General features: G+C 68.9%; 48 protein-coding genes and 2 pseudogenes (1 of these 50 cut by a window edge). 26 read left to right on the top strand and 24 right to left on the bottom strand.

The annotated features are described in order from the left end of the window. On the top strand, window positions 1–171 hold the end of the coding sequence (asnS, locus tag AC16DP_RS42185; protein ID WP_329732201.1) for an asparagine--tRNA ligase. The gene continues 1,230 nt to the left of window position 1, outside the view; 171 of the gene's 1,401 nt are visible here — the last part of the coding sequence; its start codon lies off the left edge, out of view; the stop codon is at window positions 169–171. A gap of 124 nt (window positions 172–295) precedes the next feature. On the opposite strand, the gene AC16DP_RS42180 is transcribed toward asnS, so the two are convergent. The 4 genes from AC16DP_RS42180 to AC16DP_RS42165 all read right to left on the bottom strand — a co-directional run bounded on the left by AC16DP_RS42180 (window position 296) and on the right by AC16DP_RS42165 (window position 6,843). After that, entirely contained in the window at window positions 296–2,065 is a 1,770-nt protein-coding gene (locus AC16DP_RS42180) for a multicopper oxidase domain-containing protein (RefSeq protein ID WP_329732202.1), read from the bottom strand. 2 nt (window positions 2,066–2,067) lie between these two features. Next, a complete protein-coding gene (locus AC16DP_RS42175) occupies window positions 2,068–2,970 on the bottom strand; it encodes a c-type cytochrome (RefSeq protein WP_329732203.1) in 903 nt (300 codons plus the stop codon). A gap of 15 nt (window positions 2,971–2,985) precedes the next feature. Further along, window positions 2,986–4,002 carry an SCO family protein gene (locus AC16DP_RS42170; RefSeq protein WP_329732204.1) on the bottom strand — a complete coding sequence of 339 codons (1,017 nt, stop codon included), beginning with the start codon at window positions 4,000–4,002 and terminating at the stop codon, window positions 2,986–2,988. 108 nt (window positions 4,003–4,110) lie between these two features. Further along, entirely contained in the window at window positions 4,111–6,843 is a 2,733-nt protein-coding gene (locus AC16DP_RS42165) for an ATP-binding protein (RefSeq protein WP_329732205.1), read from the bottom strand. 207 nt (window positions 6,844–7,050) lie between these two features. Here AC16DP_RS42165 and AC16DP_RS42160 point away from each other — a divergent pair, with 207 nt between their 5' ends. Next, on the top strand, window positions 7,051–7,671 hold the full coding sequence (locus tag AC16DP_RS42160) for a hypothetical protein (protein ID WP_329732206.1): 621 nt from the start codon (window positions 7,051–7,053) through the stop codon (window positions 7,669–7,671). Here the strand turns inward: AC16DP_RS42160 and AC16DP_RS42155 are convergent. From AC16DP_RS42155 to AC16DP_RS42130, 6 genes are all read right to left on the bottom strand, one after another. Beyond that, a complete protein-coding gene (locus AC16DP_RS42155) occupies window positions 7,665–8,564 on the bottom strand; it encodes a 1,4-dihydroxy-2-naphthoyl-CoA synthase (protein ID WP_329732207.1) in 900 nt (299 codons plus the stop codon). The two genes, AC16DP_RS42160 and AC16DP_RS42155, sit on opposite strands and share 7 nt — an antisense overlap. Before the next feature lie 72 nt (window positions 8,565–8,636). Beyond that, window positions 8,637–9,356, bottom strand: a complete 720-nt coding sequence (locus AC16DP_RS42150) for a methyltransferase family protein (RefSeq protein WP_329732322.1) — start codon at window positions 9,354–9,356, stop codon at window positions 8,637–8,639. A gap of 130 nt (window positions 9,357–9,486) precedes the next feature. After that, entirely contained in the window at window positions 9,487–10,212 is a 726-nt protein-coding gene (locus AC16DP_RS42145) for a hypothetical protein (RefSeq protein WP_329732208.1), read from the bottom strand. 7 nt (window positions 10,213–10,219) lie between these two features. Further along, entirely contained in the window at window positions 10,220–11,224 is a 1,005-nt protein-coding gene (locus AC16DP_RS42140; RefSeq protein WP_329732209.1) for a sulfotransferase family protein, read from the bottom strand. Next, window positions 11,221–11,427 (bottom strand): Nif11-like leader peptide family natural product precursor, encoded by a 207-nt coding sequence (locus AC16DP_RS42135; protein WP_329732210.1) that lies wholly within the window; start codon window positions 11,425–11,427, stop codon window positions 11,221–11,223. The genes AC16DP_RS42140 and AC16DP_RS42135 overlap by 4 nt, the downstream gene beginning before the upstream one ends. Beyond that, window positions 11,417–12,028 (bottom strand): aspartyl/asparaginyl beta-hydroxylase domain-containing protein, encoded by a 612-nt coding sequence (locus tag AC16DP_RS42130; protein ID WP_329732211.1) that lies wholly within the window; start codon window positions 12,026–12,028, stop codon window positions 11,417–11,419. The genes AC16DP_RS42135 and AC16DP_RS42130 overlap by 11 nt, the downstream gene beginning before the upstream one ends. A gap of 145 nt (window positions 12,029–12,173) precedes the next feature. Between AC16DP_RS42130 and AC16DP_RS42125 the strand changes: the two genes are divergently transcribed. Further along, complete coding sequence (locus AC16DP_RS42125) at window positions 12,174–12,638, top strand: nuclear transport factor 2 family protein (protein ID WP_329732212.1); 465 nt, start codon at window positions 12,174–12,176, stop codon at window positions 12,636–12,638. Between the two features lie 78 nt (window positions 12,639–12,716). On the opposite strand, the gene AC16DP_RS42120 is transcribed toward AC16DP_RS42125, so the two are convergent. The 7 genes from AC16DP_RS42120 to AC16DP_RS42090 all read right to left on the bottom strand — a co-directional run bounded on the left by AC16DP_RS42120 (window position 12,717) and on the right by AC16DP_RS42090 (window position 23,839). Beyond that, complete coding sequence (locus AC16DP_RS42120; protein ID WP_329732213.1) at window positions 12,717–13,688, bottom strand: HEAT repeat domain-containing protein; 972 nt, start codon at window positions 13,686–13,688, stop codon at window positions 12,717–12,719. A 20-nt stretch (window positions 13,689–13,708) separates the two neighbouring features. Next, complete coding sequence (locus AC16DP_RS42115; RefSeq protein WP_329732214.1) at window positions 13,709–15,187, bottom strand: hypothetical protein; 1,479 nt, start codon at window positions 15,185–15,187, stop codon at window positions 13,709–13,711. 88 nt (window positions 15,188–15,275) lie between these two features. Beyond that, window positions 15,276–15,884 carry a hypothetical protein gene (locus AC16DP_RS42110; protein ID WP_329732215.1) on the bottom strand — a complete coding sequence of 203 codons (609 nt, stop codon included), beginning with the start codon at window positions 15,882–15,884 and terminating at the stop codon, window positions 15,276–15,278. 15 nt (window positions 15,885–15,899) lie between these two features. Beyond that, window positions 15,900–21,314: a type I polyketide synthase gene (locus AC16DP_RS42105; protein WP_329732216.1), complete on the bottom strand. Its 5,415-nt coding sequence runs from the start codon at window positions 21,312–21,314 to the stop codon at window positions 15,900–15,902. Between the two features lie 47 nt (window positions 21,315–21,361). Next, complete coding sequence (locus AC16DP_RS42100) at window positions 21,362–21,727, bottom strand: acyl carrier protein (RefSeq protein ID WP_329732217.1); 366 nt, start codon at window positions 21,725–21,727, stop codon at window positions 21,362–21,364. Further along, window positions 21,721–22,473 carry an SDR family NAD(P)-dependent oxidoreductase gene (locus tag AC16DP_RS42095; protein ID WP_329732218.1) on the bottom strand — a complete coding sequence of 251 codons (753 nt, stop codon included), beginning with the start codon at window positions 22,471–22,473 and terminating at the stop codon, window positions 21,721–21,723. The genes AC16DP_RS42100 and AC16DP_RS42095 overlap by 7 nt, the downstream gene beginning before the upstream one ends. Before the next feature lie 22 nt (window positions 22,474–22,495). Further along, window positions 22,496–23,839 carry a class I adenylate-forming enzyme family protein gene (locus AC16DP_RS42090; protein ID WP_329732219.1) on the bottom strand — a complete coding sequence of 448 codons (1,344 nt, stop codon included), beginning with the start codon at window positions 23,837–23,839 and terminating at the stop codon, window positions 22,496–22,498. A gap of 332 nt (window positions 23,840–24,171) precedes the next feature. Between AC16DP_RS42090 and AC16DP_RS42085 the strand changes: the two genes are divergently transcribed. Genes AC16DP_RS42085 through AC16DP_RS42055 form a run of 7 tightly spaced genes read left to right on the top strand, consistent with a single transcriptional unit; the run spans window position 24,172 to window position 30,181 of the window. Continuing rightward, the gene (locus AC16DP_RS42085) at window positions 24,172–24,930 is read left to right on the top strand and encodes an AfsA-related hotdog domain-containing protein (RefSeq protein WP_329732220.1); all 759 of its coding nucleotides are present in this window, start codon (window positions 24,172–24,174) and stop codon (window positions 24,928–24,930) included. A gap of 17 nt (window positions 24,931–24,947) precedes the next feature. Then, entirely contained in the window at window positions 24,948–25,622 is a 675-nt protein-coding gene (locus AC16DP_RS42080; protein ID WP_329732221.1) for an HAD family hydrolase, read from the top strand. 23 nt (window positions 25,623–25,645) lie between these two features. Next, a complete protein-coding gene (locus AC16DP_RS42075; RefSeq protein ID WP_329732222.1) occupies window positions 25,646–26,470 on the top strand; it encodes a hypothetical protein in 825 nt (274 codons plus the stop codon). Continuing rightward, the gene (locus AC16DP_RS42070; RefSeq protein WP_329732223.1) at window positions 26,467–27,687 is read left to right on the top strand and encodes an MFS transporter; all 1,221 of its coding nucleotides are present in this window, start codon (window positions 26,467–26,469) and stop codon (window positions 27,685–27,687) included. Before AC16DP_RS42075 ends, AC16DP_RS42070 begins: the two co-directional genes overlap by 4 nt. Then, a complete protein-coding gene (locus AC16DP_RS42065) occupies window positions 27,684–28,691 on the top strand; it encodes an aldo/keto reductase (RefSeq protein ID WP_329732224.1) in 1,008 nt (335 codons plus the stop codon). Before AC16DP_RS42070 ends, AC16DP_RS42065 begins: the two co-directional genes overlap by 4 nt. A gap of 17 nt (window positions 28,692–28,708) precedes the next feature. Next, the gene (locus AC16DP_RS42060; RefSeq protein WP_329732225.1) at window positions 28,709–28,996 is read left to right on the top strand and encodes a putative quinol monooxygenase; all 288 of its coding nucleotides are present in this window, start codon (window positions 28,709–28,711) and stop codon (window positions 28,994–28,996) included. A gap of 30 nt (window positions 28,997–29,026) precedes the next feature. Then, window positions 29,027–30,181 carry a hypothetical protein gene (locus AC16DP_RS42055; protein WP_329732226.1) on the top strand — a complete coding sequence of 385 codons (1,155 nt, stop codon included), beginning with the start codon at window positions 29,027–29,029 and terminating at the stop codon, window positions 30,179–30,181. A 94-nt stretch (window positions 30,182–30,275) separates the two neighbouring features. Here the strand turns inward: AC16DP_RS42055 and AC16DP_RS42050 are convergent, their stop codons facing one another. Beyond that, window positions 30,276–30,476 (bottom strand): hypothetical protein, encoded by a 201-nt coding sequence (locus AC16DP_RS42050; protein WP_329732227.1) that lies wholly within the window; start codon window positions 30,474–30,476, stop codon window positions 30,276–30,278. 173 nt (window positions 30,477–30,649) lie between these two features. On the opposite strand from AC16DP_RS42050, the gene AC16DP_RS42045 reads away from it, so the two are divergent. From AC16DP_RS42045 to AC16DP_RS41980, 14 genes and pseudogenes are all read left to right on the top strand, one after another. Next, a complete protein-coding gene (locus AC16DP_RS42045) occupies window positions 30,650–31,630 on the top strand; it encodes an ACP S-malonyltransferase (RefSeq protein WP_329732228.1) in 981 nt (326 codons plus the stop codon). Window positions 31,631–31,836: 206 nt separating this feature from the next. Next, on the top strand, window positions 31,837–32,586 hold the full coding sequence (locus AC16DP_RS42040; RefSeq protein WP_329732229.1) for a hypothetical protein: 750 nt from the start codon (window positions 31,837–31,839) through the stop codon (window positions 32,584–32,586). After that, window positions 32,583–33,227 (top strand): hypothetical protein, encoded by a 645-nt coding sequence (locus AC16DP_RS42035; RefSeq protein ID WP_329732230.1) that lies wholly within the window; start codon window positions 32,583–32,585, stop codon window positions 33,225–33,227. The genes AC16DP_RS42040 and AC16DP_RS42035 overlap by 4 nt, the downstream gene beginning before the upstream one ends. Next, a complete protein-coding gene (locus AC16DP_RS42030; protein ID WP_329732231.1) occupies window positions 33,224–34,429 on the top strand; it encodes a hypothetical protein in 1,206 nt (401 codons plus the stop codon). The genes AC16DP_RS42035 and AC16DP_RS42030 overlap by 4 nt, the downstream gene beginning before the upstream one ends. Beyond that, window positions 34,420–35,382, top strand: coding sequence for a hypothetical protein (locus tag AC16DP_RS42025; protein ID WP_329732232.1), 963 nt, complete (start codon window positions 34,420–34,422; stop codon window positions 35,380–35,382). The genes AC16DP_RS42030 and AC16DP_RS42025 overlap by 10 nt, the downstream gene beginning before the upstream one ends. Next, window positions 35,379–36,008: a tetratricopeptide repeat protein gene (locus tag AC16DP_RS42020; RefSeq protein WP_329732233.1), complete on the top strand. Its 630-nt coding sequence runs from the start codon at window positions 35,379–35,381 to the stop codon at window positions 36,006–36,008. Before AC16DP_RS42025 ends, AC16DP_RS42020 begins: the two co-directional genes overlap by 4 nt. A gap of 15 nt (window positions 36,009–36,023) precedes the next feature. Beyond that, window positions 36,024–36,731: a MotA/TolQ/ExbB proton channel family protein gene (locus tag AC16DP_RS42015; protein ID WP_329732234.1), complete on the top strand. Its 708-nt coding sequence runs from the start codon at window positions 36,024–36,026 to the stop codon at window positions 36,729–36,731. Between the two features lie 9 nt (window positions 36,732–36,740). Continuing rightward, window positions 36,741–37,367, top strand: coding sequence for an OmpA/MotB family protein (locus AC16DP_RS42010; RefSeq protein ID WP_329732235.1), 627 nt, complete (start codon window positions 36,741–36,743; stop codon window positions 37,365–37,367). Further along, window positions 37,367–39,244, top strand: coding sequence for a magnesium and cobalt transport protein CorA (locus AC16DP_RS42005; protein WP_329732236.1), 1,878 nt, complete (start codon window positions 37,367–37,369; stop codon window positions 39,242–39,244). Before AC16DP_RS42010 ends, AC16DP_RS42005 begins: the two co-directional genes overlap by 1 nt. A 15-nt stretch (window positions 39,245–39,259) precedes the next feature. Beyond that, window positions 39,260–41,260: a hypothetical protein gene (locus AC16DP_RS42000; RefSeq protein WP_329732237.1), complete on the top strand. Its 2,001-nt coding sequence runs from the start codon at window positions 39,260–39,262 to the stop codon at window positions 41,258–41,260. Beyond that, window positions 41,250–42,092 carry a hypothetical protein gene (locus AC16DP_RS41995; protein ID WP_329732238.1) on the top strand — a complete coding sequence of 281 codons (843 nt, stop codon included), beginning with the start codon at window positions 41,250–41,252 and terminating at the stop codon, window positions 42,090–42,092. Before AC16DP_RS42000 ends, AC16DP_RS41995 begins: the two co-directional genes overlap by 11 nt. After that, the gene (locus AC16DP_RS41990) at window positions 42,092–44,002 is read left to right on the top strand and encodes a hypothetical protein (RefSeq protein WP_329732239.1); all 1,911 of its coding nucleotides are present in this window, start codon (window positions 42,092–42,094) and stop codon (window positions 44,000–44,002) included. Before AC16DP_RS41995 ends, AC16DP_RS41990 begins: the two co-directional genes overlap by 1 nt. Then, on the top strand, window positions 43,999–44,649 hold the full coding sequence (locus AC16DP_RS41985; protein ID WP_329732240.1) for a hypothetical protein: 651 nt from the start codon (window positions 43,999–44,001) through the stop codon (window positions 44,647–44,649). Before AC16DP_RS41990 ends, AC16DP_RS41985 begins: the two co-directional genes overlap by 4 nt. Window positions 44,650–45,065: 416 nt before the next feature. Further along, a pseudogene (locus AC16DP_RS41980) lies at window positions 45,066–45,443 on the top strand (MBL fold metallo-hydrolase); the annotation flags it as partial. Window positions 45,444–45,557: 114 nt separating this feature from the next. On the opposite strand, the gene AC16DP_RS41975 reads toward AC16DP_RS41980, so the two are convergent. The 4 genes and pseudogenes from AC16DP_RS41975 to AC16DP_RS41960 all read right to left on the bottom strand — a co-directional run. Then, window positions 45,558–45,914, bottom strand: a complete 357-nt coding sequence (locus tag AC16DP_RS41975; protein ID WP_329732241.1) for a DUF2019 domain-containing protein — start codon at window positions 45,912–45,914, stop codon at window positions 45,558–45,560. Next, window positions 45,908–47,365 (bottom strand): SitA5 family polymorphic toxin, encoded by a 1,458-nt coding sequence (sitA5, locus tag AC16DP_RS41970; protein WP_329732242.1) that lies wholly within the window; start codon window positions 47,363–47,365, stop codon window positions 45,908–45,910. The genes AC16DP_RS41975 and sitA5 overlap by 7 nt, the downstream gene beginning before the upstream one ends. A gap of 195 nt (window positions 47,366–47,560) precedes the next feature. Continuing rightward, on the bottom strand, window positions 47,561–47,782 hold the full coding sequence (locus AC16DP_RS41965) for an ATP-binding protein (protein ID WP_329732243.1): 222 nt from the start codon (window positions 47,780–47,782) through the stop codon (window positions 47,561–47,563). An 82-nt stretch (window positions 47,783–47,864) separates the two neighbouring features. Then, a pseudogene (locus AC16DP_RS41960) lies at window positions 47,865–47,921 on the bottom strand (hypothetical protein); the annotation flags it as partial. Between the two features lie 211 nt (window positions 47,922–48,132). Here AC16DP_RS41960 and AC16DP_RS41955 point away from each other — a divergent pair. Next, window positions 48,133–49,344: a M12 family metallopeptidase gene (locus AC16DP_RS41955; RefSeq protein WP_329732244.1), complete on the top strand. Its 1,212-nt coding sequence runs from the start codon at window positions 48,133–48,135 to the stop codon at window positions 49,342–49,344. 178 nt (window positions 49,345–49,522) lie between these two features. On the opposite strand, the gene AC16DP_RS41950 is transcribed toward AC16DP_RS41955, so the two are convergent. After that, window positions 49,523–51,328 (bottom strand): ATP-binding protein, encoded by a 1,806-nt coding sequence (locus AC16DP_RS41950; protein WP_329732245.1) that lies wholly within the window; start codon window positions 51,326–51,328, stop codon window positions 49,523–49,525. Between the two features lie 244 nt (window positions 51,329–51,572). Between AC16DP_RS41950 and AC16DP_RS41945 the strand changes: the two genes are divergently transcribed. Then, window positions 51,573–52,496, top strand: coding sequence for a hypothetical protein (locus AC16DP_RS41945; RefSeq protein ID WP_329732246.1), 924 nt, complete (start codon window positions 51,573–51,575; stop codon window positions 52,494–52,496). Between the two features lie 42 nt (window positions 52,497–52,538). Here the strand turns inward: AC16DP_RS41945 and AC16DP_RS41940 are convergent. Beyond that, a partial coding sequence (locus tag AC16DP_RS41940; protein ID WP_483957053.1) for a tetratricopeptide repeat protein occupies window positions 52,539–56,617 on the bottom strand: 4,079 nt, incomplete at its 5' end.

Raw genomic sequence — 56,617 nt, 5'->3', positions numbered from 1 at the left:
GGCCTGAAGCCCGAGCACTACCAGTGGTACCGGGATCTGCGGCGGTACGGCACGGTGCCGCATGCGGGGTTCGGACTCGGGTTCGAGCGGCTGATCGTCTACATGTGCGGCCTGCAGAACATCCGCGACGCGATCCCGTACCCGCGCGTGCCGGGCTCGGCGCAGTTCTGAGCCACGACTGCGCATCTCCGTCAACCCCACTCCGCGGCGCATCCCTCCCTCTCCCCTCGGGAGAGGGTCGGGGTGAGGGTATCCGTCCCCGTGTTCCCATCCGGGGACGAGCGCCGTGTGTCCGTCAGTCCCGCGCCCCCGTGTTCCCAGTCCCGTGCAACGGGGCGAGCCGGGGCTGGGGCGAGTCGAACACGCGCCAGGAGAACTGCTCACCGCCGGCGGAGTGGTTGGGCAGGTGGCAGTGGACGATGAAGTCCCCCGCGGCGGTGGGGAAGTCTCCCGCGCCCGAGGTGGCGAGGGTGAGGCCACTGCCCGGGCTCAAGAGCTGGGGCGCCTCGAAGGGAGAAGCGGGGGCCTGTTTCGCCCGCTGGCCCCTGCGCCACGCATGCAGGTGGTGGATGTGGAACTCCGCGCTCCCCGCGTGCAGCACGCGCAGCTTGATGGGCTCGCCCAGGTACGAGCGGAGCTGAAGCGGAGCCGCCACCCGCCTGGGTGACTCGGAGCGCTCGTCCTCGTCGTCGGGGGACTCCTCCCGCTCGAAGTGGGGCTGGCTGCGGTAGTTGATGCCGAATGCGCCGGGCCGGAAGGGGCCCGCCATCTCGTCCTGCAAGGGCAGGGGCTCGCCTCGGGCGGAGCGCACGTCCGCGACCTCCGGTGGGCCCATGGCGTGGTACAGCAGCGCCATCTCGCGGAAGTCCTGGCCCGAGGGCACGTCGATGAGGGCCTCCCAGCCACTGCCGTCGCGGAGCGGCTCGCCCGTCTCGGTGCTGCGGTACACGGAGCCCGCCGGCTCCACCAGCAGGGCGCCGAAGAGCCCGCGTGCCTCCCGTTCGCCACCGTCCCCCGAGTCATGCAGGAGGTAGGCGCCCTCCGCCTCCGGCGCCTCGGGCAGCGCGAGGACATACGTGAGGCTCTGTCCAGGTGGAACGGACGTGCCGGGGACGAAGCCTCCCTCCGGGCCTCTCACCGTGGCGCGCAGGCCCTCGATGCGCAGGGCCGCGGGCTCCGTGGGCAGTCGATTGGTGAAGCGCAGCACGAGGCACTCGCCGGCATTGGCGCGCAGCACCAGCGGCTGTGGCTCCCGTTCCTGGAGCGCGGGCCGCGCCTCCTCGAGGAGGTACATGAGGCCCCGGGGTACATGGTCTCCCTGCGGATTGAGCGGGAGGTCCACCGGGACGGCCGCCACGGCGTACGTCCTCACACGAGCCCCGGGAGCACAGCCGCCTTCTCCCTCCGCGAGTCCAGACACGTCCGGGGCAGGGCGCCGTCCATCCGACTCCCATGCGCAGGAGGCGCCCACCATGATCAGCAGCGCGAGGGGTGACACGACCGCACGCGCACCGGAGATGACGGACCTCGAACGGCGGCGCAGCAGCAACGCAAGAGGGAAGACAGGCACCTGAAGCACCAGCGCATCCCGCACACCGGCCCACGAGGCCTCGGCCAACGAGCCACCGTCTGGATCCTCGGGAGAGGCGGAGAGGTCCGGAGCGACCGCCGCGCAGAGGAAGCGGCTCTCGTCCCCCACGTCCTGGGGTGTCGCGGACACGGGTTGTCCCTCGGAGGCCGCCGGAGGCGGAGTCCGCGCGAGCTCACGCTGGATGAGTCCCCGGCCGGTGGCCACGGGCACCAGCAGCAGCAGGAAGCACACGGACAGCGTAGCGGCCGATTCCACCGTCGACCTGTCCTGGCCTCCGCGCCGGGAGAGCCAGTGCGCGCAGCCCACCGCCGCGCAGGCCACGGGCAACAGGAGCGCCGCGTCCCAGGCGAGCCGCGAGCCCAGCGCGTCCGCTCGCGGGCCGAAGCCTCCGGAGAGCAGCCACAGCAGGCCCACCTCCCAGCCCATCAAGCCGAGCGTGAGGAGGACGCCGAGCCTCCACCCATTGCGTGCCATGCTCAATCCCCGGTCCGCGGGTTCACGAGGTAGCTGATGAGATCCGCCATCTCCTGGGGCGACAGCGTCTCGCCGTACAGGGGCATGGTGCGGGTCTGGGCGCAGGGCCCTTGCCCGGAGCACTCGGGGGCGATGAAGGCACCCGGGTTGAGCAGGGATTCATAGGCGTACTGCGCCGCGCTCATGCCCACGACGCGCGTGGCGCCCACCCGGGAGAAGTTGGCCAGGGCCGGTCCGATGCGGTGGCCCTCCGGCTCGGCGGGATTGCCATGGCAGGTGGCGCAGGCGAGCCGTCCATGGAAGAGCGCCGAGCCCGCGCTGGCATTGCCCGGGGGAAGCTCCTCCACGCGCCGGGGCCATCCAGGAGGGCCCTCGTTGGGGTTCTTCGGACGCCGGGTGGAGAGCAGGAGGGCGCGCTCCGAGCCGCGTGCCCACTCCAGCCGCAGGACGGAGGAGGTGCGCGGGACATCGAAGCCCAGCGTCACGGACGACACCTCCGAGGGCCGCACGGTGAACGCGGCGGAGCCTCCCATCGTGGGCCGCCACTCCGAGCCCGTCGTCGCATCGGTGAGCCGCAGCTCTCCGGGGGTGAAGTCACTCGGGAGTCGCCGGGGGTTGAAGACGGTGAGCTCCACGGTGAGGCGGCGCTGTCCGGGAGCCGGAGCTCCGGGCAGGGAGGGCAGGGTGGCCGTATCCCCATGGTCCGTCGGCTCGTGCAGCCAGACGGCTCGCTCCAGGCGCAGACGCAGCCCGCTCAGCTCGGTCTCCCTCCGAGGCTGGGTGGCCCGGGCCTGGAGCGCCAGAGCACCTCCGGCGAGCATGGCCAGCAGCGCGAGCCCGCACACCACCCACCGCGTGCCGTTCCATCCGAGCTGACGGGTGCTCCTGTCCAAAGGGGGAATCATGGTGTCCCCGCGTGACTACGGCTCGTCCGCGCCGGGTGCGGAGACGGGGACGGTGAGTTGGACGGTGCCCGCCTTCTCGAAGTGCAGGGTGAGCGGCAGGCTCGCGGGCGAGTCCTGGAGGGCATACAGCATGAGGTGCTTGCCCCCGGGGGCCAGCTCGACACGGCCCTTCGCGGGCACCACGAAGCCCTCGGGCCTCGGGTGCATCTGCAGCAACTCCCCCTGCGCGATGACCTCGTGCAGCTCCACCCTCGCGGCGGTGGTGGACTCGGCGGAGACGAGCCGATCCTCCCGCCCGCTCGTATTCACCAGCGTGAGATACACGGCCCCGACGCGAGCCGGTGTCAGCCGTGCGCGGGCCTTCTCCACCCGCACCCCGGCGGCGGGCGTCCCTTCCTCCGAGAGGAGCCGCTCGACCTCCTGCTGCAGCCGCTCGACGGACACGGTGTACGGCATGCGCGCGCGCAACGCGCCCGCCTTGTCGACGAGGAAGAAGGCCCCGGTGTGGTCCATCGTGTACGGGAGGTCTCCGGTGAAGGGGTGCTCGCGGTAGCGCGCGGTGTCCGGGTAGCGGCGGGTGGCGGTGACGCGCCAGGCGGCCAGCATCGGTGCGAGGGCCTCCGGTTCCAGCCGCAGGCCCGTGAAGCGCGGGTTGAAGGCGTGCACGTACGTTTCCAGCTGCTGCGCGCTGTCGCGCTCGGGGTCCACCGAGACGAAGACGACCTCCACGTCTCGCGCGGCCTCGCCCAGCCGCGTGTGGAGGCGCTGCAACTGCGACAGCGTGGTGGGGCACACGTCCGGGCAGGCCGTGTAGCCGAAGGACAGCAGCACCACCTTGCCCCGTTGCTCGCTCAGCCGGAACACCCCGCCCGAGGCCCGGGGCGCTTCCAGGGCCGGAGCGGGCCGCACGGGCACCACCGCGAAGTCCTCGCCCCGCTCCTTGCGGCAACCCGTCACGAGCAGCACGGCGGCCAGTGCTGGCAGCAGCCTCCGCGCCCATCCCCTCGTCCCCTGGACCCTGCGTCCTCCCATCGCGCGCCTCCCGGCCGGGCAGCCAAGGGGCTGAGTTAAGGGGGTGGAGCCCCGGCGGCGAGCCCCCCTGGAGGACGAGGCTCCTGTCGGAATTCGCGCGGAGGCACCTCAGCTGTACGTGTGGGAGTCCTCCTCGGTCGAGGCGGGGCTCAGCGGGAGGCTGAAGCAGAACGTGGAGCCCTCGCCCGGGTGGCTCTCCAGCCAGATGCGGCCTCCATGCGCCTCGATGATCTGCCGGCTCAGGTGCAGCCCCAGGTACACCACGCCCGTATAGCCCGGGGCCCCGGGAGGCAGCGGCTCATAGAGCGGCTCGAAGACATGGGGCTGGCGCTCCGGTGGAATCCCCGGCCCGTGGTCATGCACGGACACCACCGCCTCGCCGCCGATGCGCTCCACCCGGAGCTCCACCGGCCCGCCCGGAGGCGAATACCGCACGGCGTTCTCCAGCAGGTGGGTCACCACCTCGCCCAACAGCTGGCGCTCGGCGTGGATGACGAGCTCCTCCATCGCCTCGATGCGGATGGGATTCTCCGTGGTGCGGGCGAACTTCTCCGCCTGCTCCTTCACCAACGCGTGCAGCTCGAACCGCTGGCGCTCCAGCTTCGGGGGCCCGGGCGCCATCCGCACCGCCGCGAACAGGTGCTCCACCAGCCGGGAGATCCGCCGCGAGTTGCGCGCGATGATGTGGAGTCCCTTCTGCTGCCGGGGCGTGAGCACCTCCAGGTTGAGCAGCAGCTCCGCCCACGTCTGGATGGATGTCACCGGCGTTTTCAGCTCGTGGGCCGCCGCCGACATGAACTCCTCGCGCAGCCGCAGGGCCGCGCGCAGCTCCTGGAACAGGCGGGCCTTCTCGATGGCCACGGCGAACAGCCGGCCCACCATGGCGTGGAACTCCAGCGCCCGGGTGGAGACGGGGCGGGGCTCCCGCGTGAAGTAGGACATGACCCCGACCAACCGCTCGTGGGCGTGCAGCGGTACCGCCACGATTCCGCGGTAGCCTCCCTCCCGCGCCAGCCACCCCGAGCGCGCGGGGGCGCCTCCCTCCAGCACGTCCTCGACCACCTGGATGCGCTCCTCCCGGGCGGCCTTCGCGGTGAGCAGGGGGGCGTCGAACGGAATGCGGCGCAGCCCGTCCACCACCGCCACCGTCAGCTGGTGCGAGCTGATCAGCGACAGCTCCTCCCGCTCCGGATCCGCCAGCCACAGCCCGATGCCATCCGCCGCCAGGGCATGGAGGCTCTGCTCGATGACCACGCGGGCGATCCGCTCCAGCTCCATCTCGCTGACGAGCGCCTGCCCGATGCGCGACAGCGCCAGCTCCCGCTCGAACATCCGCGACAGCTCCCGCTCCTCCTTCCGGCGCCGGGTGATGTCGCGCACCACCACCTCGCCGAGGAGGAGCTGTCCGGACGCATCCCGCACCGGTGCGCCGTGCACGCTGAGCAGGCGATCCTGCCCATCCCGGCCGCGCAGCAGCACCTCCACGTCGGTGAACGTCTCTCCGGCCAGGGCGCGGCGGATGGGCAGCTCGTGCGGCGCCATGGGACGTCCGTCCGGATGCCGCACGTCCTGGAGCAGCAGGGCTCCCGCCGCCGAGCCTCCAAGCTCCGAGCGCTCCCCGAGCCCGAGCAGCCGAAGGCCCGCGGGGTTGGCGTCCACCAGCCGTCCCTCCGGGGTGGTGAGGAAGATGGCATCCGGCACGCTGGCGATGATGGCGGCGAGCTGCTGGGCCTGGTGCTCGGCCTGCACGCGCAGGGCCTCCACCTCCACCTGGCGCCGGGCGAGGTGGGCCGCCATCTCGTTGAAGGCGGTGCCGAGCTCCTCCAGCTCATCGCCCGTGGAGATCTGGACGCGCCGCCCCATCTCCCCGCGCCCCAGCGCCTGCGAGGCACTGCGCAGCTGCCGCACGGGACGGGTGAAGAATCGCGCCAGCATCGCGGCCAGCGCGATGTTGAGCAGCAGGATGCCGCCAAAGGCCGCGAGCCGCGCGTGTGCCCGCTCGTGGAGCGGCGCCATGGCCACCCGGGTGGGGATCGTCACGCCCACCGCCCACGGGTAGCGCGGCACCGGAACGAAGGCCCCCAGGCGCTCGTCGCCCTGGAGCGGGCTGGTGAACCGGGCGAGCCGCGAGGGCGTGCCGCGCAGCGCCGTCCGCAGGGGCTCGAAGCGGGCGAAGGCGTTGCTCTCCTCGAAGGACAGCTCGGGCATGCCCGTGTGGAAGGCCAGCCGGCCGTTCTGGTCCGCGAGGAAGAGGGACTGCCCCGGCTGGAGCCGCGCGCCCGCGTAGCGCTGCTCCAGCAGATCCGTGCGCAGCACCACGTTGAAGACGGCGATCGGCTGCCCGTCCGCTCCCCGGATGGGCGTGCTCACCAGCAGGCCCGTGCGGATGGGACGCCGCAGCTCGAGCACCTCGGAGATGACCGGGGCGTTGGTGGCCAGCACCTTCTGGAAGTACGGACGATCGCCTATCCAGAGCCGGGGCTCGTCCGGCACGGTGGGGTTGCTCCAGCCGCGGTTGAGGCCCGTGGCATCGAAGACGGCCACGGAGTCATAGAGCGGACTCTGCGCGGCCAGCTCCTTCAGGTGGGGGTCCAACTGTTTCGGATCCAGGGTCTGTAGCAGCGGATCCTTGGACACGGCCCAACCGAAGCTGATGGCGGCATCCAGCGTCTCGGAGGCCTGCCCGGCCACGGCCTGGGCCGTCATGAACTGGACGTCGAGGATGTCCTCCTGCGTCCGCTCCAGGTCCGACAGCAGGTCCACGAACAGCAGTCCCAGCACCGGCAGGAGCACGATGATGAACGCGACCAGTAGCTTGGCGTGGATACGCAGGTGAAGCATGTCCGCTCTGGTGCGCTGGCTTCCTCGGTGGAGAGTTGTTTCTCAGGATTCGAGCAAGGTGGGTCTCCCGCCCGCCGCTGTCCACTCCCCGGGGAACGGGGATGTGCTCCTTCGGAGAACACGCGAAGCGGATGGCGAACACGTCAGCCGCCCTGGCTGCAAACTTCTGGCGGGGAGTACGCTGCGCCGCTCGACAAGAGAGGTGGCATGAAGCCGGTTCGAAGGAATGGATGTGAGACGAGGGCCCACGGCGCGCGGCGGGTGGGACGGGTGCTCGTCCTGGCGAGCCTGGTGACGGGTTGCCCCACGCCTCCCGAGCCCGGCAACGCGGGCACGTATGTGTATGACCCGTATGGGAATGGGACGATCGACAAGGATCCGGCCTGCAAGCTCACCGGGACCCTGGAGCTGAAGCTGGGCGAGGGGGATGGAACGAACTTCCTCCCGCTCGAGCCCGGCCAGGAGCCGGTGCTGTACCACGGCCCCCAAGGCGGCACGCACGTGATTCTCGGCGTGCGCGTGGCCAACCCGGCACTCGAGTTTCCCGGCCTGAGTGTGAAGTTCGTGCTTCAGCGCCAGCGCTGCTCGCCAGCGGGCGACTGTCTGGCTCCGGAGACCATGGGGCTCGACGAGCGGCTGGTGAGCGATCCGCGGCGCTTCGTGGCCCAGGAGGGCGGAGCCGTGAGCGTCTCGGGCATGCTCGTCCTCGTGAGCAACTGGACGCTCACGGAGAGCCGCCGCATCCAGGTGTATGCGGCGGACCGCTGCGGGAGGACCGGCACCACGTCATTGGAGCTGGGTCCTCCCGCCACCTGGCCGGCTCAGTAGTGCCAGGGGAAGCGCTTGTAGTTCTTCTCGCGCTTCTCCAGGAAGGCGTCGCGGCCCTCCTGGGCCTCGTCGGTGCCGTAGGCGAGCCGCGTCGCCTCGCCCGCGAAGAGCTGCTGGCCCACCATGCCGTCGTCGGGCAGGTTGAAGCCGTACTTCAGCATGCGCATGGCCGTGGGGCTCTTCTCGTTGATGATCCGCGCCCACTCCAGCGCGGTGTCCTCGAGCTGCGCGTGCGGCACGGACGCGTTGATGGCGCCCATGGCGGCGGCCTGGTCCGCCGTATACTCCAGGCCCAGGAAGAAGATCTCCCGCGCCTTCTTCTGGCCCACCTGCCGCGCCAGCAGCGCCGAGCCGTAGCCGCTGTCGAAGCTCGCCACGTCCGCATCCGTCTGCTTGAACATGGCGTGCTCCTTGCTGGCCAGCGTCATGTCGCACACCACGTGCAGGCTGTGCCCGCCACCCGCCGCCCAGCCGGGCACCACGGCGATGACGATCTTCGGCATGAAGCGGATGAGCCGCTGCACCTCGAGGATGTGCAGCCGGCCCATGCGGCCCACGTCGGGCTTGTTGGCCGCGTCACCCTCGTACTTGTAGCCGTCCTTGCCGCGGATGCGCTGGTCTCCGCCCGAGCAGAACGCCCAGCCGCCGTCCTTGGGCGAGGGGCCGTTGCCGGTGATGAGCACGCAGCCCACGTCGGTCGTCACGCGGGCGTGCTCCAGCGCGGTGTACAGCTCGTCCACCGTCTTGGGCCGGAAGGCGTTGCGCACCTCGGGCCGGTTGAAGGCGACGCGCACCGTGCCGTGCTCCACGGAGCGGTGGTAGGTGATGTCGTCGAACTTGAAGCCTTCCACCTCGCGCCAGCGCGCGGGATTGAAGAGGGCGGAAACGGTCATGGTCGTGACTCCTGGAAGGGGCCGCGACCCTAGTGACGCCCGCCCCGAGCGTCAATCGACGCCCGTCCGGCGCTACCAGATGCCGGGGACGAGCCGGTAGCGGGTGCGCCGCGTGTACTCGGTGTAGCCGGGGAGCTCGCGCTGGAGGGTGCGGTCCTCGAGCGCGGTGCGGAGGATGAACGCGGCCATGGCGATGCCCGCGGGCACGTACGCCCACAGCGAGCCGAAGACGAGCGGCCAGGCCACCAGCATCATCAGCAGCCCGAGGTACATGGGGTGGCGCACGAAGCGGTAGGGGCCGGTGCTGATGACCTGGTGGTCGCGGTCCTTCTGCACGCGCACCGTCGTCTCCAGGTGCGGGTTGGCGGCGAAGGACCACAGGATGGGGACCTGCCCCAGCACGTGCAGCACCACGCCCACGGGCATGCACCACGCGGGCAGCGCCGACCAGCCGTAGCGCCCGGTGTCGAGCCCCGCCACCACCGTCATCGTCAGCAGCATGGCCAGGTAGGTGTGGGTGATGCGCCGGTCGAAGGGCTTGGTGTCCTCGCGCTCCTTCCACCGCTCCTGGTTCAACACGGGGTTGAGCACGCGCGTGCCGTAGGCGTTGGCCACGAGGCTGAAGACGATGAGCCCCGCGAACACCCAGCCCTCCTTCCAGTCGAGCCGGCCCGCGGAGAGGAAGAGCAGGGCGCCCATGGCGATCAGGCTGAGGGTCACCACCAACGACTGGGGCAGGGCTCTCTTCTTCTCGGCGGCGACTTCAGGGGGGATTGCGGGGCTTTGCTGCATCACGGCTTCTCCTGGGAATGCGCGCATCATGTCCGAGGAGGCCACGCATGTGGGAGCCCTCGTGAAGGAGGGAGGCTCCCTCGGAAGTAGGGCGGGCGGCCGGGCCGCCAGGAGGACGGACCGCTCCGCTCTAGAAGTCCGCCCGCGTCCAGGTGCGCTCGGCGAGCCGCTGTTTGACCAGCTTGATGTAGGGCTTCGCGCCGCTGTAGGGCACGCTCTCGTCGCCGTCGTACCAGTCGCCCGAGAACCAGGCGCCGACGCAGCCCCACTCGTCACCCTTGCCGTAGCCGCCGCTCTTGTACGGGCTGTTCATCCAGGTGAAGTCGCCCTCGTAGCAGGCGCGCCGCCAGGCCAGCGCGTAGTCGATGCCGTAGGCCGTGCTGTCCTTCGTGTACGGGTAGGTGCCCGCGTGCACCGAGCTCCTCACCTGCATGATGCCGAAGGTGGACCAGTCCTCTCCCAGCTCGTCCTGCCGCCACCCGCTCTCCACCACCGCCACCGCGCGCACGATGTCCTCGTCCAGGCCCCACTTGCACGCGCCCCATTGGATGATCTCATCCGTGGTGCCGGTGAAGTCGCCGTCGACCCGTCCCGAGTACTGTGCGTTGAACTCGTCGCTGGCCCCGTCGATGCGCACGCCGGGCTGGCCCCGCGTCTGGTTGGCCGTGGCGTTCCCGGGACGCGGCTCCCACGAGGAGCGCCGCACCCGTCCGGCGCACTCGGCTCCGGAGGGCAGGGGAGTGCCGGGAGGCAGCGTCGCGAAGTAACCGTCCACCGACGGCCCTCCGCCTCCACAGGCCGACAGCAACGCGAGCAGCACCACCACGGACATGATCGCCGGACGAGCAGGGCTCATGGCCACTTTATAGTCCAAATCCAGGCGTCTCGCGCCGGGCCGCCTCCAGCCGTGCGTACAGGGGACGCACCCACCGCTCCACGGCTTCACGGGCCGGACCGGTCAACGCCCGCTGCTTCATCGCGGAATCGTCCTCGAAGGGCACGACGGGGTTCTTGGCATCCCTCCCCATGGCCTCGCGCATCACCGCGAGCTCCTCACCCGACAGCTCCAGACCGAAGAGCTCCGAGTACAGGGAGGGAATCCCCGCGGGAAGCTCGCGGTATTCCACGAGCCGCGCGGGCCCACGCCGGGACTCCCAGGCCCCCAGGGCGGCCTCACAGAGGGAGGCCAGGACGCGGGCGCCGTACTCCTCGCGAGGCATGCCGGGGAGCTGCTCCGGGCTCCATCCCAGCAGCGCGGGCTCGAGCACGCCGGGCACCATATGGGCACCGCTGTGGCGCAGATGCGAGGCCATCACCTCCACGGGATCCCGGTACAGGAAGAGCCACGGCACACCCGGGAAGGCGCGCTCGATCAGCGGCCATTGCAGCAGGGCCCACGCATCGAACTTGATGAACAGGTGCCGCTCGGGCGCATGGCGCTTCTGCCCGAGCACGCCCACCATGGCGCGCAACCACGCGATGCGCTGTTCCTCCGTGGGCGTCGCTTCCCCCCACCGGGCGCGCAGCACCGTGTCCACGGGCGCCGGCTCGGAGAGCATGACGTTGCGAGGCAGGGCCGCCAGCGTCTGCGCCAGCAGCGTCGAGCCACAGCGCGACATGTGGAAGATGAGCCCCGTGGGGGCCAGCCCGGGGCTTTTCGCCTCCAACTCGGCCAGTTCGTCGAGTGACGTCTGGTGGCGGAACAACCAGTTGAAGGGGTAGCGGAGCCGCCGTTGAATCGTGTCGTCGAAGAAGGGCTCGGTGAAGCGCTCGCCACCCAGGTGGCACCACTCCACGATGAACCGGTCCTCGCGCGCGTGGACGCGGAGGGGAATCCACTCGGCCAGCAGCGTTGGCTCCAGTGTCATGGCCACCGCTCGTACCAGGCGTGGCGAGCCTCCTGCCAGACGGCCCGCACCTCCTCGGAGGTGAAGTGACAGCCCCGCTCCCCGCCCAACCTCACGACGAGCTCCAGGAAGGCCGCCGGGTCCCGGACGTCCCGGAGCTGTCCCTGCAGCTCCGGCTCTCCCAGGACGAGGGCACGAAAGCGCTCGAAGGCCTCACGCGGCATGGGCGGCCTCCCGCACCGCGCGCGCGAAGAGCGCCCGCAGCCAGTCATCGAGCACGCAGTCCAGCACCAGGTGGATGCGGTCCACCGGTCCGGTGTTCTCCACCCGGTGTGGCTGGTTGACGTTCAGGTACCAGCACTCGCCCTCGCCCATGGGGACGCGCTGGCCGGACAGGAAGAAGCCCACGCTCTCATGGGTCACCACGGGGATGTGGAGCCGGACTTCACCGTCCTCGTAACCGAGCCGGTAGTCGCGGTGCTCGCGGATGCGGGCCCCGGCGGCCAGCTTGAGGAACCGGACCGACTCGATCCGGCAGGCGAAGGCGGAGAGCACCTCGCGGACCCCGGGGCAGCGCTCCAGCACGGGCGTATCCGCGAAGGGCTCACTCGCGGCGGGGTCCGGGTACAACCGCCCGGCGACACCTCCCACCGCACGCAACGCCACGCCACTCCACTCGCCCTCGTAGGTTTGCGTGTTGAAGTGGGCCACCCATTCCTCCGGGGCCAGGCGCTCCACGTCCTCCCGCAGGCGCCGCGCATCGAAGCGCAACGGCAACCGCAGGCTGTCCGGTACGGTGTCCCTCGAGTCCATTGTCCCCATCATGCCTTCTTCCACCCTGGCGGCCCAGCAGACGGTTGCTCAGCAGTCCGCTCCGGTCATTGTTCGTCAAGGCAGGAGTCACATCCGGCGCCAGAGGACTCGGCCAGGGTGCAGGAACGACGAACTCACCCCGAAGGGGCGCAAGACCATGAGCAATACCGCCACGAGCAGTACCGCCGCGAATGACACCGTCACGAATATCGACACCCGGAAGAGCGCCGCGGAGGTGTTGAAGGGTTTCTTCGAAGCATTTGGCAAGGGCGACGCCGACGGTGTCATCAACTCCTTCCACCCCGACAGCGTCATCGTCGCGGTGCGCAAGGGGGAACGGAAGGACAGCCAGCTCCACGGCTCGTATTCCGGCAAGGAGGGCGCCAAGGCGTTCGTGATGAACCTCGGGAAGAACTTCGACACGAAGGCCTTCTCGGTGGAGCACGTCATCGGCGAGGGCAACGTCGCGTACGCGAGCGGCGCCTTCGTGCACAACATCCGCACCACGGGCAAGCCCTATGCCAGTGACTGGGCGCTGAAGATCATCGTCAAGGACGGGAAGATCCTCGAGTACCACTTCTACGAGGACTCCGCGGGCTACCTCGAGGCCTGCAAGTCCTGAGTCGGCGTACTCGGCGCCACGCCCCGCGTTCGTGTGCGGGGCGTGGCGCTTTGGACTTGCCGGGCGTCTTGGAGGCGCTCAAACGGATCGTCCACGTAGCACAAGGGCCGCATCTTCGAAGACCTTGGCCAGGGTGGGATCTGTTGGCCGGTGCGCTTCGAGAAGCGCTGCATCCTCTGTGTGGCCCAGGTGCTCGAGCAGGACGGCCGCTTGCAGCGAGCACTTGAGAGAGGATGTCGCTGCGACCAATCTCCGGGCCATGTCGCGTAACCTGGTGAGGTCTGCTTCCGGGAGCATGGGGAGGAACCGCTCTGGGCTCGAGAGGAGCAGGGAGAACAAATCCACACAGTAGCCCGAGGCCGTACCTTTGCGCTTCACGGCTGTGTCCACCAGGGGCCATGCCGATGAGATGAAGGCGGGCAGGGTGGAGACAAGCGTCTCGGGTATCTCCTCGATGAGTACCGTGAGCACCTCGCTCTTGATCTCGATGGGAACGGAGTCATCGGAGGCCCAGGCACGAAGTTCTTCCGGGGACTTCTCCAGCAACACGAGCAGGCCGTGCAAGGCCGTTGGCTTTGAAGGAGCAAGTTCCGCTAGCGCCTGTCGGACGACAGGAATCAGGTCCTGGTGCCGTTTGCGCCACAGCGCGCAGGCCACGTCATTCAAATCCGCGGGCTCTGGTTGGCCAGCGGCGATCAGCCGATCCAGTCTGCGTGTCAGGCTCGCCCGCGCACTTGCTCCCTTGATGCGTCCCAGCGCTTGTGTGATGGCCTCTACGACCGTGGCGCCATCGTGGTCCCCCCGTGCTTCCTCCATGGTGAGCTGGTGCTCGAGGCGCTTGGCGCTGGCGGCACCGCCCGACTCGCCCAGGCCGAATGCCGCTGCCTGACGTACGGTTGCATCGGGGTCCTCCAGCATGGCCGCCAACAAGGGTCGGGCCTGGCGCACGCCGAGCTGGGACACCAGCGCTCGTGTCCGGGTCTCATCGCCCTCGTTGAATGCAGCGAGGAACTCGCTCCGCCACTGCGTGACATCGTCCTTCTGCGCCATGTCTCGCCCAGGTCTTCTTCCTACGGAAAGCTTACGCCGGGAGGGACGTACCTTCTCACCAGCGTTCCGTCGAGCATATACAGCTCGAGAATGGCGTCCGGGTCCGCCCGCTTCATGGATTCGAAAGCCTCCAACTCACGCTTCAGGTCCTGAGTGTTGGAGACGTAGTTGGTGTTGTGCCGAACGCCATCCGGACGCACCGAGGAGGCATCGGGTCTCCGGAAACGAACATCTCTCACGGGTGCTTCATCATAAACGCGCTTGCCTGCTGCGTTCCTCTGAACCCTGTCCTTCCTCAGATTCGTATGCCCGGCCGCTTCCCGGGAGGCCAGTTCCTTCTCGATGGCCTCGTTATGCGTCGGGTTCTGCCGGGTGTGGGGGTTGCCGTAGCGGGTGGAGAGCGTGGGTGTGCCGCTGGAGTCACCTGCTGAGGCATTTGTCGCGCAAAGAGCGAGACTGGAGCAGGTGACGGTGCCCGTGGCCACGCCGGAGACAATCAGGGAACCATCCGCCACGACCTGGGCGGTGGAGACGGATTGCTCCAGGATCACGAGCCCTTCGGGGGTCACCGTGGGCAGGAGTCGCCAGATTCCGCCCTCGGGTACCTGGGGAATGAGCCTGGCCACTCCCAGGGACGCTACCGTCACCAGCACTCGCAGGTACGTGCCGCCCATGGACCTGCCGAAGCGCGCGGAGGCCGCTTCCAATTCCTGGGGCGTAGAAGCGGCTTCTGTCTCTTGGTACAGGCGCAAGCAGGCCAGAGCCACATGGCCCAGTTCGATCAGGCCTACCGCCATGGAGAGGCGCAGGGTGAGTGTCGCTGCGAAGGCCTTCGAGAACAGCGGCTCGGGCGCCAGCCAGGCGGCGAAGTACACCACAATGGAGAGGCAGACGCTGAGGACGAAGGCGGGGGAGGTGAAGAGCGCGATGGCGGCCTCACGGATGCCTTCGTTCATGTAGCGGGTGGAGAGTTGGAGGGCGAGGAAGAGGCGGCTGGATGTCAGGGACTCGGGGAGAGGTATCAGCGGGGGGCCGACGTGGGAGAGGAACTCCTCGCGCAGCCGTGATTCCCATGGCGAAACAGTGCCCTGTCCGGGGCTGCCCGCTCCGGACAACTCCAGCAGATGCAGTCGAGGGCGGGATTGCGCTCCGAGGTGTGCGAAGACGGCGAGGAAGGGGCGCACCTCTTCCAGGCTCAGCACCTCGAGGGTGGGGTTGAGCGGATGACGAGGGAAGAAGAACTGCCAGCGACTATCGGGGAGCTGGCGGAGGCCAACTGGCAGCAACTGAAACGGAGCGGGTCCCATAGGCGCTTGCTGCTCGATGACGCGCCCCTGGGATTGGCGAGGCCCGATGGTGTGGGCGCCACCATGCGGAGTGTCGGTGGCCTGCCGTGCTCCTCTTGGGTCGATGAGCGCCCGCGAGCTGGCGCACGCGCTGGACAGGAACGCGACAGTCAAGACCAGGATCAGCCGGAGCGCTACATGGGCTCTGCTCATGCTTCGGAATCATGCCCTGGCCAAGGCCTCGAAGGGGTGAGCCTGTCCCAGTTTCGTGTCTCTCCCGCCCCAGTCGTGGAAGGTCGACTCAGAGCCGCGTCCAGTGGGACGTCGCCACCGCGCCGAGGACGTAGTGGCTGGCGGCGTGACGGGTGAGCTCCTGGTAGGCGGGGGCCTTCTGGCTCTCCAGGTACTCCTCGAAGGAGCACGAGAACTGCGCCAGGAACAGGGTGCCGGGCTCGGTGCTGAGCACGGAATGGTAGGCCGTGAAGCCTTCCACGTGCTCCTGCGCCCGCACGTGCGGGAAGAAGGCGTCGCGGCGCCAGGCGTGGTACTCGCCGAGCTTCCGCGGCGCGATCTCCGCGCGGGTGAGCTGCAGTCTGTCCCCGCCCGGCACCGGTGACGCCGGCGGCTTCACCACGTCGCTCAACACGTGAATCTGCCGGCGGTAGTCCACGGCCAGGCGGGGCCGGACGAGTGACTCGGTCTCCCGCCACGAGGCGTCGCCCAGCAGCTCCCCGAGTCCGGAGAGCTCCTGGAGGGCCACGAACTCCATCAGCCGGTCGCCCCCCTCGTGCTGGTAGACGCTGCGCGGGAACCGCGCGTCGGTGGGCCGCGGCTGGCGCAGGATCTGGGCGACACCCTGGAGCTCCTGCGCCGCCATCTTCATGTAGTTCAGCAACAGGAACTCCTTCATCGCATCCTCCAGGGCTCAGGCCGCCTTGCTGGCCACCGTGCGCAGCGCCGGGAACAGGTCATCCACCAGGCTCTCGACGCTGGCCCCCTGCAGCAGTTTGGCGAGCGACACGGGCACGCCCAGGGCGGGCTCCAGGCGGTTCACCAGGTTCACCGACACGAGCGAGTCCAGACCGAAGTCCACCAGCGGGGCCTGGGTGTCCACCAGCTCGTCCGCGCCCAGCATGTCCGTCACCTGCTTGCGCACGATCTCGATGATCACGCCGCGGCGCTCGCCCTCGGGAGTCATCTGGATGCGCTGCAGGTGGACACGCGGATCCTCACTGGCCCGTGGCGCGCGCCGTTGACGGGCGCCGCCCTTGCCCAGCGACGAGTAGAGTGCCGGCGTGCCCAGCTTGTACTGCTGCATCCACGCCGACCAGTCCGTGAGCGTGACGCCCGCGTGCTCGAGGCCGTGGCGCAGGACGTAGTCCATCGCCTCCATGGCGTGCGCGCGCGGGAGGGTCTGCACCCCGTGCGAGGTCTCGGTCCCGGCGAGCTGCTTGCCGGGAATCTCCCACGGGCCCCAGTGGACCACCGTGGCTGGCAGCCCCATGGCCCGGCGGGCCTGGGCGAGTGCCTCCACGAATGCACTGCCCGCGGCCTCGTTCGTGCGCGTTTCGGAGCCCAGCCAGCTCAGCACCGTGCCGAAGAGCACGAAGTGATCGAGCGCGAGGTCACGCGAGTGCTGATGCAGCAGCCAGGCGCTCTTCGTCATGGGCGCCATCCCGCCGGAGAACTTCTTCCAGACGATCATGTCCAGCAGGTCGTCCTGCCGCGTGGCGACGCAGTTGAAGATGCCCTTGAGCGGTGGCAGGGCCTTCAGCTCCCCGAACAGCCGCTGCACGTCGCCGTCGAGCGTGAGGTCCGCCTGGGACACGGTGACCTTCGCGCCGCGTTTCCTCAGCGCCTCGATGGACTTCGTGCTGGCCTCGTCCAGGGCGCGGACATCGGCCAGGAGCAGCTGCCGGGCCCCTCCCTGGCTCACCATCCACTCCGCGAGCTGGAGACCGGTCGTGCCCAGTCCACCGGCGATGAGGTACGTCGAATCGCCACGGAACAGCGCACCCTGCTGCTCCGGCCGGGGCTTCTGCGCGCGGGTGAGGCGAGGGGCGAAGCGCTTGCCGCCGCGGAGGGCGACCTGGTCCTCGCCGTCGGAGCCCCACAGCTCCGCCAGCAGCACCGAGGCGTCCGCCGAGGGATTGCCCGCTTCGCGCCGCTCCAGGTCCACCATGCCGCCCCAGAAGTTGGCATGGCGCAGCGCCATGGTGGAGCCCAGCGCCCACAGCGGCGCCTGCGCCACGTCCACGGAGCCGGGGCCTGGCGTGGGCCTCTGCGCGTTGCGTGTGACGAACCACAGGCGTGGCGCGGCACCCGTCACCGAGTTCACGACGGAGACGGCCTGGATCAGCAGCAGTGCGTTGCCAATCGGCCCGCCCTCGCTGCCGGCGAGCTTCTCCAGCGTCAGCCCATCCATGGACGGAGCGTCGAGCCCCCACAGGTAGACGACGTGCCGGTAGGAGATGCCGGGGACGCCGAAGTAGTCGCGGAGCAACAGGTGGAAGAGTCCCGGCTCGTCGGCGGCGAGGGGCTTGCGGCGGTCTCCCACCACGAGCCTCAGGTCCGGATAGACGAGGTGGCACTTCTCCCCGAGCGCGCGGAGCTGCTCCGCCAGGGCGCTTCCCACGCCGCCCCGGTCCGCGAAGATGAGCCAGCGGTCCGGCAGGGCGTCCTTCTCCTTGTGCACCGGCGCCAGGGCGGGACGCTCCTCCCAGGTCCGCTGGTGGATGGAGTCCAGCAGCGGATCGGTCACCGTCGCGGTGGGCTGCATGTCCTCCCGCGTGAGGCGGCGCACCTGCAGGCCCTGCATCACCGCGAGCGGGCGGCCGTTCTCGGAGTACAGGCGGATGTCGATGACCATCATGTCCGGCGTGGCACCCGGACGGCGCACCGCATGCACCCAGGCCTCCCGGAGACCCGAGCCGGCCGTGTGGAATCGCTCCATGCTGATGGGCAGGAACGTGCGCTGCAGGTCCTCCGGCGGCACGGTGAAGTCCCCATGGGCCTCGGCCAGCGAGGCGTAGATGTGGAGGCACGCGTCCAGGAATGCGGGCTGGAGCGTGTAGGGCTGGGCCGATACGTGCTCCGGCAGGCGGACACGGCTCAGGGCCTCGCCCTCTCCCTGCCACAGCTCCTGGATGCCACGGAATGCCGGGCCGTACTCCAGGCCCATGGCGCGGATGGCGGGGTAGTAGCGGTCGATGGGAATCTGCTTCGCGCAGCGCTCGCGCAGGGCCGCCAGGGACGCCGGTTGCTCGCCGCCCGCGCCACGCCGGGGCTTGAGCTCCCCGTCGATGTGATGAATCCAGGGCGCGCCCGGACGCTCGTCGGTGCTGAACACCTTGAACGTGGCCCGCTCCTCCGACTCGGGAGAGATCACCAGGTGAACGACGCGGCTGCCGTCCTCGGGGAGGACCATGGCCTCGCGGTAGAGGAAGTTCCCCATCTCCACGTCGTCAACGCCGAAGTGCGCGCGAGCGCCCGTCGTCACCAGCTCCAGGGCCGCCGTGGTGGGCAGCACCGGCAGGCCGAAGATGCGGTGGTCATCCAGGTACGCCAGCTCCTCCAGGCTGTAGTGGGCCTCGTACTGCGCCTCCTTCAGCGTGGAGCGCAGGCGCTCACCGAGCAGCGGGTGGCCATTCCTGTTGCGCTGGGCCGTGCTCGTGGGGCGCGCTTCGCTCACCCAGTAGCGCTTGCGCTGGAAGGGGTAGGTGGGCAACGACAGGCGCTGGCGCGTGTAGGGCTGGTCGAACCCGCGCCAGTCCACCGCGTATCCGCCCACGTACAGGGCCCGCAGGCTCTCCGAGAGCACCTCCCAGTCGCTCTTCTGGCGGCTGAGCGACGCGAGCCACTGCGCCGGCTCGTCGGTGACGGACTGCCGCCCCAGGCCGAGGAGGCTCGAGCCCGGCCCCACCTCCAGGAACAGCTTGTAACCGGCCTCGCGCAGGGTCTGCATGCCGCGAGCGAAGCGCACGGCCCCCCGCGCGTGGTCACGCCAGTAGCGCGCCGTGGGGGCCTCCTCCATGAAGGTGCCGGTGAGGTTCGACACCAGCTTGATGGACGGCTTGCGGAAGCGGATCCCCGCGGCGACCGCCTCGAGCGCGTCGAGGATGGGGTCCATCTGCGCCGAGTGGAAGGCGTGGGAGACGACCAGCTCCTTGAACCCGATGCCCTGGCTCGTCAGGGTCTGGAGCAGCGAGGCGAGCGCCGCCTTCTCGCCGGACACGACGGTGCTGCCGGGCGCGTTGCTCGCGCCGATGGACAGGCGCTCTCCGTGGGGAGCGATCAGCTCGAGCACCTTCTCCTCGGAGGCGAACACCGCCGCCATGCCGCCCGTGCGCGGCAGGCTCTGCATGAGGCGGCCCCGGTGCGAGATGAGCTTCAGCGCGTCCGCCAGGCTCATGCAGCCCGCCACGCAGGCCGCGGTCACCTCGCCCACGCTATGGCCCATCACCACGTCCGGCTTGATGCCCCAGGAGCGCCACAGCATCGCCAGCGCGTATTCCACCGCGAACAGGGACACCTGGGTGTAGCCCGTCTCGTTCACCCGTTGAGCGTCCTCACCCTCGGCGAACAGCACGCTCAGCAGCGGCCGGTCCAGGTGCGGCCGGGACAGGGTGTCGCACTCGTCCAGGGCCGCGCGGAAGACGGGCTGCGTCCGGTACAGCTCGGCGGCCATGCCCGGGTACTGCGCGCCCTGTCCCGTGAACAGGAACACCACGGGGCGGGCCTTGCCATTGCCCTTCGCCACGCCCGGCGCGAGCGTCTCCCCGCCCACGCTCGCCAGGCGAGCCGCGAGCTCCTCCACCGTGCTGGCGGAGACGGCCAGCCGGTGCCCGAAGTACGAGCGGCTGGTGCTGGCGGTGTAGCAGACGTCCGCGAGCTCCGCGCCGGGGTGGGACGCGAGGTACCGGGCGAAACGCTCCGCGCTCTGCGCCAGGGCCGCCTCGCCGCGCGCCGACAGCGCGAGCGTGTGGACGGGACGGTCCACCGGGGCGCGGGCCTTCGCCGCCTGCTCCGGCGCCTCCTCGAGCACCACGAAGGCATTGGTCCCGCCCAACCCGAGGCCATTGAGGCCCGCGCGCCGCGGATGCTCGGCGCTGGCCTTCCACTCGGTGAGCTCGGTCTGGATGTAGAAGGGGCTGGTCGCCAGCCCCAGCTTCGGGTTCGGCTTCTCGAAGTTGATGGTGGGCGGAATCTGGCGGTGCTTCAACGTCAGCGCCGTCTTGATGAGCGCCGCCATGCCGGCGGTCTGCTCCAGGTGGCCGACGTTGGTCTTCACCGAGCCGATGCCACAGAAGCCCTTGCGCTGGGTGCCGGTGCGGAACGCGCGGGTGAGCGCCTGGACTTCCAGCGGATCTCCCACCGTGGTGCCGGTGGCATGGCACTCCACGTAGCCGAGGGTGTCGGGCGAGATGTCGGCCACCGTCATGGCCTCGAGCATCGCCGTCGCCTGGCCCGGCACGCTCGACGCGCTGTAGCTGACCTTCTGCCCGCCGTCGTTGTTGATGGCGCTGCCCTTGATGACCGCGTACACGTGGTCACCATCCTCGATGGCCGCGCGCAGGGGCTTGAGCAGGACGGTGGCGACTCCGCTGCCGAAGATGGTGCCCTGGGCCTTCTCGTCGAAGGCGCGGCAGTGCCCGTCCGGAGAGAGGATGTCCTCGCTCTGGTACACGTAGCCATTCTTGTGCGGGAAGCGGATGGTGGAGGCACCCGCCAGCGCCATGTCGCACTCGCCCTCGAGCAGGCTCCTGCACGCCAGGTGCAGCGCGACGAGCGAGGTGGAGCAGGCGGTCTGGATGTTGATGCTGGGGCCCTTCAGGTCCAGCTTGTACGAGACGCGGGTGGCGACGAAGTCCTTGTCGTTGCCGATGTGCTGCAGACTGCCCGTGGGCCCGAGCAGCTCCGGGGCGCGCTGCTGGTACGCGGCCAGGTAGCTGGTGACCACGCCCCCGGAGCCCGCGAACACGCCCACCGGGACGCCGACGGACTCGGGGTGGTAGCCCGCGTCCTCGAAGGCCTCCCACGCCACCTCCAGGAAGAGGCGCTGCTGGGGGTCCATGAGGCTCGCCTCGCGCCCGGTGACACCGAAGAACCCGGCGTCGAACTGATCCACGCCCTCGATGCAGGGCGAGGCGGGAACGAAGCCGGGGTTGTCCAGGAGGTGGGCGGGCACACCCGCTTCAGCCAGCTCTTCCCGGCTGAAGAAGGTGATGGACTCCCTGCCTTCGCACAGGTTCCTCCAGAACGCGTCGAGGTCCTTGGCTCCAGGGAAACGGCACGCCATGCCAATGATTGCGACGCCCTTCAGGTTGTCAAAGCCGCTCATAACAGTGTGTCTCGTGCGAAGTCAGTGGGGGAGGAGTTGCAGGTGGATCAGGACCGGTTGTTGTTGCGCCGGGCCTCGGCGCGGCGCTTGCTCGCGAGCAGCGCGTCCATCTGGTCCTGGTCGGTCGTGTCGCCGGAGAAGAACTTCTCGTAGGCGCCGCACAGGTCGGCCACGGTGCGGATGCTGGTGATGGGCACCAACTCCTGGAAGGGATCGGCCTTCAGGTGCATCTCGAGCGTGGCCACGAGCTGCGCCAGGTCGAGGGAGGAGAGTCCCAGCTCGGCACCGAGCCGGTCCTCCAGGCCGATCTCGGGAAGCTCGCCGTCATGGAGGGCCTTCTCCTCGAGGATCTGACGGATGTTCTCCTCGATGAGCTTCTGGATCTCCTGCTTGCTCGGAACCTGATTCAGCATGTGATACCCCCGTCGACGACAATGGTTTGACCGGTGATGAAAGAAGCCTGCGGTGACAAGAGGAACAGCACGACATGGGCCATGTCGTCGGCCGTGCCCAGGCGGCCCAGGGGCGTGCGGCGGATGATGCGCTGCCTGGCCTCGGGCGTGAGGTCGGCCACCATCTCGCTCTCGAAGTAGCCCGGTGCCACGGAGTTCACGCGGATGTGCTTCGGCCCCAGCTCGCGGGCCAGGCTCCGCGTCAGGCCATCGAGGGCGGCCTTCGTCGCGCTGTAGACGGCGACCCCCGAGTGCCCGCGCACCGCGTTGACCGAGGAGATGTTGATGATGGAGCCCGACGAGTGCTGCAGCATCTGCTTCGAGCACGCCTGGATGAGGTAGATGCTGGCCTTGAGGTTCAGGTCGATGCCCTGCTCGATCTGCGCGGTGCGCATCGTGGGCAGGATGCCGTCGATGCCCACGCCAGCGTTGTTGATCAGCGCGTCCACCCGGCCGTAGGCCGACGCCACCCGGCTCACGAACGCCTTGAGCGCGGCGGGGTCGGTCGCATCCACCGGCTCCCACAGGAAGCGTTCGTGCTCGGGATCCTGCTGGGTGAGCGTCTTGATGAAGGGACTCTCCGAGCGGCTGAACGTGGCCACGGTGTAGCCCCGCTCGAGGCAGCCGGTGACGAGCGCCTGGCCCAGCCCGCGGCTGCCTCCACTGACGATGACGACCTTGGAACGATTCTCTGCGTTGGTAGACACGATTCACTTCTCCTGATGCGTGTTAGGCAGCCCGAGCCTTCTTGAAACGGTCCCCGTGGAGCTGGCCCTGGACCACCTCGACCGCCACGGGAATCTTGTAGGGAGCGAGGCGGCTCCGGCAGAACTGGCGCAGCCGCTTCGTGAGCGCCATCGGGTCCTCGGTCTCGCGCAGCACGACCCTCGCCACCACGACATGGCCGGTGATGGGGCTCGGCCGGCCCATGACCGTCACATCCGCCACGTTGGGGAGTTGGAGGAGGACGCTCTCCACCTCGGAGGGATAGACCTTCTCACCGCCTACGTTGATGAGCTCCGACTTGCGGCCGAGGATGCGCATGTACTCGCCATCCACCTCCACCGCGTCGCCGGTGATGAACCAGCCATCCTCGGTGAAAGGGGAGGGCGCGTTCAGGTAGCCGAGCATCGCCGACTCGGAGCGGATCCACAGGATGTTGTCGACGATCTTCACCTCGTAGCCGTCACCACCCACCTTCACCCAGAGCGACGCGTCGTCCTTCGACTTCGTCTGCAGGATGCCCAGCTCCGACAGCCCGTAGGTCTGCTTGAGCTTGATGTGCGGGAACACCTCGTGGAGGTGCTTGAGGGTGGCGGCCGGCATGGGCTCCGTGCCGTAGGTGATCATCTCCAGCGACGACAGGTCGCACTGGCGATACGCCTCCGACATGAGCAGCAGGTTCAGGAAGGTGGGGGTGGTGGGCAAGAGCTGGACCCGATGTCTGGCGATGGCGCCGCAGACCGCCTGCGGCGAGCGCTCACGCAGCGGAACGACGGTCCCGCCCGACGTCAGCACATGCAGTAGAGTGTTGATGCCGCCGATGTGATCGAGCAGCAGGAAGCTCAAGGTGCGCGACCCGGCGCGGGCCTTCTGGAACTTCCGCAGCAGCTTCTCGAAGTCGAGCAGCGACGCCTTGCTCTTCCCCGTCGAGCCGGAGCTGAACAGGATGAGGCCCGGAGAGCCCTGGCGCTTGAGCTGCGCGTTCAGCGGGTGCTGTGTCGCGGGCGTGAGCCGCGTCACCCCGTTCAACTCCGTGCCGTCGAACTCGAACATCGCGTCGCACTCGGCGATCTCCAGGAACTCCTTCAATGTCTTGACGGTCGGCGCGAGCGGCACCGCGATGTTGCGGTTCAACACCAGGGCGATGAGCAGGGCGCAGGTCTCGGGGTTGTAGTCCCCCTTCAGCGCCACCGTCATACCCGGCTCCAACGAGCGCGCCTTCAGCTCCGCGAGCCAGCTGTTCACCCGCCGCACGAGCGCGGCGTACGTGACCTCGGCATCGTCCCAGATCATCGCGGGCCGCGTGCCGTGAGACTCCAGTCGCTCCAGCAACCACTGTACATCGGCCATCTTCGCTCACCCCTTTTTGAAGAGACGAAGCGAAAGAGTGGAGATGCCGACGATGTGATGGAGCAGCGGAATGTTCGCGGTGCGCGGCAAGACGCCGTCACAAAGTTCCGCTCAGTCCCTCAACGCAGGAGAGGCGCTTTCGGCGGGCCAGATGTCGTCACAAACCCCGCCGGGTCCCCTCCATCAACAGAGGCCCCATGCTCCCATCTGATCAACAACCTCATTCCTCCTCCCAGACGGTTCATCCGCGGCCTGGCGGCGCCTCAGTAGAGAGCGCTGGCGCTGGTCCGCTTGCTCGCCCACCCGAGTCGCTCGGCCGGGACACGACGCAGGTGCTTCATGTGGTGGGGGACAAGTTCGTCACCTTCTCCAATGAGAACCCGGGGGTGATGACCGTCTCCAACCTCGAGAAGCTGCTGGAGAAGAACGCGGTCCACCGGCCGCACGCCCTCATCGTGGGGCAGGGCGTCTCCTTGGAGCGCCTGGGCCTGCTCGAGGAGCGCATCCAGCGCAGCGCCGCACGCTCCCTGGTCACCATCCAGGAGGCCCGCATCCGCGACCGGTGCCCGGGCAAGTACACCCACAAGCACTTCAACTACAACACCATCATCACCACGCCGTACAAGGACGAGGCCGCGGATCTGTATCGCTGCCACCTGGTGCTGGACGATGACTGCGCGGAGATGAGCGACCACGTCACGGGTCACCACCTCCAGGGCGTGGTGTTCTTCGAGGCATCGCGGCAGATGCTGCTGGCCGCGACCGAGCGCTTCTGGCTGGAGCAGATCGGCCGCCCCTACTACTTCGTGCTCAACGAGTACAACATCACGTACCACACGTTCGGCTTCCCCCTGCCGACCGACATCACGATGAAGGTGTTGGCGGAGCGCGGTGACACGCGCCAGTCGGGGTCGGTGTTCCTCGACATCAAGGTCGAGTTCTTCCAGGTCGGCGTGCCCATCACCGAATGCGTCATCAAGTACGCGGCCTTCGACAAGGCCCTGTTGAGCGCGCGTGAGGGACTCCTGTCCCGCATGGCGCTCGTGAAGCACTCCCCCAGCCTTTCTCCCATCAACGAAGTCGACGCCTGAGCAGGAGCCCCACCGCAATGACCAACAAGTACATCGTGTTCTCGGATGTCGATGAAACGCTGATCCGCTTCAAGAGCATGATCACGTTCATGGACTACTTCCTGTACGAGTCGCCCTACGCGGCCAATCCCAGCGTGGATCAGAAGCGCAAGGAGTTCCAGGCCATCAAGGACGGCAACACGCCCACCGCGGACCGGGTGGCGCTCAACAGGCGTTTCTACGAGATGTTCGCGGGCATCTCCCAGGCGGAACTGCGGGAGATCGCCAGGACGTGGATGCAGGACCTCATGGCGCGGGGTGACATGTTCGTCCAAGCCGCGTACTCCGAGCAGCAGGAGCACCGGAAGCGTGGCGCGGAGCTCGTGCTCGTCTCCGGGTCGTTCGAGGACATCCTCGGCCCCATCCGCGAGTACGTGGGCGCGGACCGGCTCATCTGCTCCGAGCTGGAGGTCAAGGACGGCGTCTACACGGGCAGGCTGCTGCAGCAGGTGATCGGGGACGGCAAGTGGGACGCCATCCTCCGCTACATCGACGGGCGCGGCATCCCGCTGGACTCCTGCTTCGCGTACGGCGACCACGTCTCCGATCTCTGCTTCATGGAGAAGGTCGGGAACCCCGTCGTCGTGGGGGACTCCCCGGGAATGCTCGAGGTCGCCCGGAAGCGCAACTGGCGCGTGTTGGCGGGGCACTGAGCGGCACGGACGAGAGACGAGCCATGACCACGACACACACGTCCAATCTCAAGCTGACCACCCAGGGCCCTCCCTATCCACCGAGTGAAATCATGGACAAGGATGGGAACTTCATCGTCATCGGGAACGTGATCCAGGAAGACCTGACGATGAAGTGGAGTGCGGCCATCGTCTCGGCACAGAGCCCCGTGCCCGAGTTCGGCAAGCTGCTCCCGTACAAGGTGATCCGGTACCTGTCCTCGGATGAACTGGCGAGCAGCGATGCCGTGCTCTACACGGTGTCCCTGCCGCTCGCGTGCAACAACTACCCGTGTGTCTTCGCGCCCGAGCAGGCGCCGGACGCACACTCCATCGTGCGCCCGTCGCTCCCGCTCCATGAGGCGTACATTCCGGACTACCGGCCCATGGATGGCCGGAAGATCACGTCACCCATCACGCTCGGCCAGTGGTGCAAGGCCAGGGGCACCATGACGGTGGAGGTCGCGGACACCTACGCGGACTTCTCCTTCGAGTTCGAAGGCATGATTCCCCACAGCCTGTACACCATCATGGCGCTGCGCCGGCACGAGATCCGGCCCAATGATCCCCAGCGTCCCGGTCCGCTGGGGATCCCCAACGTGTTCATCCCCGACGCGAACGGGCGTGCGACCTACTTCGCGCGCATGCCCAACCCGTTCCCCACGGGCCCGGACGCCAATCGCATCATCGACGTCATCGTGCTGTGGATGAGCCCCCAGATGAGCTTCGGGGGCGCCATTGGCCATCACGGTCTGGGTGGCGACGTCCACGCCCAGCTCAAGTCCGGACCTTCCCCCTTCGAGGGGCTCGATACCCGAGGGCAGCCATGACCCATGACAAGAGCACGAAGTGGGCGGCCCTGACGCCGTGTGCGGCCATCCTGTTGGCGCTGGGCTCCATCGTGATGGTGCAACCCATCTTCCAGAACATCGGTGCGGACTTCGGAATCGAGACCACCGCGGTTCGCGTCTCGTTCAGCTACTGCAGCCTGGCGTACGCCATCGCGTTCTTCCTGCTCGGGCCGCTCACGGACCGGATGAACCTCACCCGCATGGCCATGCTCAGCGCACTCGGTCTGGCGGGGAGCGTCGCCCTGTGCGGGCTGGCGCCGAGCTTCACGATCTTCAACGTCGGGATGAGCCTCATTGGCGTGTTCGCCGCGGGGCTTGTCAGCCCCATGTTCCCGTACATGACGCGGATCGCGCCCCAGGGGAAGGCGGGCGCCTACCTGGGGTTGTGCCTGAGCGCCACCGTCACCGGGTTGATTGTCGGCCGCACGGTGCTCGGCATCCTCACCGGCTCTTTCGGCTGGCGTCATGCCATGATCGGCTACAGCGTGCCGGTCCTGCTGCTGGCGGTCGCGCTGTTCCGCGCCCGGGTCCTGCTCCCCATCCCCGGGGAGAAGCCCTCGCTGGCGGGGCAGTACGCGCGGACGCTGAAGCTGTTGACCATGCCGCACATCATCCGCCGCTACCTGGCGGGGTTCCTGCTGTTCTTCGCCTACCTGGGCACGCTGACCTTCCTCACGTTCTACCTCGTCAAACCGCCGTTCAGCCTGACGGTGGGGCAGATTGGCTGGCTCAGCCTGGCCGGCGTTGGTGGCGCCGTGATCGCGCCCAAGGCCGGAGCGCTGGCGCAGACCTACGGCGTCAACCGGGTGGTGCGCGCGGGCGTGGTCATGGTGCTCGCCTCGTTCGGCATCATGCTGGTGTTCCACAACGTCTTCGCGGTGATGTTCGGCGTGCTGGTGCTCTACACCGGCGTGTACGCCTGCCAGCCCGCGGTGTTCTACGACGTCACCACCGCCATCCAGCCGCGGCAGATGGGGGCGGCCTCGTCGCTCTATCTGCTGAGCTGCCTGTCGGGTGGCAGCCTCGGCAGCTATGCGCTCGGTCCGGTCTGGCAGCGCTGGGGCTGGAAGGGCGTCATGGCCGCCGCCGGAGCCGCGACGCTCGGCACACTCGTGCTCGGCGCGCTCGGCTCCTCTCGGAAGCTCGAATCGAGTCCCGTCCATCCCGGCGCCGGACTCATGGGAGAGAAGCGATGACTGAGACTCGAAAGACCGTGCCACTGGGAACCCTGGGCAAGCGCACCGTGCCGAGGGTGGGACTCGGCTGCATGGGCATGAGTGAGTTCTACGGGCCGTCGGACGAGGCCGGGAACCTCCGGATCCTCTCCCGGGCCCTCGAGCTGGGATACGTGCACTTCGACACGTCCGACATGTATGGGAACGGTGCCAACGAGCGTCTGCTCGGGCGCTTCGTGAAGAACGTTCCGCGCGAGAAGGTGTTCCTGGCCACCAAGTTCGGCATCGTGCGCGACGGGGCAGGGGGCCTGGCTCGTGGCGTGAATGGGCGCCCCGAGTACGTCCGCGAGGCCTGCGACCGGAGCCTGGAGCGGCTGGGCGTGGAGTACCTCGATCTCTACTACGTGCACCGGAGGGATCCGTCGGTGCCCATCGAGGAGACGGTGGGGGCCATGGCCGAGCTGGTGGCGGCCGGCAAGGTCCGGGCGCTCGGGCTGTCCGAGGTCAGCGTGGAGACGTTGCGGCGGGCGCACGAGGTCCACCCGATTGCCGCCGTCCAGTCGGAGTACTCGCTGCTGTCGCGAGACCCGGAGGCCGAGCTGCTGCCCACGTGCAAGGAGCTCGGTGTGGCCTTCGTGGCGTACAGCCCGCTGAGCCGGGGCCTGCTCACCGCGACCCTCAAGCCCGACGACGTCAGGAAGGGCGGGGATGCCCGGCAGTTCCTGCCACGTTTCGCCGGAGACAACTTCAACCGCAACCTCGCCCTGGTGGAGAAGCTCGAGGCGTTCGCGGCCGAGAAGAAGTGCACTCCATCACAGATTGCCCTGGCCTGGGTGCTTGCGCGTGGGGAGCACATCCACATCATTCCCGGCACCCGCAGGGAGAAGTATTTGATTGAAAACTTCGGCGCGGGCTCTGTCCATCTCAGTACCGCCGAGGTCGACCGGCTCTCCAGTGCTATCGACGTGGGCCAGGTGGTGGGAGCACGCTACCCGGAAGCGGCGATGCAGGGCATCGGCCGCTGACAAGCGGGGGACATTCCATGACGGATGAACGACTGGAGATGACGGCGCTCATCAGCGCGAAGCCCGGCAAGGAAGCCGAGCTCAAGGCCGCGCTGCGAGAGGTGGTGGCGGAGACCGTCAAGGAGCCTGGCTGCATCATGTTCCAGGTGCTCGAGGACCTGGAGAACCCCGGCAGGTTCGTGCTGTGGGAGATCTTCAAGAGCCGGGAAGCACTGCGGGAGCACATGAACAAGGACTACACGAAGGCCTACTTCGCGAAGGGGTTCATGGATCAGACCCACGTCATGAAGCTCAAGACCATCTGAACCGTTGCTCCCCGGAGAAAGCCCGTGTCCATGAATCGTATTCGAGCCATGACGAGCCTGACGGTTCCCGCGATGATGGCGCTGCTGATGGCTCCGCTCGACGCAGCGGTGGCGGAGGAGGCGAAGCCGGCCCCGGCCCCCAAGCCGTCTCCGCTGGACTTTCACCTCCAGGTCCGGGTGAACACGCTGGCCGAGGGCAAGCATGACGCCTTCCTGGATGACTACCGCTTCGAGTCCATCCTGGCCGTTCCGGGCGTGAGCGGGCAGCTCACCCCGTGGTTCTCGTATGCCTTCAGCGGGGTCGGCTCCGCGGAGAGCTTCGACTCCGCGCAGGTGCGGGTGCTCGACGCCGTGGGCATGTTCAAGCTGGCCGACCCGCTGCAGATCTGGGTGGGCCGGTTCGTCGTGCCCTTCGATCGCTTCAATCTCAGCGGCCCGTTCCGGAACCTCATCTGGAACTACCCGGGCTTCTACGGCGGTGTGCGCCGCGTTGGCGGAGAGAACGGTCTCTTCGGGCGTGACACCGGTATTTCCGTCTGGGGCTCCCTGTCCGAGGGGCTGTTCAAGTATCAGCTGATGGTGCACCAGCTGGAGAACCGCGACGCGGGCCCGCGCCTGTCGGGACGCCTGAGCGTCAGCCTCCTGGGCCGTGAACCCGGCTACTTCGTGTCGAGCTCCTACCTCGGAGAGAAGGACGTGCTCGCGCTCGGAGTGGCGATGCAGTACCAGCACGACGGGCGCACGTGGACGCCCGGTCCTCCGTTGGGCACGCCTCCTCCGCCGGCGGACGCGCCCGTGTCGCAGCAGGTCGATGACCTCCTGGCGGTGACGGCGGACCTGTTCGCGGAGAAGAACTTCGGGAGCATGGGCACGGCCACGCTCGACCTGGCCTACTACCACTACGACGAGCACCGGAACTACCAGCGGGCCTATGCCATCACGGCCGCGTACATTCCCCCGCTGAAGCTCGGTGCCGGCCGCACGCAGCTCGGGCTCCGTTGGGAAGAAGCCTTCGCGAGCCGCCTCCAGCCGCAGCTCTCGGACGTCCGGGGCCTGGACGTGTCCGTGTCCCACTTCTTCTCCGGCTACAACCTGCGTCTGGGGCTCGACTACTCCCGTCAGTGGCTTGGCTCGGAGGGGGTGGCGAACACCGTCTCCGTGGGATTCCAGTACGGGCTGCCCTGAGCGGGCTGGCGTGCCGCGGATCCAAGGGCCGGGCCGCCGGACCTCCCAGCCGTGAAGCCTGGGACGTCCACAGCGGGCCGGCTCCGTCCATGTTTCAAGGGGTGCCGGGCTCGGGCATTGCGCCCTTCAACCCGTCGGTGACGAGCTCGATGAGCTCGGTGCTGAGGCTGATGACGTGGTGGGGCGTGTAGCCATGAGCCCTCAGCTCGCGGAACAGGGAGCGGGCGATGATCTGGAGCGCCCGGTTGTGATCCTCGTGGAGGGAGAGGGAAGGGATGGCGGCGGTGATGGGCATGGGGATCCTTTTCCAAGACGGGGTTGCTATGGAATAGACGGGCCCTGCCCCACGCAGTGACGAGGTGGAGTCCGCGCCTGCCTGCTTCTCCTGCTTGCACTGGCGCTGCCCATCGCCCGTCACATTCCCCGCTGAAAGGCTCTTCCTGAACGGACCTTGAGCGAGGAGATGTGATGACTGCGTCGAAGAACTCCACCCTGACGGCCTGGCTCCTTCCGGGACAGGGCTCGCAGCGGATCGGAATGGGCCGGGAGCTGTGCGGTGCCTTTCCGCAGGCCCTGCGCATCCTGAAGCAGGCGGAGGAGGTGAGCGGGTTGCCCCTGTCCCGGCTCTGCTGGGAGGGCCCGGGCGATGAGCTGGAGCGCACGGACGTGCTCCAGCCGGCGCTGACGGCCATCACCCTGGGTTGCCTGGCGCTGCTCAGGGACGCGGGCCATGAGCCGGACAGCGTGGCGGGGCACAGCCTGGGCGAGTTCGCCGCCTTGTGCGCCGCGGGAGTCCTGACGGAAGAGGAGACCCTCTACCTGGCGGCCGTGCGCGGACGGCTGATGGACGAGGCCGCGCGGCGCCACCCGGGTGGCATGCTGGCCGTGGGAGGGCTGACCACGGTGGCCGTCGAGGAGCTGGTGGGCTCGCTGCGGGGCCGGTACAGCCTGCGAGTGGCCAACTACAACGCGCCCATGCAGACGGTGCTGTCCGGAGAGGTGGAGGCCCTGAACGCGGTGGCCTCGTTGGCTTCGCGCCTGGGAGGCCAGCCGGTGATGCTCCGGGTGAGCTGCCCCTGGCACAGCCCGCTGATGCACGAGGCGCGCGAGCGCTTCCTGGATGCGCTCTGCCGGGTCGACTTCCGCCCGCCGCGCGTCCCGCTCTACCTCAACACCACCGGAGAGACGGAGTCCGACCCGGAGCGCATCGCCGGCCAGGTGCTGGCGCAGATGGCCGAGCCGGTGCTGTGGACGCGGACGATGTCCGGGATGATGGCGGCGGGCACGCGCACCTTCATCGAGGTGGGGCCCGGCAAGGTGCTGCGCGGGCTGGTGCGCCGCAACTTCGAGCCGGCGTCGGACTTCGAGGTGTACGGGGTGGAGGGCCCGGGAGCGCTGGCCGCGCTGGCGCATACCCGGGTGGCCGCCACCGAGGAAGCGGCGGCATGAGGTACACGCGAGGGGCGGGGCCAGCGGCATGTGCCCAGGGAACGGAGCAGACGTCTCGCCGGGTTCAGGATTCTGATAGGGTCGCGCCCGGCCATGAAGGCCCGTGTGACATCCGTGTCACGGCTCGTTGCGCTTGAAGCGCACAGCTCGCCTCGGTGTTCTTCCTATAGGCGTCGGCGCAACAGTTGCATAAAGTCGTCGACCACATGACAAGCCGTGCTGTGAAATCCGGGCGCAGGGCGAGTGAAGCGGGCTGGGTGCTGCTGTTGGGCGTGCTGCTCTCCGGCTGCGTCACCACCACCGTGTACCAGCCGCTCAGCTCCTTGCAGCGCCCGTCGATCGTCGATCCGCAGCTCGCGAACTTCGAGGGCATGCGCCTGCTCGTGCGCTGCGTTCCGGGGGACTACCTCAATGCGAGCGACACCGATCTCCTCTGCCGCAAGGTCGGTTCGCTGTTCCGCAACCAGGGCGCGCGGGTCGAAACCGACGTGTCACGAAGTGGCAGGCCGTCGCGGAGCTTCCAGGACGGCACCCCGCCCGACCTGGTCGTCGATCTGACGTCGCGGCTCCTCCACAAGGAGTCCAGCGGCGTGCTGTGGGCCCTCACGGTCATCTCCCTCACCATCGTGCCGGCCGTCACGGAGTACAGCGTCGCGCAGGACGTGACCATTCGCGACGCGAGCGGGTTCGTGCTCGCCTCCGACAGCCTGAAGGCGCGCTTCATCGAGTACTTCGGCGCCGGAGTCTGGGGCGTGAACTGGGTGCTGGATGCCGTCGTGCGCCCGCCGGAGGAGGAGATCACGGGCGAGGCGGCGTCGCGGGACTTCTCGCGTGACTTCTACGCACAGCTGAGCCAGCTCGCCTTCAACGCGCGGGTCCGGGCCGACGTGCTGCGCTCCTTCGAGCCTCGTCCCCAGGGCGGGGGCGACCCACGCCAGACGGGTACGGTGCCGTGATGGAGACCCTGCTCGTCCTGCTCCTGGTGCAGCTCTCGGTGTCCTCGGGGCGCCCGTACGATCCCGCGCCCGGCATCTGGCACGGCAAGTCCGAGGCGCGCAACCTCGACTGCTCGCGCATGAGCCAGCAGCGGGCGCATGAGCTCCACCCGGGTGAGATCCCCGCGCCGCCCGCGCGCCTGGCGAACCAGGAGTCCGATGCGCTCGTCTGCACGCGGCGCATCATGAGCCAGGGAGAGCGGCCGGAGCGCGACGAGGTCATCCTCTCCTCGCTGCGCGAGTCGGTGGGAGAGCTCGCCGAGGTCGCCAGCGCGCTGGGGCAGGGTGGGCTCACCTGGCACGTGGACGCCTTCTATCCCCAGCCCGAGGTGGCGGCGAAGATCTCGGTGGCGGCGCGCACCGAGCTCGCCGAGCAGGGACGCAGGGTCTCCGACAAGGTTCCGGTCCTCGCCGCGGGCGACATCGTGGTGCTCGGCCGGATGGCGCCGAAGGATGCCTACCCGCTGGCGTGCAAGCGCTACTTCGCTCAACGTGCGCTCGGCGAGAACGACGCGTTCCTGGGGATCATGCTGATCGACGAACGGGAGACGCAGCTCCACGCCGGGCTGTGTCTGAAGGGAGAGTGGAGATGGCTGCGATGAGGCCGGCGCTTCTCGCCCTCACGCTCGCGCTGGTCTCCTCGCCGGCGTGGGCGGGGGTGTCCCCGGAGGTCGCCGAGGCGCAGCGGGCGCAGATGGAGAAGCTCCGCGCGGAGGTGGCGGGGCAGATCCAGCTGCAGGCGTACGATCTGCTCGACGAGCTCGTCTACGGCTGGACGCGGCAGCCGGTGTTCGAGCTGGAGACACCGGTGGTGCTCGCCGATGTCACCGTGCCGGTGGGCTTCGGCAGTGGACTGGCCGCCCTGATCGAGAACCACTTCGCCGAGCTGGTGGTGAAGAACCCGCGCACCCGGGTGACCCTGGCGCACTGCCCGCAGTGCACCGCGGTGGTGGTGCACTCGGGCGCGAAGGGGACGATCGTCTCCCGGGGGGTGGACCAGCCGGAAGCGCTGGCCGCCGCGGGGGCGCTCTCCGGTGCGCGCCATGCGATCTTCCTCGACTTCGAGGCGGAAGGCAGCGCGCTGGTGCTGCGCGCCCGCATCACCTCGCTAGAGCCGGCGCTTCCGATCATCCACGCGCGGACCCTCACGACCTCCACGTCGTCGGCGGCGCTGCTGCGCTCGGGGGACCAGCTCAAGAGCGCGGCCGAGGCGCGGAAGGAGTACCTCGATGCCCTGCAGGGCCGCGGCGTGTTCACCGTGCCGTTGCGCTTCGCGGTGCGGAGCTACGCCTCGCCCCCCAGCGCGGGCCCCATCGCGGCGATGCCCTTCATCTGGCTCCAGGCCGGGGCCGAGGTGGCGCTCACCCAGGCGCGAGCCTGGACCGGTACCTTCTCGTTGGGTGTTACCTGGATGCCCCAACTGCACACGGGCTTCATGGGGCAGGCGCGTATCTCCCGCCTGCTCACCGGCTCGGTCGCCTCGCTCACCCAGCCGGATCTCTACCTCTTCCTGGGCGGCTCCGTGATCTCCATCCACGGGCAGGGGGCGCGGGTGTTCCGGAGCGAGGTGCTGAACCTGGAGGATGTCCTCTCCGACATCCCGTCGCTGCTCATCGAGCCCCACGCCACCTTCGCCGCGTTTCCGATCGGGCTCGAGCTGCGCGTCGGGAACCGCATCGCGGCCTCGGTGTTCCTCGAGTCCGCGCCAGCGCTCGACACCGCGCCCTCCATCGGTACCCACCTGAACCTGCTCGGCATCCTGAAGTTCCACACGGTGGGCGCGGAGGTGACGTTTTGCTTCTGAAGCCACTCGCACTGCTCGCCGTGTTGCTGCCGGCCGTGGCCCTCGCCCAGCGTGACACCTCGCGCGAGGCGCTCGCCCGCGTGGAGGAGACCCTCACCCTGCGCCTGGGGGAGGGCGGGAGCGCGTTGAAGGACGTGACCCCCGCCATCGTGGTGAGTGTCTCGCCGGCTTTCGAGGAGTCGAGGGCCTGGTACCCGGCCGCCGCGTTGCAGGCCCTGGTTCGCGTGTTCGGCTCCGCCGCGCTCCGCTCCTGCGAGGCGTGCATGACGTCGCGCCTGTACGTGGAGGAGGGCCGGCTCGAGCAGTTCACGACCACGCTGGGCGCCGAGGAGATCATCCGGCTGGACGAGAACGCACGGGGAACGGCTCCGCCGGCCCGGGCGGCGATCTGGCTCGACGAGACGCCCGAGGGCGTTTCGTTGCGCATCATCGATCTGCACAACAGCCGCATCGTGTTCGTGCAGAACTTCGACCCGAGGCTCACCGAGCTGACCCGCACCCGCCGCAACTTCACCCTCACCGAGGAGCTGGAGCGGCGCGCGCGGGGAGACAGCCTCACCCACACGTTCCTCGACGTGACGATGTACCCCGGCCAGCACGTCTCCCTGGATTGGGCGGAGCAGTGGGGCGACACCAACGCGAACCTCGCCGGCTTGACCCTCTCCATCTTCGATCCGCTGGTGGGCGTGGGCGGCTCCTACTACCGCGTCATCCCCAACGCGATGAACCTCATGGTCGGCGGGAAGGTCCTGCTGAGCGTGCCCACGGCCATCGCCAGCGGCATCAGCGGCCAGCCCACCCAGGTCCTCGATCCGCTGCTGACCGCCGTCTTCGTGTTGCGCGTGCCGATCGCCAGCTCGAACTACGGCGTCACCTTCACCGCGTCCACCAACGGGAGAGTCGGCATCGGGATCTCCCTCATGAACATCACCGCGCTGCCCTTCCTGCCATGAACCGATTCCTGCTCCTCCTGCTGCCGCTCCTGGCCTCCGCTTGCGCGACGCGGAACTACACCCATTACCTGGTCGAGCCGCCGCCGAAGAAGCCCGAGGCGCTCAAGGAGGAGGGGACGCTGGTGCGGCCCTTCGGCTTCGGCTCGACCACGGTGATGAAGGTCCGCTGGAACGACGGCAACCTGATGACCGAGGTGGACGTGCCCATGCTGGCCACGGGTCAGCGCATCGTCATCGAGCACGGCGCGGGCAACGGCGACGTGAAGACGCTCCCCGCAAGCCGGGTGGTGCCACCGCCGCCCTCCGCGGCGGACAAATCGCTCATCGAGGCCTACCGGGCGCGCGGTCTGCGCATCGACGAAGCGGCGGCGGAGGTGAGCATCACCCGTGCGCGCACCTTGATGGAGCAGGCCACCCGCGAGGGCAACTACCACCTGGCCTTGGAGTGGTGTGAGACCGTGTTGGCACGCTACAAGTCGCACCCCGAGTTCCTTCGGGCCAAGGGCTCGCTGCTCCTGATGATGGGGGAGCGCGAGAAGGCCATCGAAATCTACGAGCAGGTCGAAGCCATCGAGAGTGAGCCGGGCGTCCGCAAGAAGCTCGAAGAGCTCCAGCGCCAGCAGTAACAGGAGAAGCACCTCGTGCAGATCATCGGTTTCGTGTTGTTGGGCTTCATCATCTGGTACGGGTTCAAGGATCGCAGCAACGCGGTCATCTCCGCGTTCGACGCCCACGCCATGGTGATGGTGTTGGTCGGGTCGTGTTCGGCGGTGCTGGTGAGCTCCAGCCACACCACCGTGTGGCGCACCGTCCTGTGCCTGCGTGAGCTGATCCCCGGCCTGGCGCTGTTCAGCCGGACCACCCGGGCCATGGAGGCCGAGCGCGAGCAGTTGTCCGCGCTGTGGCGTGACGGCAAGCGCAGCCAGGCGGTCGATCTGGCCGCGAACAGCCGCTTCCCCGCGGTGAAGCAGATGCTGGAGTTGATCCTCAACCGGGCGAACGAGGCCTCCAGCAGCAAGACGTTCACCGAGCTGCGGCACGAGGAGATCAGCCGGTGGCAGCCGGCGATCCACAACTGGGAGATGCTCGCCAAGCTGGGGCCGGCGTTCGGCATGGTGGGCACCATCACCGGCATGATCCAGCTCTTCCGCAACATGAGCTCGGAGAACCTCAACATCGGCGCGGCGATGTCGCTGGCCCTGCTCGCGACCCTGTACGGCGTGGCGTTCGGCGCCGGTGTGGCCGGGCCGATCGGGACCTTCCTCAACGGGCTGCTCGATGACCGCCTGGGGTTGCTCGAGCGGTGCGAGAAGAGCGTCAACGAGATCGTCTCCCGCGGCGAGCGGTGAAGGTGAGCCATGCAAAGACGCAAAGCGGCGCATGAGGAGAGCTGGCTCCTCAGCTATGCCGATCTGATCACCAACCTGCTGCTGTTCTTCGTGGTGCTGCTGACCGCGGCGAACCTCAGCAAGATGAAGATGCAGCAGATCGCCCAGAGCATCTCCGGCAAGCAGAGCCCGGCGAGCCTGGAGTCCATCCGCCAGGAGCTCGAGGCGCAGATCGCCGCCAAGAACCTGCAGAACCTCGTGACCACCACGGTGACCGAGGCGGGGCTGGAGGTGTCGCTCAACTCCGGGCTCGTGTTCGACTCGGGGAAGGCGAAGATCCGGCCGGAGTTCGAGGAGACCGTGGCGTCGATGCTGAAGGAGCTCGCGCCGTACTCGTCCAACTACAACTTCGCGGTCGAGGGGCACACCGACTCGACACCGATCATGAGCGGTGGACTGTTCGCGAGCAACTGGGAGCTCTCCAGCGCGCGCGCCATCGTGGTGCGGCAGCGGCTGGAAGAGGTGGGGATCAACCGCTCGCGCATCCGCGTCGAGGGCTACGCCGAGACGAAGCCGCTCCCCGAGCAACTGCTGAAGGGCCTGAGTGAAGACGAGCGCCTGGCCCGGCATCGCCGTGTCGTCGTGAGGATCTACTGATGAGCCGCTTCGCCGTCCTCGTCGCCTGGGTCGCGTTGAGCGCCGTGGCGCAGGCCCAGACCCAACCCCCGGCCGGCACCAGCCTCCCTGAAGCGCCGGCACCGGTGCCTCAGGGCCATGTCCCCGCGCCCGTGCTCCTGGAGCTGCGCACGCTCGAGAGCCAGTTCGATCTCGCGCTGGCCCAGGACTGCGCCCCCGAGCGCTGCTTCTCCAAGGGCTGTGTCTACCGCGACCACGTCACCGTCGACATGCCGCGCACCAGCTCGCTGCCCGGGCTCGGCCAGACCGAAGGCCCCGGCAGCGTGCCGCCGCAGGAGTACCTGACGCAGGCGCAGTGCGAGTTCACCCACGAGAAGTCGGTCTCCACCCAGGACGTCCAGGCCCTGGTCCGGCGCCTCGAGCAGCGGCTGTCGAAGGGGTGGCTCAAGGTGAAGGTCGGCCGGCAGATCCTCCAGCCGATCTCTCCGGGACTGCGTGAGTCTCCGCCTCTGCCCGAGCCCCCGAAGCCTCCGGCCCCCGAGGTCGAGGAGAAGCCGGTGGCGCCGGTAGAGCCGCCCGCGCCGGTGACGTGGCAGGCCGACGTCGCGCTGCGGGAGCTCTGGGTCAGCCTGCTTCCGCACTTCTCGTGGATGATCGCGCTGATCATGCTGACGATGGCGGCGCTGACCATCATCTGGGCCCTGCGCCGCCTCGGGCGCGAGACGCTCGAGGAGAAGGCGCTGGCGGCGCAGCTCGCGGCGGGTTCGCTCGACAAGGCACCGGAGGCCGGGACGCCCCCGAAGGCCGAGGAGCCGACCGCGGACGAGGTGGACCCGGCGCCTTCCCAGGCGGACGTGGAGACGGCGTTCGTCACGGCCCAGCAGCGGCTGTGGAACGACCGGATCGCCCAGGCCGAGCTGGCCAAGGACGAGAGCGTGGTGGTGGAGCTGCTGCGCGACTGGCTGAAGGCCGGCGAGTTCGAGCTGTTGGCCAAGGCCATCTTCGTCTTCGGAGATCGGCTGCCCCTGGCCTTCACTTCGGACGGTGAGCTCGCCGTGCGCAAGGTGGAGTTCGCCGGGTACTTGAAGACGGTGGACGAGAAGGCGCTGCTCTCGGACGCGGAGTTCTTCCGCGTGCTGAACCAGCACGCCATCTCCTCCACGCTGATGGCCCAGGCCGACGCCGAGGTGTACCGCAGCCTGCGCGAGGAGTTCGGCTCCAACGGCGTGGCGCACCTGATCGAGAGCCTGTCGCCCCGTCATGGGGCGCTGCTGTTCGGGCACGTGCCCACCGACTGTCAGCAGGACGTGGCGCGGATCCTTCCACCCGAGCTGCGGGTGCGGATCGCCAACGAGCTGCTCGCGTCCAACCGCATCTCGAAGGAGGAGACGGTCCACCTGTTCGAGGTGCTCGACGCCGCGCGCGCGGGGAAGCCGATTCCCCCGGCGCCTCCGGCTCAGGGCATCCTGGATCGGGGCCGCCCGTTCGACGCCGCGGGCGCGCTCTCGGTGCTGTTGCCGCTGATCGAGTCCTCCGAGCGCGGTGCGCTGTTCGCGCGGACGCTGGAGCGCTCCGGCGGGGCGCTGCCGCTCTGGTACCAGGACATCCTCTACGGTGACATGCTGCTCAAGCTGCCCGACGAGCTCCAGAGGGACATGCTGCTCGACGTCGACGTCCGGGGGCTGGCCGGCTGGTCCTCGGTGCAGCAGCCCGCGTGGCAGGAGAGCTTCATCGCGCGGCTCGCACCGGCGATGCAGAACGCCATCCGCGCCAACATGTCGTTCGTCTCGCGCGAGGAGCAGCTCCGGGCCGCGCGGCGCGGCCAGAACGAGTTGATCTCCGCCGTGAAGAAGCAGGTCGCGCGAGGGAAGGTCTCCTTCGCGGAGATCATCGCCTAGGTGGGGTGGACCGGGATGGATCGCGCGCGCCTGCTGCTCATCGGGATCACTGCCGTCACGATCGCCTCCTGCGACAAGGTGCCGATCGTCGACATCAACGCGGGCTTCTCGCTCGCGGACGTGGCCTGGTTCGAGGAGGAGGACACGCTCTTCGTCTTCTACCGGGCCAACGCCGAGCAGGGGCTGGGGCCCGACAGCCAGCTCGAGCTCACGGTCCGCACCGATCACTTCGAGCTGCCCTGGACACCGCTGTCTCAGCTCAGCACGGTCCACACCCACGTTCCGGCCGACTGCGGCCCCAAGAGCGTGTGCGGCAGCACCAGCGTGGCGCTGAGCGAGCCGCCGCGAGAGGTGAAGTTGCGGCTGCGCTACCACCGTGCCGGCGAGATGACGATGGACGCGCGCGTGGCCCTCAACGTCATCGGCAGGGGGCCCGCGCACACGAACCGGAGCCTGCTGGTGTACGGCGTGTTCGACGAGACCAACACGCACGTGCAATGGCGCGCCCGGCACCAGTTCCCCACGCTGCGCAACCACGAGGTGCAGAAGTACGGGCTGCGGCGCCACTTCTCCATCTCCGGCCGGCGGCACGGCGCCATCGCCGCGGACTTCAGCGGGAACCCATACGGCTACGGCTCGGTTCCGGACTGTCCGGGAGCGCTGCCACCACTGGACTTCGGACCGGTGGAGACCACCGAGCGGGCCGTGTTCGACGTGGGCACGCTTCCGCTGTCGGCCTCCGAGTCCCCGGTCGTCTGTGCGCGCGCGACCGTCATCGATGCAAAGCGGGGCACCTTCGAGGCGGTGGCGCTGGCGCGAAAGAACCCGCAGGTCCGCCCGGCCTTCCCGATGCTGCGCAGCCCCATCACCGAGAACACTCCCATCAAGTTCATGTTGAGCCCGTGCCGGAGGACGATCTCCGCGCCGCATTACAAGATGCAGGAGCAGCGCCTCTTCCTCGAGGACGCTCCGGAACTCTGCATCGACGACTGGAACGTTCGCGGGTTCGCCGACGAGCTCGCCGCCCGGCTCCGCACGCGGATCGATGAAGTGCGGATGCAGGGGCGGGACATGGTCCTCGTGCTGGGGCTCCATCACGACGACACGACGGGCCGGCTGGGCTCCGTGCTCGAGGAGGCGCTCCAGAAGGTTCTGCCCTTCGAGCGGGACAAGAGCTCGCCACGGGTCACCGGTGCCTTCGTCTACGACAGCCTGGCGCGCACCGTCGGGCGCCCGGAGCTCCGGCGGCTGGTGTTGTGGTGCCCCCCCAACTTCTCGTTCGATGATCTCGACGACGTTCCCGCGGCGGCGTCGAGCACCTGCCCCGCGGTGCCGGAGATCCCCGACATCCAGCTCGGGCCGTTCCGCTTCAATCAGATCCCCATCCTGACGACCCGTGCGCAGTACCTCCGGTTCATCGAGAAGTACTCGGAGAGCCAGGCGGGGAGGATGACCTCGATGTCGTTCCGGGCTCCCGAGAACACGCCTCTCACCGAGAACGTACCGGTGGGAGATTTCGGGACCGCGACCTTCTACAACAACGAGCTCATCACGGCGGAGCCGGGCGATGCGTTCTCCTATTGCCCGGACGCGGACCAGCGGAAGATCGTGTTCCGCACCCCGAGCACGCCTCCGGCAGCGCTCGAGCAGCTTCCCGAGCTGCACCAGTCGGCCCCGCAGCCCGCGTATGCGCTCGGGCTGTTCTGGGACTTCCCGTTCCTGTTGAAGGCGAGCTACGAGAGCTCTCTCGCCGGGGCCGTGACGGCCTACGGTTTCAGCGTGCCGTTCGGAATCGGCAGTTCCAACGAGGAGACCTGGGCAAGCCAGTTGTGGACGACGGGCGAGTTCCCCGTGGGCAACATCCTGGCGCAGTGCACGCGCTTCTGCGATCACCCGACGTTCGATACGAGCGTCACCTACAACGTCCATGCGCTGTTCCGGGACGCCTACCGCATGCAGTGCTATCGCCCGATGTTCCCGCGGCCGGGTGACGGAGGCTTCCCGAATGATCCGTAGCCTTCTCGTCCTCTTCGTCCTCCTGTTGTCGCCGCGCGCCGTACTGGCCGAGGAAGCGCAGCCCCCGGAAGCGCAGGCTCCGGAAACGTCCTCGGAAACGCCCCCCGCGGGCCCCGAGAAGGCCGACGACACGCTGGAGGGCTTCCGCGCGCCGCTCGACACGCTCACCGAGCGGATGATCGGCGCGGCCTCGAAGTCGGTGCGTTTCGACTGGCGGAAGTCCACCCTGGGGCTCGGGCTGATCGGCAGCGAGCTCCTCGAGCGGAACAACTTCGGCAGCACCCGCTTTGGCCTCATGGCGCGCAGGCCGTTCGGGAAGTTCATGGGGGAGGTGGCCCTCTCCCGCGCGTTCACCTGGGGAACCGACAGCACCGACAAGCTGGCGCTCACGCCGTACCGCCAATACGGCCGCCCCAGCCGCATCGAGCTCGACGTCAACGTCGGGTACCCGCTGGCGGAGGGCGTGGTGACCGCGCTGCCTGGCTTCTTCCCCGCGACCGAGCTGGTGTTCTCGGCCAACGCGGGCCTCCGCTACCTCTTCTACCCGGGGGCGATGGGCGGCATGAAGTTCCAGGATGTCGCCACCTCGCTCCTCGCGCCGCGCCTCACCGACCACGAGCTGGGTCAGCTCGAGGCCTCGCGGCCGGGCGGCATGCAGATCGACCCCGCCCGGTACGGCCTCCTCACGGGGCTCTCCGTGGACGTGTACTTCGGGTCCGGCGGTTTCCTGTCGCCGCGGGCGATGATGGCCGTGCCGCTGTTGGGATTCGTCACCGGAACGGGCCTGGGGTTCTGGTGGGAGCTCTCGCTCGCCGTGGGCTGGACACTCTGATGCGCTGGGCCGCCGTCATCATCGCTGGCCTGTTGTCGAGCGCCGCGGCCGCGGAGGAGACGGCGTCCAGGCAGACCGTGGTCTTCTACAACGCGCGCCTCGCGCTCCGGGACCATCGTCCGGAGGACGTGCTCAAGCTGTGGCTGCTTCGCAACAGCCTTCTCCAGCAGGGCGAGCGCACGCGAGAGGATCCTGAATTCCGCTCCGTGGTGTGGGCGGCGCTCGGGAGCCTCGGGATGTGCCAGGACGGGTTCGAGGAGGACGATCGAGGGGGCGCGGGCCTCTGGCCGCTGGGGCTGCACAACACGATCGTCCAGGGGCTCGGCGGAGGCTCGCCGCCCTCGATGCCCGCGCCGTGGGACGTCTTCGAGGTCGGGCGCCAGCAGCGGCTCATCTCGCTGCGGGACGTGCTCTCGGCGGAGGAGCTGCGTTCCGTGACCTTCTTCCGGACCGACTGCCTGCTGCCGGCCCTCACGGCGCTTCGGTTCGGATGGACCCCGTTCCTCGATCTCGAGGATCGACTGAACGCGGGCTGGCTCCTGCGGGATCTGCTGGCGAGGTCTCGCGCCACCCTGGTGCGGGAGAAGGTCCGGAACCTGTCGGTGGTGGAGGCGCGCATCTTCGACCTCAACCTGCTGCTCTCGGACCTGGAGGCGCGCAAGGCGCGTCAGAGCGCCCGGAACCTCTCGCAGCAGGCCCGGGTGGCCGGTGTCTCCGCGGCGGGTGCGGCGGAGCTCCGGAGCAAGCTGGAGACCTTTCCCGAGGACTCGCCGCAGGCGGCGTTCCTTCGCCGAAGCCTCACCTGGACCTCGGGGGAGTGGCTGGCGCTGAGCCGGGAGCGGCGGCTGTTCCTGTTCGCCCGGGCGCAACCGCTGTCGAAGGAGCCAGCCGCGCTCCAGAAGCTCATGCTCGAGATCATCGACGAGCTGATCCGCCGCAAGGACGGGAAGGAGCTCGAGGCCTGGATCGGCTTCGTGGGAGCGAGCGAGTCGGCGGAGCCGCGCGGTGCGCTGACCTCGGGCGAACGAGGCAAGAGCCTCCTCGAGCTCGATGAGAGCACCGGGTTCCGCGAGCGGGCCGTCATCGCGCTGCACCGGGGCGTGGGCTTCCTGGAGGAGGGATCGCTGCAGGAGTCCCTGCGCTCCTTCGCGTACGCCATGCAGCAGGCCGAGACCTCGCGCGAGGCGGCCGTCACCCTGGGGCTCGCACGGCGGTGGCTGTCGTACGTGCTCTCCCGTTACGAGACCAACGACGAGGTCGTCGCCACGCTGAAGGCGCTGGTTCCTCGGCAGGAGTACAACCAGGTCATCGAGGATCTGGTCTGGCGCGCGGCGCTGCGTGCGGACGCTCGCTCCTTCGAGCGGATTGACCGGAGTGCCCGGCGCGGTGGCTCCTTCGACGCGACGGTCGAGCGGCTCCGGCCGCTGTCGCAGGGCAAGCCGGGAGAGATGGCGGCGCGGTTGCGCGATGCGCTCCGCGAGGAGCCCTCGTCGGTGCTGAGGTTCCTGCGCCAGCTCCTTGAGAACATCGAAGTGGAAGATGCGGACGTGCGCCGGGCCAACGTTCCGACGCTCGAGCGCGTGCTCGAACTGCTCCGGCCCCTGAGCGCCGAATCCACGACGGCGAAGTCGCAGAGCCGGACGGCCGGCGAGCTCATGGAGCGGACCCAGTCGATCCTCGATGGCCTGAGCCACCTCGATGACTCGGTGAGTGGGAACGCGCGGGCGCTGTCGCCCACGCGCTCGACCTTCGCCGGGAGCATCCGCCTGGCGCCGGCCGATCCGCTGCCATGGCCCTTCCGGCCGCCCGAGCCCGAGGCGCCGTCCGTCTTCACGCCGATCGTGCTCGAGCCGGTGGAGTGGCGGGACGCGAAGGGCGCACTCGTTTTCGGGTGGAGGCTCTCCGAATGACCCCCAGGGAGCTTCGGCGCGAGCTGCGCCAGCGCAAGAAGGAGCTGAGCCGCTCGGTGGCGCTCATGAAGCGGGCGGCACGCGAGCGGGTGGAGCAGCTCCCCGTCGTCCAACGCGAGAAGAGGCGGAGGCGTATTCGCCGAGCGGTGACGATCGCCGCGCTGCTGCTCCTGGCGATGCTGGTGCGCTGTGAGTGCGCGCCGCCGCCGCCCGTACCGCCTCCGGAGCCGGAGGTGAAGCCCGTGCCGGCGGAGGTGACGCCGAAGAAGCCCGTGCCGCCCGCGAGCAAGCCGAAGGCATCCAGCGAGCGCATGGAGCGCCAGCGGCGAGGGCGCTACCAGAACGAGGCGCAGACCTCGCCGGGCTGGCTGGACGACTTCCGCCTTCAGGTCGCGGCGCGCAGCCCGCGTCTGGCGCAGTGCTTCAGTGGGACCGAGCGTCCCGGGGCCCTGCGCTGGACGGCCGCGGTGAACGCCGCGAGCGGCTCCGTCTCCGACCATGCGCTCGAGCTCGTGGGAACGGGCGGCGAACTGAGCGGGAAGCAACGCGACTGCGTCCAGGGCGTCCTCTCCAGCCCGGGCTACCGGCTGAAGCCCGAGCAGAAGCAGGACCTGCCCGGCCGGGTCAGCATCGTCATCGAGTTCTGACGAGCCTCGGTGCGCCTTGCTGGAAGGCTTCTCCCAGTCTGGAGCACCTGGACTCACGCGCCGGCTCAGGGAACCATGGTCAGGGTCCACGCGGTGCCGGTGCCGGTGGCCGCTGCGTTGACACCCTGGGACGCGTCGGTACGGTTCAGGTAGTCCGCCCAGGGTGCCCGCGTTCCTCGCCCGCCAGCCGCCTCGTTCCCAGGGGGAGGCACTGCTGCGGCGCATCGCCCAGAGACGTCGCGGTTCTCGAGGGTCACGAGCTGCCACACCGAGTTCCTCGGGTTCTGACCCCCCCGGTTACCGAGGATGAAGAGAGGAGCTTCGATTTCCCCTATGCGCTGGTGGCACACGAGATGGCGCCTCCGGACGACGCGCCGGATGCACTCGAGCCGCCGTCCGGGTGAGACTCGGGGCGCATGAGCGACGTGCGCCGGCTGTTCATCCTCCGCTGTGGTTATGAGGTCCTCCCCCGGTCCGTGTCTCTGCGGGGCGCGGATCCCACCGTCATCCTGTGCGAGCCGGTGTGCGCGTATCTGTTGGACACGGCGCACGGCTGGGTGCTCTTCGACACGGGGACGGATCCGGCGCGGCTGAAGGATCCAGTGGGGCGCCAGCGCTTCCAGGGCCCCGGATGGGTGGCGCCGCCGATCATCCTCCCCGAGCACGAGCTGCTGCCCCAGCTGGAGCGCCTGGGCGTGGGCCCGGAGGACATCCGCTCGGTCATCCTCAGCCACGTGCACTACGACCACACGGGCCACCTCAAGTACTTCCCCCGGGCGTCCATCTACATCCAGCTTAGTGTCTGGCGTCACTTCAACGTCAGCAGCGCGCTGGTGACGATGAAGGCCCTCTGCCTCCTCGTTGGGAGGAGGCTCGGCCTCCCACCGGCCCGAGGTTCGCGCGGCGTCCTACTCAGGATCCAGGTTCCATGTTCCTTCCTCCCAATGTTTCAGGACCATGGTCGCATTGATAGCCGCAACTCCGCCCCCACTAGCGGCTGCCTCGAGCACTGCTTTTGCCTCTGCTGTCCGGTAACGCAGTAAGAACGCAGCAGCACCGACGCGCACATCCGGGCGCGGATGCTTTAGTAGCAAGGACAGGGCGTCACGTCCGGCATCGCCCTCCGACCGCAATTTTTCGAGCGCAGCGATGTAACGATTAGCGTGTTTGTTGCCGGTCTTGGCATCCCCTCTCATTATCGCATCTGTTTGTGCGGCCACGTTCTCCGCAAATTCCTCCACGATCCTCTCTAGTTTCCTCACCATTCCCCGCTCCTGAGCTTCTTGAGGACAAGCAATCCAAACGAGCGCTGCGCCTCGTAATTTTGCGTTCTGATCCACTCTCGTACCGTCAAGTTGTTCGAGCTGGTGATGTAGGGGTTCTTCGCGGAATAGAACGCACTCACTCTCGTGTGCAGATCCTTATCCAATGGAATTACGTTCTCGGTGTTGTGAATGGCCTCGGCACCGAAGCGTTTGATGTTGAACTTGTGCTTCTCGACAAGATGATGCCACTCCTGGCCCTCCCCAGCCTTGCTCATCTGACGTTTGAAGGCTCTGAATGAACGGAAGGCACGATGACCATCAGGGAGAAGTCTGCCGCTCTTTGGGGATTCAATGGCCTTGAGCGCGGAGCGCTCGCCGCCCCCGTTACGTGCAGTCATTGACACCGCGTTGACTGGTAAGACAATACGAATCGTACCCTCGTTCACGGAAACAATGACTCGCTCGGCCCCGGCTGCCGCATCCATCAGGCGGAGCCCGGTGTTTGTCTCGACCGTGCGCGAGGCTTGCCCGAAGCCCGGCAGATTCGGCCCTTTCGACATGAGTACCGCCGTTTCACCTACCGCCGCCGTCGCTACCATGACGAGAATTCGAACGCTATTGGGGCCGATGACTCTTCCGAACCTGTCTCCCACCTCCCGCAGTTCCGCAAAGGTAGAGGCTCGCGGCGCATCCTCGTAAAGCTGTGCATAAGCCCGCAGCAGATCGAAGAACTCCCATCCGAGATAGCCCCACATGAGCACGGAGAACGCGAGGGCTATGCCCTTTGTCACTGGCTCCGGTGCAAGCAAAAGCGCCATGTGTGCTGTAATGGTGAAGCTGAGAGTAGCCAGCACCCGCATGGGGTTGAGCATGGCCCGCGCCTCCGCGTCCACTCCTTCCAGGGCAGGCCCCACCGCCAGGGCAAGGGCAATGCTGCGCTTGTCGTTGGCTTGAAGGCGGGGCCCATCATCAAGCAAACTTAGACAGTCGCCAGGAGTGCCACGCCGCTCGCAAAATCGCTCATAGGATTGCGCAAGGTCTGATTGCCACGCCTCGCCACTCAAAGGCGCGGAGGCTAGCGCCAGCTTCCGGCCGACGTACAACGGGGGACATGGGGCGGACACCCGCAGCGGGACTTGGAGCCAAAACGTTGTCAGAGCGGCGTTGAGCTCGGAGTCACTGACCCGCACCGGCTGAAAGTCCGTGGGCAGATTGGAGAAGATGGCTTCGCCGTCGCCTGTGTCCTCTTCGTCGGTTTCCTCCTCCAGCGTCCACGCCTCGGAGGAGCCCTCGGGTGTGGGCGGGCTGTAACGGTACGCCGTCACTCCTCCGCCGGAGGGGGCTCCCGTGGCGCACGCTGTCACCAGCATCACCGCCGCCAGGGCCAGCGCCCCCACGCGCAAGGGCCGTTGTGTGTCCACGGGACGAGTACCGAATGCATGCCTGGACATCTGTGTGCCTCTCCAGGCGAACCGCCCGGTCTGGATGCTGAACCCCGTCGATTTGCGTATTCCGGTGATGTGGAACACTCGTTCCGGACGAAGTGGAACGCTCGTTTCGGAGCAAGCGGAACAGTCGGAGCGTCAGCGACACTGGCCGGGGTTCACTTCACCCCCTTCTTGGCCCGGGTCAAGTTCCCTCCCGGGCTACGCACCGGGTCGCCCGTGAGCCTCAAGCCGATGGGCGTTGTGCACCAGCCGGTCGAGGATGGCATTGGCCAGGGTGGTGTTGCCAATCACCGCGTGCCAGTCCTTCGGGTCGAGCTGGCTGGTCACCACGGTGGCGCCGGCGCCATAGCGCCCCTCCAGCAACTCCTTGCGCTCGCTGGCGCCCAAGGGCTCCAGACCGAAGTCGTCGAGGATGAGCACGGTCCTGCTCGGCGGGCCGTTCGAGCTCCTGAACGAGCGCGCGGGTCTCCGGAGAGGGTGCGATGCCGAGGTCCCGGTGGAACTGCTCCCAGCAGTCTCGGTAGGCGAGGAGGGCGGAGGAGCGGTCGCCGAGCCGCAGGTGGAGGCGGATCGCCGTCTGCCAGGCCTGCTCGGAGGTGGGCCGCGGCTATCTGCGAATTCAGTGCCAACGCGTGGCGCTGAAGGCGCCACTCCCCACCGCTGGAGGAAATGGGACGAAATTCCCGGTCAAACGTCATGGCGATGGGATGCCCGATTTGCAGGTCCCACTCGTTTCGACCCAAAGCCCTTTGCCACCGAGCACTCTTCCCATGACCTCCGTTCCGTTCTGGAAGCAGCTGAAGTCGCTGTCGAAGTTCCTCCTGACCTCCACCCTGTTGCTGACCGCCACGGCGTGCCAGCCGGAGGACACCGAGCAGCCGAAGGCCGCGTCCAGCGAGGTGCGCGTCGGCTACGTGCCCGCCGCCCACGGCAAGACCGTGGAGGTTCGCTACACCGTGGAGGACGGCTACGCGGTCCAGGGAGACATGGTCTTCGGCCGCGCCGAGGACATCGCCACCACGCGCGAGGAGGCCCTGCGGCGCATGAGCGGCGGAGTCTCCGCGCAGGCGGGGGACGTCTCCTCGCAGGTCATGTACATCAACGGCGGCATGTGGCCGGGCGGCGTCGTCTATTACCAGTGGGACGCCGGCATGCCCTCGGGCACCCGCGGCGTGCTCCAGCAGGCCATCGACTATCTCAACAGCCGCTCGGGCGAGACGGGCGTGCGCCTGGTCGCGGGCACCAACGGCGGCAAGTACGTGGTGCTGACGTATGGCTCGGATCGCGCGGAGGTGGGCTACAAGGGCTACGCGCAGCGCCTGTGGTTCCAGAACAGCCTGTGGCAGGTGGGTGTGCACGAGCTGGGTCACACCATCGGCCTGTGGCACGAGCACCAGCGCTGCGAGCAGGCCACCTACCTCTACATCTACGCGCCCAGCGACGGGAACATCGCGGCGCAGTGCGATCAGCCCGTGGTGCCCAACGAGCCGTACAACACGCAGTCCATCATGCACTACTCGGAGGGCGAGTTCGCCGGCCGCGCGGCCTTCAAGCCGGGCGTCACCGTGGCGCCGCCCAAGAGCCTGCACCCGGGACTCGTCGCGTATGACGTGCGCAACCTCGCCTATCTGTACAAGCCGTACGACAACGCGAAGTTCATCGACTTCCAGAACCGGCCCACGTCGGTCACCCGTGGCCAGACGTTCACGGTGACGGCCATCTTCGAGAACACCGGCACGACGGCCTGGAGCATCGCGGCCGGCTACAAGCTGGGCTCGCAGAACCCGCAGGACAACTCCACGTGGGGCACCCACCGCGTGGCGCTCCCGGGCACCATCTACACGGGCCAGTGGGCGTACATCACCATGAACCTGCGCGCGCCGAGCACCCCGGGCGTCTACAACTTCCAGTGGCGCATGCTGAAGGAGAACGTGGCCTGGTTCGGCCAGACCTCCACCAACTTCACCATCCAGGTGCTGTGAGCTGACGCGGTGGCGGCGGGGTGGATTCCCGCCGCCTCGCCAGACCCGTGAGGCATTCGCCGTTCGAAAGGCCCATGGCGTTTGCTCCTCTGCCCCGGAAGGGGGGCTCGATGGGGACGGCGATGCCAGAGACCCTGTGCACCTCACATGTCACCAGGGGGGGCGGTGCGGCCTTCCCTCATTTCATGGGTTGCAGACAGGCGGAGATGCGCCGCAGGACGGCCTCGCGCACCGGTTGGGGGAGCGTCTCGATGACAGCCCGGCGCAGCACGCCCTGGGTGAAGGTGGCGCCGCGCAGCACCTTCGCCTCCTCCAACTCCTTCCAGGGCGCGGCGAGCTGATCGGCGTGCAACCCCAGCACGCACGTGGCCAGCTCCAGGCTGAAGTCCGCTCCCGCGAGCGCCACGGTGCGTGCCAGCCGGAGCGCATCCGGGGACAGCCGCTTGAGCCGCTGCTCGACAATCCATGTCACGCGGTCGGACGGCGGCGGTGCCGCGGGAAAGGTTCCATCGAAGCCCGCCGCCACCAGGCTCCGCACCGTTTCGATCAGGAAGAGCGGATTGCAGCCCGTGTACCTCGCCAGCTGCGGAACGATCGCCTCCAGCCGGGGCACCCCCATCTGCGCGAGCAGCTCGCCCGCGGCCGACAGCATCAGCGGCTCCAGCGGGAGCCACGCCGCGAGTCCCGCCTCCCGGTGCTCGCGCAGCCGCTCCTCGAACGCGGGGGCCAGCTCGCCCGTGCGGAAGCAGGTGAGCAGGCGAAGTGCCTCACCTCCGGGCTCCGGCTCCAGCAGCAGATCCTGCACGCGCAGGTGCAACTCCAGGCTGGCCGCGTCCGCGCGGTGCGCGTCGTCGAGCACCAGCGCCGACATCTCCCCGCAGCGGGTGCGGATCAACCGGGCGAGCGCCTCGGCGAGCCGGGCTTTCTCCTCGGGGGTGGAGGGCAGGGGCGGTGCGCTGGGCTCCAGCTCCGGGACGAGCCGGGCGATCTCCCGCCGCACCCAGGGCTCCAGGGGCCGTTCCGGCTCGAGCCCCAGCACGGCGCGGGACACCCGGGCGCTCGTGGCGTAGGACGTGGACGGATCCGCGGGCCGGGCGGCGACGAGCAGCCAGGAGCCCTGGGCACTGCAGAACTCGGAGACCAGCCGCGTCTTGCCGATGCCCGCCTCGCCGAGCACGTAGACGGGGCGGCCCGCGGCCCAGGCTTCTTCCAGGACGGCCCACTCGTTGTCGCGGCCGACCAGCTCCAGAGGGGAGAGCATCGCGAGCGGGAGCTCCTCGGGCGCACGGAGCCTGGGGCGCTCCTGCTCCGCGGGCCGCTCGAACTCCTGGACGAGCGCCCGGGTCTCCGGGGAGGGATCGATGCCGAGCTCGCGGTGGAGCTGTTCCCGGCAGTCGCGGTAGGCCAGGAGGGCGGAGGAGCGATCCCCGAGCCGCAGGTGGAGGCGGATCGCCGTCTGCCAGGCCTGCTCGGAGGTGGGCTGCAGCTGGAGCAGACGCCGCACCGTCTCGAGCGCGGCCTCGAGCTGGCCGGCCTGCTCCAGGCGGAGGGCCTCGGCCTCGGCGGCACGGCATTGCAGGGAGTGGAACCGGGTCCGTTGGATCCGGAGCCACTCCTCCAGCTCTCCACAGTCTTCGTAGGAGAAGCCGGCGAGCAGCTCGCCCTGGAAGGGGGGGAGCTTGGAGTACTCGCGGGCGTCCACGAGGATGCCCTCACAAAGCCAGACGGGATCATCTCCCGCGAGGCTGTCTTCACCCAGGGTGAGCCGCAGCCTGCGCAGGAGCTGGCGCAGGTTGACGCGAGCGCTCCTGTCGGGCGCATCCGGCCACAGGAGGCTGGCGAGCCGGCTGCGCTCGGTGGGGCCCTCGATGGCGAGGTACGTCACCAGCGCCGCCGCCTTGCGCTCCATGTGTCTCGCGCCATGCAGGGGCGAGTTCACCCGGGCACGGCCAAGCACCTCGATATGCGTGGCAACCGATGGCATACACCCCCCTCCAGAGAAGCTGGGATTCTTCACGCTCCGTGAGCCAGGCCGCAAGGATGGTTTGAGCCCCGTGCACTCGCGGAGACACACCGCTGTCACGCTGGAGTCACGCCTCGGAGCACCGCTTCAAGGCCTCACATCACGCGCCAATCACGCCCCTGGTGCACAGTGCGGGTGAAGGCGCGGGGGCAGGACCCGCTCCTTTCCGGCCCGAGCCGGGTGCTCACGTTTCAGGGGGGAGACGATGGCCGCGACACATGGAGGAAAACACGTATCGTGGAAATCCATTCACCGCGTCCTGGGGGCGCTCTGCCTCTGGGCGGCGCCGGCCCTGGCGCAGAACAAGCCCGTGGCCGTGTCCGCCGCACCCGCGGCGCCCGTGGCTCCGGCGCCAGCTCCCGCTCCGCCTCCGGTCATCGTCCACCCGGAGCTCGTCGTCACCGATCTGCGCAACCAGATCGCCTCACACAGCAGCCGGATCGCGCGCCTGCTCCAGGAGCGCGAGGCCCTGGATGCGCAACTGGAGAAGATCAGACCGGATGAAAAGACTTCCACGCAACTGAAAGAGCAGCGGGCGAAGCTCGTCCGTGCGGTGGATGACAAGAACAGGGAGCTGAGGGAGGCGGTGTCGCGGCAGGAGCAGCTGTTGTCCATGGCCGCGGAGCATGCGGACGCGCTGGAGGAGCTCGGGAACGAGCGGAAGCTCCTCCGCTTCATGGTGGGAGGCGGCGTGGGGTTGCGGCGGCTCGAGGACGTCCAGCTCGGGCCGGGGGGCGGTGGGGCCTCTCCGGGCCTGGTGGGCACGGAGGCGCCCCGGGTGGACGTGTTGGGCGCGGTCGCGTTCCTGCCCGTGGACTTCAACAGCCGGGATCGCCACCAGACGTTCAGCCTGGGCGTCATGGCGGGATTGGGGGGCAATGGCTTTCCGGCCAACGTCTACGCCGGGCTGACGCTGAAGGTGTGGGTGCTGTACCTCAACGCCGGGGCCAACTTCCGCAAGGAGGATGCCTGGCGCCAGGGGCCGCCGACGCAGGCCGCGTTCTGGCAGGGGGCGTGGACGCCCACCGTCTTCGCGGGAGTGGCGCTGGACAGCGAGGCGCTGCTCGCCCTCCAGCGGGTGTTGCCGCCGAAGCGCGCGCCGGAGGGGTTGCAGGTCGATCCGAGGTGAGGGGCGGGAGGGGGGTGCCCCTCATCTCGGGTCGGTTTCAGCTCACGGCAGCGCCAGGGCGACGCGCTGGCGCAGGCGCAGGAAGTCGTCGGACAGCACGTAGGTGAGGATCTGCTGCAGGTCGGCGCGCTCGCGCAGGGCCTGCAGCAGGGGCTCGGCGTTGTCCAGGCGGGCGGTGGCGAAGTGGGGGTCCTCGCGCAGCACCATGGTGAGGCCCACCGACACGTCGCCGCACATCAGCACGCCCGCGCGGTCCGCGGAGAACGCCATGCCCTCCAGCACGGGCTCCAGCTCCACCCGGGACTGGGGGCCCAGCTCCAGGGCGGCCGGCTCCAGCGCCTTGAGCGCCTTGCGCGAGTAGGCCCGGCGGTACTGCCGCACCAGCTCCTCGTTGTTGCGGCCCAGCGCGGTGAACAGCGGGGCGAAGATGCGGACGGAGTTGCCGAACAGGTCCTGCGTCTCGCCGCGCGACAGCTTGGAGAGCACCGCCGTCTTGTTGAGCAGGCCCAGCACCGCGCGGCCGAAGAGGAACTTCTGCTCGCGGGCGTTGAAGCGGCGCACCACGTCCTGGCCCACGCACATGCTCAGCGGCTCGGTCGTCTCCAGGCCGATGAGGCCGCGGCGGGCCTGGTACACCTCGAACTCCTCCACGCCGAACACCTGCGCCACGGTGCGCACCGCCTTGAAGACGGCGTGGTCCGGCTTGAGCTTGTCCGTCTTGCGGTCCACCCCGAGCAGCTCGAACTGGGCCGGGTGCAGCTTGCTGAGCTGATCTCCCACAGCGCGCATGACCTCGAGCAGCGGCCCGCGGGCCGAGGGGTGCATGAGCCCCGCGTCCACGTCCGCCACGCTCAGACGCTCCTGCGTCTCGGTGGGCAGGCGGCTGCGCATCTCCGAGTAGAAGGTGGCCTCCGCCTCGTTGGCCGAGCGCAGGAAGTGCAGCACGGCCGCGGCGCAGAAGGCCTTGTCCGTCTGCCGGGTGCCCTCCCACAGGCGGAAGAGCGCGTGCAGGCTCTCCACGCGGGTGGGCTCCAGCTTCAGCAGCTGCCGGTTCTCCTCGATGGCGAGCTGCGAGGCCGCCGCGTCCCGCATGTACAGGGTGGCCAGGGCCGAGCGGGCCGGGACGTTGGCCGGATCCGCGTCGACGATGTGCCGGTACAAGGTGATGGCGCGGGTGGGCTCCTCCAGCGGGCCGGCGTACAGGTCCGCCACCTTGAGCCGCAGCGAGGCCGCGCGCTTCGTGTCCCCGGTGGCCTGGGCCTGGGCGGCCTGGGCCTCGAGCATCTGCGAGAGCTCCAGCAGGTTGCCGGCGCGCTCGTAGAGCACCACCAGCCGGTCCACCAGCGTGCCGTCGCCCGGGGTGAGCTCCAGCGCCTGGCGGTAGAGCGTGGAGGCGGAGGCGCCGTCTCCCAGCCCCTGCTCGTGGATCTGCGCCAGCGTCACGGTGTGGCGCGCGCGCTCGGCCACGGGCAGGTCCATCTCCAGCAGCCGGCGCAGGCAGTCCAGGGCGCCCTGCCAGTTGCGCACCTGCTGGAAGAGGGCGGCCATGCGCTCCAGCACCTCGGTGTTGCGCGGCAGGCCCTCGCGCGCGGCGTGCAGGTGGATGGCGGCGCGGCTCGGCTCGGAGAGCTGATCCTGGTACAGCGCGCCCAGCGTCAGGTGCAGCTTCGCCACGTGGGCCGGCTCGCCCCCGAGCGGGATGCGCTGGGCGAGCATCGCGGCGGCGTCGGCGTACCGGTGCTCCTCCAGCAGCAGCTGGCCGCGCAGCTCCAGGGCCTCCGGGAGGGCCGGCTGGAGGGACAGGGCGCGCTCGAGCAGCTCCAGGGCGCGGGCGCGGTTGCCCAGCGAGGACAGGTGCGTCTTCGCCGCGCCGAAGAAGGCCGCCGCGGCCGAGGCGGGATCCTGCTGCGCCAGCCGGGCCTCGGCGCGACGCTCCTGCAGCGTGGCCAGGTCCGCCGCGCCACCGCGCGCGGCCAGCAGATCCTCCAGGCCCGCGGTCGCCTGGGCGTCCAGCGGATCCTTCTCCAGCGCCTGGCGGTACAGGGCGATGGCGCCCTCCGAGTCCCGCAGCGGGCCCGCGGCGATCCGGGCCGCGGCGACGAAGGCCTCGATGGCGCTGCGGGGATCCTTCACGACGCGGGCCTCGCTCTCCAGCAGCAGCCGGGCGGAGGCGGCGTCACCCCTGCGGGCCAGCAGGCGGCGCAGGCCCTGCAGCGCGGGCAGGCACTGCGGCTGCAGCTGCAGCGCGGCGCGGTAGGCCTGCTCGGCGCGGGTGGGGTTGTTGTGGCGCGTCTCGTCCAGCTCCGCGCAGCGCAGCATCAGCTCCACGCGCTCCAGCTCGTCACCCACCACCTGGAGCCGGCGCATGTACAGCTCGGACAGGCCGGCGGCGTCGCCCGTCTGGCGCAGGGCGCGCTCCAGGTAGAAGGCGAGCCGCACGTCCCGCGGGTTCTCCGCCACGGCGCGGCGCAGGGCCTCCACGTCGGCGCCCTTGTCCAGGTCCGTGGCGGCGTTCACCCGCAGGGCGGTGCCCAGGCGCGCGTCCTTCACCACCTCGGCCAGGCGCAGGCGCAGCTCGCCCCGGCGCGCCCGGTCCCCCGCGCGGATGCGCTCCAGCGTCTTGAGGGCCGACAGGTGGCCGGGCTCCAGCGCCAGCACCGCCTCGCAGCACTGGGCCGCGCGCGCGGGCTCCTGGAAATGGTCCAGGTACAGCCGCGCCAGCTTCATGTACGCGGCCACCTTGGCCCCCGGCGTCTGGGCCATCTGCGTCTCGCGGTCCAGCAGCGCCACCAGCTCCTTCACGTCCTCGTCCGCCAGGTACAGCCGCTCCAGGGCGCGCAGCGTGGCCGCGTGGCCCGGCGCCATCCGCAGCACCTCCTGGAAGACCTCGATGGCCATCTCCGGCCGCTTGAGCTGATCCTCCCAGATGGTGGCCGCGTGGTAGAGCGCGTTGGCCCGCTCCATCGGATCCGTCCGGTTGGCGGCCTCGGCGCGCAGCACCTCGATGAGGCTCTCCCACGCGCCTTGCGCCTTGTAGAGCCGCGCCAGCGCGCGCAGCGCCGGGAAGTGGCTCGGCGCCAGCGTCAGCACCTCCTGGTAGGAGGCCACCGCCTGGTGCTCGTCCTTCAGCCGGTGCTCGCACAGCTCGCCGATCTTGTAGATGAGCGACGCGGCGGTCTCGGCCGTGGGGGCGAACTCCGCCTCGGCCCGGTACATGCGGATGAGCAGATCCCACTTGCCCTCCTGCGCGTACAGCCGGCCCAGCGCCTTGAGCGCCGGCAGGTACGAGGGCGTGAGCGTCAGCACCCGCTCGTACGCGGCGATGGCGCCCGCGCGATCCTTCAGGTGCTCGTCCAGAATCTCCGCGTTGCGGTGGTAGAGCGAGAGCACCTGCTTGGTGTCTCCCACCAGCGAGGCCTCCAGCTCCTGGTTGGTGATGAGCTCCTGGAAGCGCCCGGCGCGCTCCAGCAGCCGCGACAGGTTGCGGATGGTGGGCAGGTGGTCCGACGCCAGGTCGAGGATGCGCCGCATGCACTCGATGGCGTGGTCCAGATCGCTCAGCCGGTCCTCGTAGATGACGGCGACCTTGTTGAGCGTGGTGATGAGCTGATCCCTGTCCTGCGTCTGGAGCAGATCCTGCTCGTACATGGCCACCAGCTCGGCGAAGCGGCTCTGGCGCTCGTAGAGGCGGGTGAGGGCCTTCTGGGCGGGGAGGTAGCCCGGCTGGAGCTGGAGGCAGGTGTTGTAGCGCTGGATGGCCTCCTCCTGCCGGCCCAGCCGCTCCTCGAGGATCTCCGCCGCCTTGAACATGCGCGCGGCCTTCTCCTTGGGATCCGGGGTGGCGGCGGTCTCGGCGTCGAAGACGGAGACGAGGCCCTCCCAGTTCCGCATGCGGTAGAAGAGCTTGCCCAGGCCGGCGAGCGCGGCGGCGTGGCCGGGGATGCGGGCGAGGATGGTCTGGTAGCGGGTGATGGCGTCCGCCTCGCGCTTGAGGTCCTCCTCGTAGAGGGCCGCCAGGCGCAGGTTGATGGCCACCAGCTCGCTCTCGTCGTTGATGCAGCCCACCCAGGCGAGCAGCACGTCGGCGAGCTCCTCGAAGCGCTGGCGCGTCTCGTAGATGT

It is taken from the genome of Archangium sp. (assembly GCF_057119385.1).
Note: the sequence above shows the minus strand (reverse complement) of the source record. Positions and strands in the feature narration are given on the sequence as shown.

What these genes read in the sequence shown, in the direction of transcription:
- AC16DP_RS42180 (WP_329732202.1), bottom strand. Translation starts at nt 2,065, where the DNA reads ATGGCACGCAATGGGTGGAGGCTCGGCGTCCTCCTCACGCTCGGCTTG.
- AC16DP_RS42175 (WP_329732203.1), bottom strand. Translation starts at nt 2,970, where the DNA reads ATGATTCCCCCTTTGGACAGGAGCACCCGTCAGCTCGGATGGAACGGC.
- AC16DP_RS42170 (WP_329732204.1), bottom strand. Translation starts at nt 4,002, where the DNA reads ATGGGAGGACGCAGGGTCCAGGGGACGAGGGGATGGGCGCGGAGGCTG.
- AC16DP_RS42165 (WP_329732205.1), bottom strand. Translation starts at nt 6,843, where the DNA reads ATGCTTCACCTGCGTATCCACGCCAAGCTACTGGTCGCGTTCATCATC.
- AC16DP_RS42160 (WP_329732206.1), top strand. Translation starts at nt 7,051, where the DNA reads ATGAAGCCGGTTCGAAGGAATGGATGTGAGACGAGGGCCCACGGCGCG.
- AC16DP_RS42155 (WP_329732207.1), bottom strand. Translation starts at nt 8,564, where the DNA reads ATGACCGTTTCCGCCCTCTTCAATCCCGCGCGCTGGCGCGAGGTGGAA.
- AC16DP_RS42150 (WP_329732322.1), bottom strand. Translation starts at nt 9,356, where the DNA reads ATGCAGCAAAGCCCCGCAATCCCCCCTGAAGTCGCCGCCGAGAAGAAG.
- AC16DP_RS42145 (WP_329732208.1), bottom strand. Translation starts at nt 10,212, where the DNA reads ATGAGCCCTGCTCGTCCGGCGATCATGTCCGTGGTGGTGCTGCTCGCG.
- AC16DP_RS42140 (WP_329732209.1), bottom strand. Translation starts at nt 11,224, where the DNA reads ATGACACTGGAGCCAACGCTGCTGGCCGAGTGGATTCCCCTCCGCGTC.
- AC16DP_RS42135 (WP_329732210.1), bottom strand. Translation starts at nt 11,427, where the DNA reads ATGCCGCGTGAGGCCTTCGAGCGCTTTCGTGCCCTCGTCCTGGGAGAG.
- AC16DP_RS42130 (WP_329732211.1), bottom strand. Translation starts at nt 12,028, where the DNA reads ATGATGGGGACAATGGACTCGAGGGACACCGTACCGGACAGCCTGCGG.
- AC16DP_RS42125 (WP_329732212.1), top strand. Translation starts at nt 12,174, where the DNA reads ATGAGCAATACCGCCACGAGCAGTACCGCCGCGAATGACACCGTCACG.
- AC16DP_RS42120 (WP_329732213.1), bottom strand. Translation starts at nt 13,688, where the DNA reads ATGGCGCAGAAGGACGATGTCACGCAGTGGCGGAGCGAGTTCCTCGCT.
- AC16DP_RS42115 (WP_329732214.1), bottom strand. Translation starts at nt 15,187, where the DNA reads ATGAGCAGAGCCCATGTAGCGCTCCGGCTGATCCTGGTCTTGACTGTC.
- AC16DP_RS42110 (WP_329732215.1), bottom strand. Translation starts at nt 15,884, where the DNA reads ATGAAGGAGTTCCTGTTGCTGAACTACATGAAGATGGCGGCGCAGGAG.
- AC16DP_RS42105 (WP_329732216.1), bottom strand. Translation starts at nt 21,314, where the DNA reads ATGAGCGGCTTTGACAACCTGAAGGGCGTCGCAATCATTGGCATGGCG.
- AC16DP_RS42100 (WP_329732217.1), bottom strand. Translation starts at nt 21,727, where the DNA reads ATGCTGAATCAGGTTCCGAGCAAGCAGGAGATCCAGAAGCTCATCGAG.
- AC16DP_RS42090 (WP_329732219.1), bottom strand. Translation starts at nt 23,839, where the DNA reads ATGGCCGATGTACAGTGGTTGCTGGAGCGACTGGAGTCTCACGGCACG.
- AC16DP_RS42080 (WP_329732221.1), top strand. Translation starts at nt 24,948, where the DNA reads ATGACCAACAAGTACATCGTGTTCTCGGATGTCGATGAAACGCTGATC.
- AC16DP_RS42075 (WP_329732222.1), top strand. Translation starts at nt 25,646, where the DNA reads ATGACCACGACACACACGTCCAATCTCAAGCTGACCACCCAGGGCCCT.
- AC16DP_RS42070 (WP_329732223.1), top strand. Translation starts at nt 26,467, where the DNA reads ATGACCCATGACAAGAGCACGAAGTGGGCGGCCCTGACGCCGTGTGCG.
- AC16DP_RS42065 (WP_329732224.1), top strand. Translation starts at nt 27,684, where the DNA reads ATGACTGAGACTCGAAAGACCGTGCCACTGGGAACCCTGGGCAAGCGC.
- AC16DP_RS42060 (WP_329732225.1), top strand. Translation starts at nt 28,709, where the DNA reads ATGACGGATGAACGACTGGAGATGACGGCGCTCATCAGCGCGAAGCCC.
- AC16DP_RS42055 (WP_329732226.1), top strand. Translation starts at nt 29,027, where the DNA reads ATGAATCGTATTCGAGCCATGACGAGCCTGACGGTTCCCGCGATGATG.
- AC16DP_RS42050 (WP_329732227.1), bottom strand. Translation starts at nt 30,476, where the DNA reads ATGCCCATCACCGCCGCCATCCCTTCCCTCTCCCTCCACGAGGATCAC.
- AC16DP_RS42045 (WP_329732228.1), top strand. Translation starts at nt 30,650, where the DNA reads ATGACTGCGTCGAAGAACTCCACCCTGACGGCCTGGCTCCTTCCGGGA.
- AC16DP_RS42040 (WP_329732229.1), top strand. Translation starts at nt 31,837, where the DNA reads ATGACAAGCCGTGCTGTGAAATCCGGGCGCAGGGCGAGTGAAGCGGGC.
- AC16DP_RS42030 (WP_329732231.1), top strand. Translation starts at nt 33,224, where the DNA reads ATGAGGCCGGCGCTTCTCGCCCTCACGCTCGCGCTGGTCTCCTCGCCG.
- AC16DP_RS42020 (WP_329732233.1), top strand. Translation starts at nt 35,379, where the DNA reads ATGAACCGATTCCTGCTCCTCCTGCTGCCGCTCCTGGCCTCCGCTTGC.
- AC16DP_RS42010 (WP_329732235.1), top strand. Translation starts at nt 36,741, where the DNA reads ATGCAAAGACGCAAAGCGGCGCATGAGGAGAGCTGGCTCCTCAGCTAT.
- AC16DP_RS42005 (WP_329732236.1), top strand. Translation starts at nt 37,367, where the DNA reads ATGAGCCGCTTCGCCGTCCTCGTCGCCTGGGTCGCGTTGAGCGCCGTG.
- AC16DP_RS42000 (WP_329732237.1), top strand. Translation starts at nt 39,260, where the DNA reads ATGGATCGCGCGCGCCTGCTGCTCATCGGGATCACTGCCGTCACGATC.
- AC16DP_RS41995 (WP_329732238.1), top strand. Translation starts at nt 41,250, where the DNA reads ATGATCCGTAGCCTTCTCGTCCTCTTCGTCCTCCTGTTGTCGCCGCGC.
- AC16DP_RS41990 (WP_329732239.1), top strand. Translation starts at nt 42,092, where the DNA reads ATGCGCTGGGCCGCCGTCATCATCGCTGGCCTGTTGTCGAGCGCCGCG.
- AC16DP_RS41985 (WP_329732240.1), top strand. Translation starts at nt 43,999, where the DNA reads ATGACCCCCAGGGAGCTTCGGCGCGAGCTGCGCCAGCGCAAGAAGGAG.
- AC16DP_RS41975 (WP_329732241.1), bottom strand. Translation starts at nt 45,914, where the DNA reads ATGGTGAGGAAACTAGAGAGGATCGTGGAGGAATTTGCGGAGAACGTG.
- sitA5 (WP_329732242.1), bottom strand. Translation starts at nt 47,365, where the DNA reads ATGTCCAGGCATGCATTCGGTACTCGTCCCGTGGACACACAACGGCCC.
- AC16DP_RS41955 (WP_329732244.1), top strand. Translation starts at nt 48,133, where the DNA reads ATGACCTCCGTTCCGTTCTGGAAGCAGCTGAAGTCGCTGTCGAAGTTC.
- AC16DP_RS41950 (WP_329732245.1), bottom strand. Translation starts at nt 51,328, where the DNA reads ATGCCATCGGTTGCCACGCATATCGAGGTGCTTGGCCGTGCCCGGGTG.
- AC16DP_RS41945 (WP_329732246.1), top strand. Translation starts at nt 51,573, where the DNA reads ATGGCCGCGACACATGGAGGAAAACACGTATCGTGGAAATCCATTCAC.